Raw genomic sequence first — 41062 nt, forward strand, 5'->3', positions numbered from 1 at the left:
GTTGCTGCACTGGGGTGTGACGGCGGCGCGCTGCCCGTAGGCGGCGCCGCGGGGTGGCGCCGTCGCCGTGCGGTCAGCGCACGGCGACGGCGTCGACCTCGAACAGCATCCCCGGCAGGGCGAGGGTGGCGACGCCGAGCAGGGTCTGCGCGGGCGGCCGGTCGCCCCAGATGCGGGTGACGTGCTCCAGCAGCACGGCGAGCCGGTCGGCGTCGTGGTCGACGACGTAGGTGCCCAGGCGGGCGACGTGCCGGTAGTCCAGGCCCGCGGCGCGCAGCGCGACGCCGAGGTTGGCGAAGGAGCGGGCGACCTGGTCGGCGAAGTCGTCGGACACGACGCGACCGTCGGGGCCGGAGCCGTACTGGCCCGCGACGAACACCAGGTCGCCGGTGGTGGCGGCGACGTGGCTGTAGCCGTAGCCGGTGGGGTCGTGCAGCTCGTCGGGGTTGCTCAGGGTGTGCGGCACGGTCGTCCTCTTCCGTCGGTCGGGGCTGTTGTCTGTGTCAGGTGAGTCGGGCGCGGGTGGCGGCCGGGGCGTCGGGGTCGGCGCGGCGCACGTCGGCGTCGAGGTCGGCGAGGGTGCGGCCGGCCAGCTCGCGCCGCCAGGCCAGGTCGGCGCGGGTCATGGCGGAGTCGATGGCGCAGCGGGTGGTGTGGGGGCCGCCGGCGCGGATCTCGGTGCAGCGGAACGCGGGGTCGGCGCCGTCGACGGCCGTGACGACGTCCAGGAGGGTCACGGCGTGCGGCGGCCGGTCGAGCAGGTAGCCGCCGCGCGGGCCGGGGGTGGAGCGCACGATGCCGGCGCGGCCGAGGGCCTGCAACTGCTTGGTCAGGTAGGCGGCGGGCAGGCCGTGCAGCGCGGCGAGGCGGGCGGCGGGGACGGGGGTGTCGCCCGCCCACGACAGGTCCAGGCAGCAGTGCAGGGCCCATTCGACGCCCTCGGCCATCTTCACGGTCGCCACCCTACCCAAATCCTGGACATCCCATATCCAGGTTTATTGCCGAGATATATCGCGAAGCGGTATAACGTGCGGTGTGAGAGGTATGTCGGAGCAGGTGTTCCTGGTGCTCACCGCGTTGGCGGAGGAGCCGTTGCACGGTTACGCGATCGTGCGCGCGGTCGACGGGCTGTCGGAGGGCCGGATGCGGTTGCGGGTCGGCACGCTGTACGGGGTGCTGGACCGACTGGTCGCCGAAGGACTGGCCGAGCGGGACCGCGAGGAGGTCCACCAGGGCCGGCTGCGCCGCTACTACCGGCTGACCGACGCCGGGGTGCGGGTGTTGTCGGCGGAGGTGGCCCGGTTGTCGGCCAACGTGCGCGCCGCGTCGTCGGTGCTGAAGGCGAGGGGTGCGCTGTGAGATCGGACGCCGGGAAGTCGAACCTGGAACGCCGGTACCGGGCGTTGCTGCGGGTGCTGCCCGCCCGGTACCGGGCGGAGCGGGAGGAGGAGATGGTCGGCATCTTCCTGGCCGGCCGCGGCGACGACCTGGACCTGGAGCACGGCTGGCCGGGCTGGGGCGAGGCGGGCGCGACGCTGGCGCTGGCGGTGCGGGTGCGGCTGGGTGCGCGGCGCGCCGCGGGCACCGTCCTGCGGGTGCTGGCGTTGACCGGGCTGCTCGGGCAGCTGGTGTCCTCGGCGCAGTCGTGGACGGTGATCGCCCGGCTCGGCCCGGCCGTCGACGTGCAGGGCTGGTGGTACGACGTGGCGGCCCTGGTGGCGTTCGCGGCGCTGGTCGCGGGCCGGCGTGCCCTGGGCCGGGTCGCGGCCGCGGTGTCGGGTGTGGTGTCGCTGGCGCCGGTGGTGTGGGCGGTGGTGTCGGGGGCCCCGGCGTGGCTCGCGCTGGCCTGGCACGCGCCCGCGCTGGTGACGGCGGTCGTGGCGGTGGCCGCGTTCCACCGGGAGGCGCCGGCCCCGTCACGGGTGTGGTGGGCGGTCGCGCCGGTCGCGGTGGCGGCGGGCGTGGCGTCGGTGGTGTTCACGCCGTGGCTGTCGACGGGGACGCTGCTGGCGGCGTGGCTGATCGCCGCGGTCGTGGCGGCGGCGTTCCGGCCCTGGTCGGCCCGCACGCCCGTGCCCGCCACCTGAACCACGCGCCCGCCCGGGGCCGGTGCGGCCCCGGGCGGGGGTCGGTCACACCTTGGCGGGCACCGGGTTGCCCGAGGCGGCGATCGCCTTGCGCACCGGCACGAAGATCATCAGCACGAACCCGGCCACGAAGAAGATCACCAGCGAGATGATCGCCAGCCGGAACGACCCGGTGGCCTGGCCGACACCGGCGAACACCATCGGGCCCAGCCACGACGTGGACCGCTCGCCGACCTCGTAGAGCGAGAAGTACTGGGCCTCGCGGCCGGGCGGGATCATCTGGCTGAACAGCGACCGCGACAACGCGTTCGTGCCGCCCAGCACCAGCCCGATGCCCACCGCGAGCCCGTAGAACTGCAGCTGCTGGCCGGCCTGCACGAAGAACGCCGCCCCGACCACCACGATCCACACGCACAGGCTCACCATGATCGTGCGCTTCGCGCCCCATGACTTCGCCACCCGCCCGTGCAGCATCCCGCCCAGGAACGCGACGAACTGCACGATCAGGATCGTGGTGATCAGCACCGTCTCGTCGAGCAGCAGCTCGTCGCGCCCGTACTGGGCCGAGACGTTCGCGACGGTGGCGATGCCGTCGGTGTAGATGAGGTAGGTGCCCAGGAACGCCAGCGTCAGCGGGAACAGCCGCGCCTGCCGGATCGTCTGGCGCAGCTCGGCGAACCCGGCGGTGATCACCGACGCGCCCGACTCCGAGCCGTGGGGCGGCTGGTGCCGCTTGAGCCGCGCCAGCGGGATGAGCGTGAACCCCGCCCACCACAGACCCGAGAACACGAACCCGACCCGCACCGCCGCGCCCTCGCTCAACCCGACCGCGTCGTGGCCCACGAACAGCGCCAACTGCACCGCCAACGCCAACCCGCCGCCGAGGTAGCCGAACGCCCAGCCGCGGGTGGACACCGCGTCGCGCTCGTCGGGGGCCGCGATCTCCGGCAGGAACGCGTAGTACACGACGACCGACGCGCCGTAGCAGATATTGCCCAGCACGAACAGCGCGACGCCGAGGTGCCAGTCGTCGCCGCCGACCGCGGCCAGCGCGACCGTGGCGACCGACCCGGTGAACGCCAGCCCGCCGAGCATGCGGCGCTTGTTCTGGGTGCGGTCGGCGATCGCGCCCATCACCGGCAGCACCACGACCTGCACGAGGGTGGCGATGGACAGCAGGTAGCCCCACAGGGACCCGGCGGGGAAGTAGGCGCCGAACAGGGAGATGTCGCACTGCCGCAGCGACCCGTCCGCACACGCGTTCGGGCCGTTGCGGGCGGTGTCGGCGACCGCGGCCTCCTTGGCGACCGCGGTGAGGTAGCCGGAGAGGAACACGGTGACCACCGAGGTGGGGAACACCGAGTTCGCCCAGTCGTACCAGGTCCACCCGCGCTGTTCCCGCTTGCGGTCCACGGCGGGTGCGGTGCTGTCGGCCACGCTCATGGGGGCGGACTGTATATCGCCCGCCATCCGTGGGTGGTGATCACCACCAAGCTGTTGCCAACCGTCCGCCCGCACGCCACGCGGCGCGTCAGCCGCCCGCCCAGGCGCGGCGGTCGACCAGCACGTCGCGCAGCCGGTCGGGCCGGTCGGTGACCAGCCCGTCGACGCCCAGGTCCAGCAGCCGCCGCATCTCCCGCTCGTCGTCGATGGTCCACACGTGCACCTCCAGGCCGCGGCGGTGCGCGGCGGCCACGAACCGGCCGTCGACCACCAGCAGCCGGCCCTGCCGCACCGGCACCTGCGCGACCATGCCCCGCACCGGCAGCCCCACCAGCGGCACCCGCCCGGCCGCCCACAGCGCGCCCGCCGACCGCGGCCCCATCGAGGTCAGCAACCCCGGGCCGCCCAGGCGCCGCAGCCGGGCCAGCCGCTTCTCCGAGAACGACGCCAGGCACACCCGGTGCAGCGAGTCGGTGCGACGCAGCGCCTCCAGCACCGGCACCACCGCCGAGTCGGCCTTGACGTCGATGTTCACCCACGCGTCCGGCAGGTCCTCCAGCAGGTCCTCCAGCCTGGTGACCGGCTCGCGCCCGCCCACGTTGGCCCGCCGCACCGCCGACCACGGCTGCGCGGCCACCGGCCCGGTCGCGTCGGTGGTGCGGTCCAGGGTCGCGTCGTGGTGGACCACCACCACGCCGTCGGACGTGGCGTGCACGTCGGTCTCCAGGTACCGGTAGCCCTCCTGGTGGGCGCGGCGGAACGCGGCCAGCGAGTTCTCCATCCCCGACAGCTCGTCGAGGTGCCAGCCCCGGTGCGCGAACGCGCGCGGGTGCGGTCCGGACAGGTACGGGTGCTTCGCGGTCACACCCGGAGTCTGCCCTGGCGGCGTGGCGCGGCGGTGACCGGTGGGTAGCGGGATACCGTCGCGCGCCATGGAGCTGGTGACCGAGCCCGTCGCGGCACGCCGTGAGGAAGCCAGGCACTGCGCCTGGTGCGGACGCCGTCTGCCCGACAGCGGCCGGATCGGGCGGCCGCGCCGGTACTGCGCGCAGCCCTGCCGGCAGCGCGCCTACGAACGCCGCGCCGCCGTGCAGCGGGGCGGGCTGCCAGAGGACGCCGTGGTGCTGTCCGCGGGGGAGTTGGCCGACCTGCAGGACCGGCTGTTCCAGCTGCGGTGCGCCGCGGAGGACGTCGCCACCGCCGCCGCGGACGGCGCCGACGGCGCGGAGTTGCGGCGGCTGGCGGGGGAACTGGTGGACACCGCGCGTGGGCTGGAGCGGTTGCGCTGAATTCCGTCGGCTTGCCCCCCGCGCGTGGTCTCGACCATCATGGCCCGCGGGTGGGCGAGGAGGAGCGCGTGAACGGCAACGGCGCGTTGCACCGCGAGGTGCTCGACCGGGCCGACGTCGGTTTCGGTGTGACGGACGCGAACGGCACGCTGGCCTGGGTGAACCCCGCGCTGGCGGAGATCCTGGGCGTGCCGGTGGACCACGTGGTCGGCCGGTCGCTGCCCGCGCTGCTGCCCGGCGCGCCCGAACGACCCCGGGCCGGGCTGGCGCTGCTGACCCCCAGCGCCTACCGCAAGGGGCACCGCTGGCTGGAGGTCACCTGCCAGACCCTCCCCGCCGCCGCGACCGGACCCGACGCCGAGGAGCGGCTGCTGTACCGGGTGGTGGACGTCACCGCGTGGCGCGACCGGGAGCTGGAGGCGACCCACGAGGCCGACGCGCTGCGCCGCGCGCAGGTGCTGGGCCGCATGGGCACGTGGGAGTGGCACATCGCCGAGGACCGCGTGGTGTGGTCGGACACGCTGCTGGAGATGTTCGGGTTCGGCCCCGACACGGAACTGGACTTCGACGGCTACGCCGCCGTGGTGCACCCCGAGGACCTGTCGATGATCCAGGCCACCCTCGAGGAGGCCATGCGGTCGGGCGCCGGGTTCTCCTACACCCACCGCATGCTGCTGGGGCAGGACCGCACCGAGCGGTGGTTCGAGTGCTTCGGCGAGGTCGTCACCGACGAGGACGGCTCGCCGCTGCGGGTGCTGGGCACCGCGCACGACATCACCCGCGCCCGCCGCGTGCACGACGAACTGCTCGCGCTGGCCGAGCAGGACCCGCTCACCGGGCTGGCGAACCGGCGTGCGGTGACCCGTGAGCTGGAACGGCAGCTCGCCGGCGGCGGGCCCGGCGCGATGCTGCTGCTGGACCTGGACAACTTCAAGGACGTCAACGACCTGCGCGGCCACGCCGTCGGCGACCGGCTGATGAAGGCGCTGGCCTCGACGCTGCGGTCACGGCTGTCGACGTCGCAGCTGATCGGCCGGCTCGGCGGCGACGAGTTCGCCGTCGTGCTGCCCGGCGCGACCCCCGGCGACGCCGCCCGGGTCGCCGAGGGACTGCGCGATGCCGTAGCGGCGTTGCCGCTCGTCGGCGCCGCCCGCAGCATCACCGTCTCGACCGGCGTGGCCGAGTACGGGCCCGGCGACACCTGGGAACTCGTCCTGGCCAACGCCGACCTCGCCCTCTACGCCTCCAAGGCCGCCGGCCGCAACCGCGTCACCGTCTACGAGCCCGGCCACTACGCCGACACCGCGAAACGCGTCTCCGTGCTGGATCGGCTGCGCGCCGCCCTCGACGGCGGCGGCCTGGCCCTGCACGCCATGCCCATGGTGCAGCTGGCCACCGGCACCACCCTCGGCCACGAGCTGCTGCTGCGGCTGGAGGACGGCCGGGACCCGTACCTGGGCCCGGCGGAGTTCCTGCCCGAGGCCGAACGCTCCGACCTCGTGCTCGACATCGACCGGTGGGTGCTGTCCACCGCGATCGACGCCCTCGTAGGCCACCCCGACCCGCGGCTGCGGTTCAACGTCAACATCTCCGGCCGCACCCTGGAGGACGAGGACTTCGGCGGGTTCGTGCTCGACCGGCTCGCCACCGCGGGCGTCGCGCCCGGCCGGCTCGGCCTGGAGATCACCGAGACCGCCGCCGTGACCAACCTCGACGCCGCCCGCGCCCTGTCGCTGCAGCTGCGCGCGTTCGGCTGCCGCATCATCCTCGACGACTTCGGCTCCGGGTTCGGCTCGTTCGTCCACCTCAAGCACCTGCCCATCACCGGCATCAAGATCGACGGCGAGTTCGTGCGCGGCATCGACGAACGCTCCACCGACGCCGTCCTCGTCGCCGGCATCGTGCAGATCGCCCAGGGCCTCGGCCTGACCGCCGTCGCCGAGTGGGTCGAGCGGCCCGCCCAGGTCGACGCCCTCGTCCGGCTGGGCGTGCAGAGCGGCCAGGGCTTCCACCTCGGCCGCCCCCAACCGCTCGAGAAGGTCCTCTCGGCCCAGTCGCAGCCGCCGAACGGCGCATTGTCGCCACGCATGGCCGGTGCGGAGGATGGGGCGCGTTCCTGATCACCGCCGCCCCGCCCCCCGATGGGAAGCCACCGACGTGCCCGGTACCCCCGACAGCCCCGCACGCGGTGTCCGCCGCGTCGAGCTGAGCACCACCCGCCCCGAACCGATCGCCGAGTTCTACGCCCACCTGCTCGGCTGGGTGCTCATCGCCGAACCCGACGGCGCGTTCACCGGCTGGGTCGGCGACCGCCTGGCCGCCCGCGTGCACCCCGGCGACCCCGCCTGGCGCGTCGTGTTCGCCGGCGCCGGACCCCGCGACCTCGGCGGCGGCGCCGCCGTCGACGCCGGCCGCGTCCTGCACGGCCCGTGGGCGCCGCAACCACGCCCCGGCGAACCGTGCTGGGTGGAACTCATGGGCGCCGCCACCGACGACGACCACTGGGCCGGCGCGCTCGGCTGGCAGGTCCGCGACCCCGACGGCGAGTTCACCCTCTACGACGCCGCCGTCGCCGACGACCGCCGCCCCGTCGCCGGCCGCCTCACCGCCCAGGGCGGCTGGACCTGCTACTTCGCCGTCCCCGACGTCGCCGCGGCCCTCACCGAGGCCACCGACATGGGCGGCACGGTCCTCGTCGGCCCCCGGGACGTCCCCACCGGTGTCGTCGCGGCCGTCGCCGACCCCGCCGGCACGGTGTTCGCCCTGCTGGAGAACCCGGCCGGCTGGGGCGGGGCGTGGTGCGTCGCCCACCAGGCCCACGCCTAGGACCGCGGTGGGCGAGGAGCGCGCGGTGGCGGGAACCGAACCGGTCGTGCGGGACGCCGGACCCGACGACGTCGCCGCCGTCCGCCGCTTCGGCGAGGAGCACATCCCCGCCCACTACACCCCGCTGATCGGCCCCGAAGCCGCGTCCGGGCAGGTCCGCCTGTGGTGGGACGAGACGCGACTCGCCGCGGCCGTGGCCGACGGGCTGCTCGTCGTCGCCGAGCTCGACGGACGACTGGTCGGCGTCGGGCAGCGCGGCCGCCTGGGAACCGACCACGTCGTCTACAAGCTCTACGTCCACCCCGCCCTGCGCGGCCGAGGACTGGGACCGCGGCTGCTCGACGCGATCACCCGCCGGCTGCCCGCCGACGCCGACCGGCTGTGGATCGAGCACTACGCGGCCAACGCACGCGCGGGCGCGTTCTACGAGCGCGAGGGCTTCACCGTGCGGCGGGTCGAACCGGACCCCACCGGGGACCCCGCGCTCGCGGTGGTGTGGCGGGCCCGCACCCTGCGGTGACCCGCCGGCACTCAGTGATCCGGGCACGCCGGGGGAGCGGCGAGCAGGGGAGTGGTCAGCCGGCCAGCCCGGGCGGGAACCCGCCGGTCGCGATCGGACCCCACCGGTCGATCGTGACGCGGATCAGGGACTTGCCCTGCCGGCGCATCGCGGCCCGGTACTCGTCCCAGTCCGGGTGCTCACCCGCGATGCACCGGTAGTAGTCCACCAGCGGCTCCAACGCCTCCGGCAGGTCCAGCACCTCCGCCCGTCCGTCCACCTGGACGTAGGGGCCGTCCCAGTCGTCGGACAGCACGCACACCGTCACCCGGTCGTCCCGCCGCGCGTTGCGCGACTTCGCCCGCTGCGGATAGGTCGACACCACCACCCGCCCCTCGTCGTCCACCCCGCACGTCACCGGCGACACCTGCGGACGCCCGTCGGCGCGCGCGGTGACCAGCAGGGCGCGGTGGCGTGGCCGCAGGAACTCGACCAACTCGTCACGGGACACGGTGTCGGCGGTGGCGATTCTCGGCATGCCCACCAGCCTAGGAGAAAGCGCCCCGACCGCACCCGACGCCACCACCCACGCCCACCACGCCACCGCCCGCCGACCTCGCCAGCACCTATCACTGCCGCCCTCCCACCAGCCGGCCCCACCGATCCCACCCCGCCGACCACGTGGCGCGGCTGCGGGTGGAGTCGACGTCACGCGTCGAGCAGGGCGGCCACCTCGTCCGCCCCCAACCCGGCGCCCCGCGCCGACACCTCCCCGAACACCGCGTCACCCAGCACCGCCCGCGCCGCCGCCTCCACCGCGAGCACCTCCGGATCCACCACCGCCACCTCGCCGCGCAACCCCCGCGCCGCGCCCACCAGCAACGCCGCCCGCACCCCGTCACCCTCCGCCACCGCCAACTCCGCGTGCGCCTCCACCACCCGCGCCGACACCACCTGGTTGCCCCACTCCCGGGCCGACGCCGCCGCGGACGCCCACGCCCGCACCGCCGCCCCGCGGTCACCGCACGCCGACTCCACCCGGCCCACCGCCACCAGTATCGACGCCCGCACCTCCTCGGGCCCGAACCAACCCCGCGGGCACACCCGCAACGCCTCCTCGCACCACCGCCGCGCACCCGCCAGGTCACCGCGCCGCCGCGCCACCTCCGCCGCACCCAGCCACGCCTGCGCCAACGTCTCCACCGTGCCCTGCGACCGCGCCAACACCGCCGCCTCCTCCACGTCGGCCGCCGCGCCGTCCAGGTCACCGGACTGGCACGCCCACTCCGACCGGCGGCACAGCAGGCTCGCCGTGTGCTCGGTCGCCCCGAACGACCGCGACAACGCCAACGCCTCGTCCAGGAACCCCATCGCCTCCGCCACCCGACCGGCCGCCCGCGCCAACTCGGCCAACTGCGCCAACGCCAACGCCATGCCCCACCGCTCACCCACCGCCCGGAAACCCGCCAACGCCGCCGCGTGCTCCTCCCACGCCTCCCGCACCCGCCCCGAGTACTGCAACCCCATCCCCGACCCCAACCGGCCCAGCGCCCGACTCCACGGATCCGACCCCAGCAGCCGATCCCGCAACGCCTCCATCTCCGCCAGGTCCAGCTTCGGCACCCCGTGCGCCATGCCCCACAGCACCGTCAGGTACGGCCGCGCCGGCGGACCGGCGAGCCCCGCCGGCAGCGGATCGCGCGGCGACGGCGACCCCGGCAACCCCGCCGCACCCGTCGACGACGCGTTCACCAGGCACAACAGGTACTCCTCGGCCAACCCGGCGGGCGGCGTCGGACCCACCGCCCGCACCACCTCCGCCGCCAACGACGCGCCCTCCGCGCGCAACCCCCGCAACCACCACGGCCACCCCAGGTCCGCCGCCAACCGCAACGCCAACCCGTGATCACGCCCCGCCGCCCACCGCACCGCCGCCGTCAGGTTCTCGTGCTCCGCCGCCAACCGCCCCAACCACACCAGCTGCCCCGCCCCGTACAGGTGCGGCGCCGCCTCGGCCGCCACCTGCGCGAAGTGCTCCGCGTGCGCCCGCAACACCCCCTGCTCCTCACCCGACTCCGCCAACCGGGCCGCGCAGAACGCCCGGATCGTCTCCGACATCCGGTACCGGTCCCCGGACACCTCCACCAACGACTTGTCCGCCAACGACGGCAACACCTCGTCCACCCCCGCCACCCCGCACACCGCCGCTGCGGCGGCCAACGTCGCCCCGCCCCGCAACACCGTCAACCGCCGCGCCACCACCCGCTCGTCGTCATCCAGCAACCCCCAACTCCACTCCACCACCGCGTGCAACGTCCGATGCCGCGCCACCGCCGCCCGACTGCCCCGCGACAACAACCGGAACCGGTCGCCCAACCGCGCCGCGACCTCCGCCACCGGCAACGACCGCACCCGCGCCGCCGCCAGCTCGATCGCCAACGGCAACCCGTCCAACGCCCGGCAGATCCCCACCACCAGCTCCGCCGCACCCGGGTCCAGCCGGAACGACGGGTTCACCGCCACCGCCCGGTCCGCGAACAACCGCACCGCCGCCGAACCCACCCCACCCGACTCCAACGGCGGCACCGGCCGCACCACCTCCCCGGTCACCCCCAACGCCTCCCGCGACGTCGCCAACACCCGCAACCCCGCGCACCGCACCAACAACCCGGCCGCCAACGCCGCCGCGTCGTCCACCACGTGCTCGCAGTTGTCCAACACCACCAGCACCGGCCGGTCCCGCAACGCCGCCACCAACCGCGCCACCGGCGCCGTCACCGGCCGCATCCCGTCCTCCCGCAACCCCAACGCCGACACCACCGCCCGCGGCACGTCCCCGCCCACCGCCAACGGCGCCAGGTCGACGAAGAACACCTCACCCGGCTCCCGGGCCGCGGCCTCCACCGCCAACCGCGTCTTGCCCGCACCACCCGGACCCGTCAACGTCACCAACCGCGACGCCCCCAACGCCGCCCCGACCAGCCGCACCTCCTCCTCACGGCCCACGAAACTCGTCAACTGCGCCGGCAACACCCGCCGCGCCACCGGCCCCTCACCCCGCACCACCTCGCCGTGCGCCGCCAGCAACCCGGGGGAGGGGTCCGCGCCCAGCTCCTCGGCCAACAACCGGCGCGTCCGCTCGAACAGCCCCAACGCCTCCGCCTGCCGCCCCTCCCGGTGCAGTACCCGCACCAACCGCGCCACCAACCGCTCCCGCGTCGGGTGCGCCGCCACCAACTCCCGCAACAACCCCACCGACGCGCCCTCGTGGTCCTCCACCGCCCGCAGCCGCAACTCCTCCCACCGCGCCGCGCACACCGCCGCGAACGGCGCGTCACCCACGTCCCGCAACGCCGGACCACGCCACAGCGCCAGCGCCTCACCCGGCAACCCCCGCGCCACCAGCTCCTCGAACCGCAGCGCGTCCACCTCACCCGGATCCACCACCAGCCGGTACCCGGCCGCCGACCGCTCCACCTCCACGTCGAGCACCGACCGCAGCCGCGACACCTGCGACTGGATCGCGTTGCCCACCCCCGCCGGCGGACACGGCCCGTACAGGGCCTCGCTCAGCCGGTCGACACCCACCACCCGGCCCGCGTCCACCACCAACACCGCCAACAACGCCCGCAACCGCGGCCCACCGACCCGGACCTCCGTCCCGTCCGCACGCCGCACCACCATCGGACCCAACACCCCGAACCGCACCCGCGGATCCTCCCGCACCGGGCCGGGCCGAGTGGTCAGCGGGGGAGAGGCGACGGCTCACCCACCGCGAACAGGTCACCCCCCTCGTCCACCCGCTCCCGCACCTCGTCGGCCAGGAACACCAGGTCCTCCACCACCCGGCACGCCTCCACCTCGTCCCACGACACCGGCGTCGACACCGACGGCCGCGGCCGGGCGCGCAGCGAGTACGGCGCCACCGTCGTCTTCGCCGGGTTGTTCTGCGACCAGTCGATCAACACCTTCCCCGTCCGCTGCGCCTTCGCCATCCGCCACACCACCTCCTCCGGCCACTCCCGCGCCAACCGCTGCGCCACACCCTTCGCGTACTCCGACGTCCGCTCCGCCGACGACACCGACACCGCCGCGTACACCTGCAACCCCTTCGACCCCGACGTCTTCACCACCGGCACCAACCCGTCACCCTCCAGCACCTCCCGCACCCGGCACGCCACCCGACAGCACTGCACCACCGTCGCCGGCTCACCCGGATCCAGGTCGAACACCAGCAGATCGGGGGAGTGCCGCCCACCCCGCGCACCCACCGCCCACTGCGGCACGTGCAGCTCCAACGCCGCCAGGTTCGCCAACCACACCACCGTCGCCAGGTCGTCCACCACCACGAAGTCCGCGTACTCCGCGCCCCGCGACGACCCCGGCGTCCCCACCCGCACCGTCCGCACCCACTCCGGCGCGTGCGACGGCGCGTTCTTCTCGAAGAACGACTTCCCGTCCACCCCGTCCGGATACCGCCGCACCGTCATCGGCCGGCCCGCCACGTGCGGCAACAACACCGGCGCGATCCGCGTGTAGTAGTCGATCACCTCGGCCTTGGTGAACCCCACCTCCGGGTACAGCACCTTGTCCAGGTTCGTCAGCTTCAACCGACGACCCTCCACCCGCACCACCGCCTCACCCGTCACCACGACGCACCTCCCCGGGCAGCCGGTCCGGCCGCAACCCCCGCCACGTCGGGAACCGCAACCGACCGTCCGCCGTCCACTGCCGGTACGCCACCTCACCCACCAACTCCGGACGCACCCACCGCGCACCCCGCGCCCGCTCCCGCGGCACCTCCGACGTGAACGGCGACCCCGCCACCCCCGACGCCGACAACCGCGCCGTCAACCGCTCCAACTCCGCCTGGTCGAACCCCGTGCCCACCGACCCCGCGAACACCAACCCGCCCCGCCCGTCCGGGATGCCCAGCAGCAACGACCCCACCACGCCCTTGCGCTTGCCCTCACCCGGCCGCCACCCCCCGATCACCACCTCCTGCGTCGCCACCGCCGTCACCTTCACCCACTGCGGCGACCGCCGACCCGGCACGTACCGCGAATCCAGCCGCTTCGCCACCACCCCCTCCAACCCCTGCTCCCGGCTCGCCGCCAACACCGCCGCCCCCTGACCCGGGAACGCCTTCGGCGTCAACCAATGGGCCCCCGCCAACCCCAACCCCTCCAACAGCTCACGACGCCGCGCGTACGGCAACTCCAGCGTGGGGGAGCCGTCCAGGTGCAACACGTCGAACACCAGGAACGTCACCGGCGTCCCCGCCACCAACCGCCGCGCCTGCGCCGCCGAGGCGTGCATCCGCTGCTGCAACGCCCCGAAACTCGGCCGCCCACCCTCCAACGCCACGATCTCGCCGTCCAACAACACCTGCGTGACACCCAACTGCGCACCCAACCCCTGCAACTCCGGATACGTCGACGTCACGTCGTTGCCCAACCGGCTCGTCAACCGCACCCGACCACCCTCGACCCGGGCGATCGCCCGCACCCCGTCCCACTTGAACTCGAACGCCCACTTCGCCGCCGGCCCCGGCAACTCCGCCGCGGGCGTCGCCAACATGGGGGACAGCGACTCCGGCAACGGCGCCCAATCCGGGCGCGCCGCCTCGTGCCGCCGCCGCACCATCCAGTCCTTGCCCGCCCCGTCCGCCCCGCCGCCCGACTCACGGCGGAAGAACACGAACTCGCCCTCCACCCGCGAACCGTGCAACACCACGTCCACCTCGCGGTCGGACCACTTCACCGTCTCGTACCGACCCCGATCCCAGATCACCATCTCACCCGCGCCGTACTCGCCCTTCGGGATCACCCCCGAGAACGACGCGTACTCCAACGGGTGATCCTCGGTCCGCACCGCCAACCGGATCGTCCCCGGCTCCGGCGGCAACCCCTTCGGCACCGCCCACGAGACCAACACCCCACCCCGCTCCAACCGCACGTCCCAGTGCAGCCGCGACGCGTGGTGCTCCTGGATCACGAACGTGTCGTCACCACCGCGGGGCACCACCGCATCGTCACCCGGCACCGGCTCCGGCGTCCGCCCCGCATCCCGCTTGCGCCGGTACTCCGAAAGATCCCCACCCATCCCCGCCGCCACGCCCTCAGGCGGGCTTCGCCTTCTTCTTCGCCGGAGCCTTCCGCGCCCCCGAACCCGACGACCCCGACGCGGACTTCTTCGCCGCCGGCTTCCGCGCCGCCGACCGCCCACCCCGCGCCGACTTCGCCTGCTCCACGCTCCGCTCCAACGCCGTCATCAGGTCGATCACCTCACCGGCCTCCTCCACCTCCGGCCGCTCCGGCAACTCCGCACCCTCCGCCTTCGCCTCGATCACCTTCTCCAACGCCACCGTGTAGTCATCCGAGAAATCACCCGGGTCGAACGACCCCGCCATGCTCTCCACCAACGACGACGCCATCTTCAACTCCTGCGGCCGGACCTCCACGTCCGCGTCCAAGAACTCGAACTCCGGCTTGCGCACCTCGTCCGGCCACAACATCGTGTGCATCACCAACAGGTCGTCCCGCGCCCGCAACAACGCCAACGTCTCCCGCTGACGAATCGCGATCTTCACCACCGCCAACTGCCCACTGCGCTCCAACGCCGTCCGCAACAACACGTAAGGACGCGTCGCCGCCTTGTCCGGCTCCAGGTAGTACGACTTCTGGAGATAGATCGGATCCACTTCCTCCACCGGCACGAACTCCAACACCTCGATCGCCCGATCGGTGTTCACCGGCAACTTGTCGAAGTCCTCCGCCTCCATCACCACGACCCGACCGTCGTCCAGCTCGTACCCCTTCGAGATGTCGGCGTAGGCGACCTCCTCGCCGCACACCTGGCACACCCGCTTGTAGCGGACCCGCCCACCGTCCTCACGGTGCACCTGGTGGAACCGGACGTCGTGCTCCTCCGTGGCCGTGTACAACCGGACACCGATCGTCACCAACCCGAAGGAAATCGCGCCACGCCACACGGACCTCATGCCACGTGACTACCCGCGAACAGCGCGATCCGCACCAGGGCGTCACTCGAACGGGCTAACAATCAGCGGGCTCCGCGACCAAACACCGCAACCCTCAACCACCCTCCCGCCGCGACCGCCCCGACCGCACCCGCTCCACACTCCGCCGCAGCGCACCCAACAGATCCACCCCACCACCCGTCTCCTCCGGCCCCCGCGCCACCGGCACCTCCGCCGCACCCGCCGCCTTCGCCTCGATCAACCCCTCCAACCGCTCCCCGTACCCGTCGGAGAACACCGACCCGTCGAACGGCGCCGTCATCGACTCCACCAACGACTCCGCCACCGCCAACTCCGCACCACCCGACACCACACCCGAGAAATCCGAATCCGGCTCCCGCACCCACTCCGGCCACACCAACGTCTGCAACACCAAACCCCCACCCCGAGGCCGCAGCACACCCAACACCTCCCGACCCCTCATACCCGCCCGCACCACCGCCACCCGCGACAACCGCACCAACACATCCCGCAACACCACGTACGACCCCACCGCCACCCGCTCCGGCTCCACGAAGTACGACCGACCCCACAACACCGGATCCACCTCGTCCGCACCCACGAACTGCACCACCTCGATCGCCGGCTCCACCCCCGCCGACAACCCCGCCAAATCCTCCGCCTCCACCATCACCAACCGACCATCCGGCAACACGAACCCCTTCGCCACCTCCGACAACTCCACCCCCGCACCGCACACCGAACACACCCGCCGATGCCGCACCCGCCCACCATCCAGCCGGTGCACCTCGTGGAACCGCACACCACGATCCCGCGCGGCCCCGAACAACCGCACCGGGAACACCACCAACCCGAACGACACCGAACCACGCCACACAGCCCTCATGACCCCTGCGTACACCTGTGCGAACATCGACTCACCCAAGTCACCCGCACGGACTACCCGGCAGCACGTTCCCGAGCAGACCGGCACGACCTGGAGCCGATACGCACCCGGGCATCACTCACCGTGACGACAGCGGGGACCCGCGACTGCCGAACACGCGGCCTCACCGGTCCCGACCGACGTCACCCACACGGCCCCGACCAGCGACTGAGCTGTCAGGGTGGCACACGCAGTCACCACTTCCACACCCAAAGTCAGGCTGGAAGCCCGGCTCGACGCACTCGTGGTGGAGATGTCCGGGCGGACGCGCCGACCCGTCGCCGGTGGAGAACGGAGAAGCGAATGATCAGAACGTCGCGAATCGGAAAACTCGGGCGGCTGGTGGTCACCGCGGTCCTGGCCGCGGCGTTGACGACGACAGCCGGCCCCACCCCGGCGTCCGCCACCTCCGGGACACCCACTACGAGAACGTCGGAAACCCGGGCTGGTGCCTGGACGGCGACGGGGCCGACAACCTCCAGCTGGAACACGCCGTGTCCGGCAACTGCCTCGTCGCTCGTTCTGCGGGCTGGATCGACCTGGGCGACTGCACCGGAGTGGAAAGTCGCCGGGACGCAAGGGGCAAGAACGGCTGGGTGATGCTGTGGAACAGGGCCTTCGGCGGATGCCTCGTCCCGTGGGGAACCGACGTGCCGGGCGACTACTACCCGCTCGTCCTGGAGTGGCGCGACCCCGGCAACCTCGACAACGTCCCGAACATCCGTGCCCGGCGCTACTTCGGCCAGAACGAAGCCCTGATCCCCGCCTCGAACGCGGGCGGCGGGGGCCCGCCCCCCCCCCCCCCCCCCGGCCGGGGGGGGGGGCGGCCGCCCCCCCCCCCCCCCCGCGCCCCCCGTCCGCTCTCCACCTCCCAGCGATCCGGACGTGGAGAGCGGACGCCGCCGAGCACCCGCGACGGTCGACCCGACGGCCCCACCCGGCTCGAACACCTACTCCCCGCGCGGCAACCGCGCCAACGACGCGTACGTCCGATTGCCCGCCACCGCCGCCCGCCGCTCCCGCGCCGTCGCCTCGATGTAGTTCTGCGACGTCGCCAACGACGCGTGCCCCAACAACGCCATGATCTCCGACGCCGTCGCGCCGTCCTCCGCCAACCGCGTCGCGAACGTGTGCCGCAACGCGTGCAGGTTCGCCCCCGACGGCACCCGGTCGTGCAACCCCGCCCACCGGAAGCACGACCGCACCAAGTACTCCAACCCACCACGCCCGATCGGCTCGCCATGCCGATCACGCAACAACGCCGACCCCCGATCGAACCGCCCCCGCGGAAAACGCCGCCGACACGACACCACGTACTGCTCGATGATCCGGTCCATCGCCGGCTCGATCGGCACCGACCGATCCCGATTGCCCTTCCCCGCCACGTGCAGCCGCCGCTCACCCGGCCGACCCACCACCGACCCGTGCGTCAACGTCCGCATCTCCGCCGACCGCAACCCCGCCACCAACCCCAACGCCAACACCAGCACATCCCGCTCCGGCCACGGATCACGAGCCTGACGCGCACCCTCCGCCGCCGCCGCCAACAACCGCTCCGGCGTGTCCTCACCCCGCAACGGCTTCGGCACCAGGGGAGGGGTCTTCGGCCGCGCCACCGCACCCATCGGATTGCCCGCCACCAACTCCTCCGCCACGCAGAACGTCAGGAACTGGTTCCACGTCGACCACGCCCGCAACACCGACGACTTCGCGTGCGAGTCCGCGAACACCCCGAACGCCTCACGCAGGTTCCGCGCCGTCAACTCCGCCATCACCAGCGACTCCGGGGGAGTACCCGTCACCTCCGACAACAACGCCGTGACACCCGCCAGGTCGCGCCGGTACGCCGCCGTCGTGTGCGGCGAATCCTTCCGCGGCCGACGAGCGAGGAAGAACGACTCCTGAGCGGCAAGCACCAGCATGTCGATCTTCCTACCAAACACCACCGACAAAACCGGGGGACCGCCCCCGGAGGATAGTTCGATTGACCGATCAGTCAATGAAAGGGCGCGCCGTGGCACGCACCGTCGACACCCAACAGGTCGCCCAACGCCGACAAGCCATCACCCTCGCCGCCGCCCGCCTCTTCGCAGCCCACGGCTTCGACCAGACCACCGTCGCCCAGATCGCCCGCGCCGCCGGACTCAGCCCCGCCACCGTCTTCTACTACTTCCCCGACAAACAAGCCGTCTTCCGCTCCGTCTTCGAACGCGACCTACCCCGATCCCAAGACCTCGTCGCCCGCCACACCCACACCCCGCACCCCGTCACCGCCATCACCGCACTCGTCACCGAACTCGCCGCCGACGCCCAAGACCCCAGCGCACCCGGCCTGCTCGTCGAACTCCTCCGCCAAGCAGGCCGCGACCCCGAACTCGTCGACATCGTCGCCCGCAACGCCCGCATCCTCCACGAAGGACTCGCACACCTCATCACCCGCGGCATCCAGGACGGAACCGTCGACCCCGCCCTCGACCCCGACCACACCGCCCGCTGGCTCCTCGCGATCGTCGACGCCGTCTTCCTCAACGCCGACCCCGCCCACGACCCCCGCCCCGCACTCCACCGCACCGTCACCCACTACCTCGCACCACCACCGCCGGACCCGGAGGACACCTGATGGGGACAACCACCGACCACGACACCGCCACCGTCACCATGCCCGCCACCTGGCTCTGGCTCCTCCGACCCGGCGGCACCGCACTCGGCTGCGCGACCGGACCAACGCCGTCTTCACCGACGGCCGGGACCTCGTCGTCCTGGACCACGACACGGGCGAACTCGCCCGAGTCCGGGCCACCGACCTCCCGACCAGAGCACTGCGCGAGGCGTTCGAACGGTTCCGCTACCCCTGGCACGGCACGACCGACCCGCACGAAACCGAGTTCACCCGCTGGATCGACGGCACACCCGACCTCGACCCGGCCACCCACACCCTGCTCCGCACCCGCCACCGCGCCCTCACCGACAAGAAGGCCGGCGCCGCGGCCGAAGCACTCGACGAGCTCCGCGCGAAAGGGCTCGCCGTCCGGGACCGGGACGGCGAGCAGCAGTACCGCCGGCGTGCGGGAGAGTCGTCGTAATAGGTGTCGTGGTAGGGGAGGGCCACGCCGTCTTCCTCGGGGGAGGGGGCTACCCGCGGGGACGCTTCAACGGGGCAGGTGACGGCTGTGGTCGGCCCAGGCGGCGAAGCCCTTCGTGCAGTGGAGCGGTGGTGATCCGGGCGTCCAGGTCGACATCAGGGGCCGCAAGATCCGCAGCTCGTGCCGGCAACCGACGGAGAATCCCATGACTGATGGATAATGGGGATTATCCATCAAAAGGGGATCCGGAAGGGGTTCGGGCCCCGGCTGGGGGATGCCACTCTCGAAGGCTTCGTCGACGGCCCGATCCGCCCCTGGAACGCACATTTGCGTGCGATGCGCGCGACCGTGATGCCGTGCGTCCAGGGAGCCCGGCGAGCCGGACCGGGGTTCCCGCCGAGGACCCCTGACGGCCCGCCTCGATGATCAACTGCCGACGTGCGCCCGGCATGCGCGTTGGTCCGACATCCACTGACACCACCCGCGATCCGTCACTGTGACGTTTCTACGGTGACAGGCTCACCGGCGACTCGGTGCTGTCTCGACTTTGCTGTCCCGGCCTTCCCGACCTGGGGGCTCCCACCGGTAGGTCGTGGGCCGCGTCGTCCCGATGAACGACGGTGCGGACGGACAGCGGCAACGACGGTTCGTGAGACGGCGAGCGGGCGAACGTCACGCGTGAACGTCGCGTCGCACCGGTGTGGCCGACCTGCGGCTCGCGGCGTCCGTGACCCCTGCCGACCAGGCTGTCCGTAACGCCGATAATCTACATTATGTTAAGTAGAACGTTCGGGGAGCGTCCGGGGCGCTTCCCTGCCCACGCGCCTGGCCTCCGCGGTGATGGTGTCGCCCCACGTGCGCCACATGCCGTCGAGCCGTGAGGTGACGACGACGCGTTGCACCGCGTTGTCCGGCAGCGGGATCTGCAGGCCGATCGCGTGGTGTCGCGCGTGCGTGCCGCCGGCCTTCGCCAGGAGTTCGGCGTCGAAGTCGATCAGGACGCTGCCCTCGGGCAGGGTGTCCGGGATGTCGTCGCCGCAGCCGACGACGCACACCGGTCCCCCGGCGTCGGCGGTGTGCTGGTCGATCTCCGTTCGAACGTCGAGGTCGCGGGCCTGGTCGGTCCAGGTGGTCAGGGTGCGGTGCTCGGCTTCGGCGATGAGCGGGTCGTCGCGTTCCAGGGAGGCCCAGACGAGTTCGACGTCCGGCTCGTGGGTCTTGTCGAGGAATTGCCGCATGGTGCGCTTGGCGCTGGCGAGCATCTCCCCCGTGTCGCGTTCGTGTGGTGGTTCGACGGCCCAGGCGCTCAGGTCGAAGTGGGTGGCGAGGCCGTGTCGGCGCAGGCGGTAGCCGAGTTCGATGTCTTCGGTGCCCCAGGTGACGAAGCGTTCGTCGAAGCCGCCGACGGCGTCGAAGTCGGTGCTGCGCACGGAGAGGTTCATGCCCCAGGCGAAGAGCCAGGGGAAGGCGAGCCGGTCGGGTTGGAAGTCGACGGCGGCGAGGGGTTCGTGGCGGATGTCGCGGAAGCCGGGGTGGTCTTGGAAGTCGTGGTGGACCTGCTTCGGGGTTCCGGTGGCGATGGCTTCGGCGAGGCCGGGTGTGGGGTCCCAGGGGCGGTAGCCGTGGACGTAGCCGAGGTTGAGGGTGGGGTGTGCGGTGTGGGCGTCGGCGTGCGCGCGGGTGAGGTCGGGTCCGGCGAGGGTGCCGCAGTCGAGGAAGGCGAGGACGGGCGCGGTGGCGTGGCGGGCGCCGGCGTTGCGGGCGTGTGCGACGCGGCGGCCGAGGTCGGGTTGGTGGTGGTAGTGCAGGTGGAGGCGGTCGTGGAAGGTCTTGACGACGTCGGCGGTGTGGTCGTTCGAGCCGTCGTCGGCGACGATGACTTCGTAGTCGTCGGGCGGGAGGGTTTGGTCGGTGAGGCTGTCGAGGGTGCGGCGGAGGAGTTCGGCGCGGTTGTAGGTGGGGATCACGACGGAGATCCGCGGCGGCATCCGGGCTCCTTGGGGCGCTGGTGGTGCGGGCGCTGGGAAGGAGCGGACTGTATCGGGTTCGCGGAACCGATACAGCCCCCGCGCTTCGGTGTCGGTTCAGGCGGTTCGGGTGGTGGTCAGGCGGTCGAGGATGTCGTGGTAGTGGGCGTTGGCCATGATGCCGAGGACGTTGCCGAAGGGGTCGAGGACGCTGGCGGTGACGTAGCCCTCGCCGCGGACCTTGGGGTCGTCGTGGGGTGTGGCGCCGAGTTCGGTGAGGCGGTCGAGGGTGGCGTGGAGGTCGTCGACGGCCCAGTAGGTGATGGCGCCGGCGGGGGCGGTGCGGGTGTCGTGGGGTGCGTAGTCGCTCTTGACGATGCCGAACTCGTGTTCGTAGTCGCCGATGCGGAATTCGATGTAGCCGCCGGGGACGGTGAAGTAGGGCTCGATGCCGAAGAACTCGGTGTACCAGGTGGCGGCGGCGTCGAGGTCGTCGGCGAAGAAGCTGGTGGTGGTGAGTCCGCGGAGCATGGTGGTTCCTGTTCGTTCGGTGGTCGCTTGTCCCCTACTTTGGCGGTCGAAGTGCTCACCGAGTGAGCACTTTTCGGGCGAGACTGGGTTCATGCGTGCGGACCGGTTGGTGGCTGTCCTGTTGTTGATGCAGGCGCGGGGGCGGGTGACGGCGGCGGAGTTGGCCGGTGAGCTGGAGGTGTCGGTGGCGACGGCGCGGCGGGATCTGGAGGCGTTGTCGTCGGCGGGTGTGCCGGTGTACCCGCAGCCGGGGCGTGGTGGTGGTTGGCGGTTGGTGGGGCGTGCGCGGACGGATCTGAGCGGGTTGACGTCGTCGGAGGCACGGGCGTTGTTCTTGTTGGTAGGGCCTGCGGCGTCGGGGTCGCCTGAGGTGCGGGCGGCGTTGCGGAAGTTGGTGCGGGCGTTGCCGGAGACGTTCCGGGAGGGTGCGCAGGCGGCGGCGGACGCGGTGGTGGTGGATGTGGCGGGGTGGGGTGGTGTCGGTCGGGAGCGGCCGGGGTTGGTGGGTGTGTTGCAGGAGGCGGTGGTGGGGCGTCGGCGGGTGGTGTTGGTGTACGAGGGGCGTGGGCGGGTGCGGTCGGAGCGGGTGGTGGAGCCGTGGGGGTTGGTGGACAAGGACGAGGTTTGGTACTTGGTGGCGGGTACGGGTGCGGGTGAGCGGACGTTCCGGGTGGATCGGGTGGTGTCGGCGCGGGTGACGGATGAGGTGTTCGTGCGGCCGGAGGGGTTCGACTTGTCGGTGGCGTGGGAGCGGGTGGTGTCGGAGGTGGAGCGGCGGCGGTCGTCGGTGTCGGCGGTGGTGTCGGTGGAGTCGCGGTTCGCGCACGTGTTGGGTGATCAGTTCGGGCGGCATTGCGAGGTGGTGGAGGAGGTGGGTGGTCGGGTGCGGTTGCGGTTGTCGGCGACTACTCCGTTGATGATCGCGCAGGTGTTGGCGGGGTGGGGTGCGTTGGTGGAGGTGGTGGAGTCGGAGGAGGTGCGGGCGGAGTTGGCGCGGTTGGGTGCGGAGTTGGTGGCGGGGAACGCGGTGCGGTGAGGGCGCTCCCGCGGTTGGTTCCCGGGATGGTCACATCCGGTCGTGGATGCGGTCTTTCATGGACTTCTCCCCCAGTGCCCGCAGGGCGGCGGCGACGAGGTCGGTGAGGGGGTAGGGCAGGTCGGCGTCGAGGTCGCGGGCGGCGGCGGTGGTGGCGTTCCACTCGGCGTCGAGGGTGGGGAGGATGGCGCGGGCGTGGTCGGTGAGGTGGACGATGCGCCTGCGGGCGTCGTCGCCGGGGTGGAGGTCGACGAGGCCGTCGCGGCGCATCTGGTTGACGGTCTGGCTGATGGCGGAGTGGGTGACGCCGATGGTGTCGGCGAGGTCGCGGATGGACAGCGGTCCTCTGGTGTGGACCAGGCGGATGACCGGGGTGTAGCGGGGGCGGAAGCCCGGTAGGCCGAGGTCGGTGTAGACGCGGGCGACGTCTCCTTCGAGGAGGTCGAGCAGGTGGCGGAGGCGGGTGCCGAGGTATTCGCCGGCGGGTGCGTGGTCCACTCCCCTAATGTAACAGCGCTGTTGTATCTGTGAGGAGGGGTGGATGTACCCGGAGATCGAGCCGTACGAGCACGGGATGTTGGACGTCGGCGACGGCAACCTCGTGTACTGGGAGGTGTGCGGCAACCCGGAGGGCAAGCCGGTGGTGTGCCTGCACGGTGGGCCGGGCACGGGCTGCTCCCCCGGCATGCGTCGGCAGTTCGACCCGGAGGCGTACCGGATCGTGCTGCTGGACCAGCGCGGCAGTGGCCGCAGTCGGCCGCACGCGAGCGCGTACGCGACGGACCTGTCGGTGAACACGACGGCGCACCTGGTGGCCGACATCGAGCGGTTGCGGGAGCACTTGGGCGTCGAGCGGTGGATGGTGTTCGGCGGGTCGTGGGGTTCGACGCTCGGCCTGCGGTACGCGCAGCTGTTCCCGCACCGGGTGACGGACATCGTGCTGGTCGCGATCACGTCGGGCCGGTACGCCGAGCTGGACTGGCTCTACCACGGGCTGGGCATGCTGTTCCCGGAGCAGTGGTCGAGGTTCCGCGACGGCGCGGGCGAGGGCGCCACGGACCTGGTGGCGGCGTACCACGCGTTGCTGAACGACCCGGATCCGGCGGTGCGGGAGAAGGCGGCGACGGACTGGACGGACTGGGAGTCCTCGATCGTGTCGCTGGATCCGGATTACCGGCCGGGGCCGCGGATGGCGGACCCGGCGTGGCGGATGGCGTTCGCGCGGTTGTGCGCGCACTACTTCAGCCACAAGGTGTGGTTGGAGGACGGTCAGGTGCTGCGGGACGTGGAGCGGTTGCACGGCATCCCGGCGATCCTGGTGCACGGTCGGTTGGACCTGCAGGGCCCGCTGTGGACGGCGTGGGAGCTGGCCCGGACGTGGCCGGACGCGGAGCTGGTGGTGGTGCGGGGCGCGTCGCACGCGGTGTCGGACCCGGGGATGGCGGAGGCGGTGCTGGCCGCGACGGACCGGTTCGCGCGGCGCTGAGCGCCTGTGCTCGACCCGGACCACGTCCGATGCTGGATCAGGTCCGTCCTATTCCGGCTGTGCCAGGTCGTTCGCGAGGTGCTTCGGACTCCCTTCCCCGGGCCACGTCGTGACGGGCGGTGGGTTGCCCGGGGCCGAAGGTCCGGTGAACCGTCCGACGGGGTGGTTCGAGCAGCCTCCGGCCCGTCGAAGGTCCGCTAGAGGCGCCAGACGCTGGTCGTCCTGACCGCGACGCCTTCCAGGTCCGGTGGCACCGGCACCGGGAAGGCGTCGACGAGGGTCCAGCCGCGCGGCAGGAACGACCGTTGCGGGTCGCCCACCAGCACCAGGGCGCCGCGGCGGTGCGCGGCCAGCAGGAACGGCTCGACCCGGGCGGCCATGTCGCGGTCGTAGAAGACGTCGCCGGCCAGCAGCACGTCGACCTCGGGGTCGGTGTCGAGCAGGTCGCCGGCGGCGATGGTGACGGTGACGTCGTTGGCGCGGGCGTTGAGGTCGATCGCCGCCACCGCGACGGGGTCGATGTCGTTGGCCGTGACCAGGCCGCCCGCGCGGGCCGCCGCGACCGCCACCAGCCCGGAGCCCGACGCCAGGTCCAGCACCCGGCGGCCCGCGACGAGCTCCGGGTGGTCGAGCACGTGCCGGGCCAGCGCCTGGCCTCCCGCCCAGGGGAACGCCCAGAATGGTGGCTCCGGCGAGCCGGTGCGTTCCCACAGGGCGATCACGTCGTCGGCGGTGCGCAGCACGATGTCCGGGGTCAACGGGACCGGTCGCGCACTCGTGACCGAGCGGACGAAGTCCTCCACCGGGCCGCTGATCACCGGGATGACGCCCTTCGGGGCGCCCGGGACAGCGCGTCCCTCGACGACCCGACCGCCTCGGACGACTCGGACTGGCTGAGCGGCGGTCGCACCATGCCGTGATGGTAGGGCCGCGTGCGGGCCGGCCTGTCGGTGGTTGTCCGCGTGCTCGTCGGTGGTTGGACACGTGCTCACAGCCCTCCGGCGACCCGCAGCACCGCGCCGGTGGTGAACGACGCCGCGTCGCTCAACAGCCAGGCCACCGCCTCCGCGATCTCCTCGGGTTCGCCGGGCCGGCCCAACGGGATCGCCGACGCCACCCGGTCGGGACGGTCCGGCACCCCGGACAGCTCGTGGATCTCCGTGCGGACCGTGCCCGCGGCCACCGCGTTCACCCGGATCCCCCGCGGCCCCAGTTCCTTGGCCAGCCCCACGGTCATCGCGTCCACCGCCGCCTTGGTCGCCGCGTAGTGCACGTACTCGCCCGGCGAGCCCACCGTGGCCGCGGCCGAGGACAGCGACACGATCGACCCGCCCGCCACCAGGTCCCGTGCCGCCCGCCGCGCGCACAACAAGGCGCCCACCACGTTGACGTCGACCACCCGGCGCAGGTCCTCGGTCCGCAGCTGCGCCAGCGGACCCACGGGGCTGGTGATCCCGGCGTTGACGACCACGCCCGTCACCTGCCCGAGCGCCGCGGTGGCGTCGAACAGGGCGTCCACGTCCGCCTCGTCGGACACCTCCGCCCGCACGGCGACGCCGCCGACCTCCCGCGCCAACGCCTCGGCCTGTTCCGTCGAGGTCCGGTAGCCGATCACCACCCGGTGCCCGTCGGCGGCCACCCGGCGCACCACCGCCGCGCCGATGCCCCGGCTCCCGCCCGTCACCACGATCAGGCCAGCCACGCCGTCACCTCCGCGTCCACCACGTCCTGCGCGGTCACCAGCATGTGCGCCAATCCCGGCACGTCCACCAGGCGCGCGCCCGGCACGGCGGCGCACAACCGCGCCTGCACCGGCCGGAACGCCGGGTACTCCTGCTCGCCGCGCACCACCAGCAGCGGCACGTCGAGCTCCCCGGCCCGCGCGAGCACGTCCAACGGCTCCACCGCCGCCCGTGCCGCGTCCGTCCAGGTGTAGGAGTCCAGGGCGCCCACCTCGGTCGACGCCTCCACCACCGCCTGCACCCGCACCGCCGGGTTCACCACCGCCACCCGCCGCACCGGCACCACGCGCCGCAGCGCCGTCGTCAACGCGATGTGCCCGCCCGCCGAACCGCCGACCAGGTCCACCGGCCCGTCGTCGCAGCCGAACTCCGTCCGCGCCGCCGCGACCAGGGCGGGCATCGCGGCCACCCCCGACTCCACCATCGCCGAGTACCCGTCGACCACCTGGTCCGGGCCTTCGCCCCACGCCGGCAGCGCCGCGTACAGCCGCCAGGCGTCCACCCCCGTCAGCGGCAGCGCCTCGGCCATCGCCTCCGGCGTGCCCGGCTCGCCCATCAGGTGCCACACGACCACCAATCGCCGACCGCCCCGCACCGGCGGCGTCGCCACGAACCGCACCCCCGCCGCCTCACCCGTGATCACCATGACCCCGAACCTACGTCCCGACCGGCCCGGACGGCGTCCACCCGTCGCGAACACGGCATACCCACCGCGACCACGAGCCGCCCGAACGCGTGAACCCGTACCCCGGTGTCACTCGAACGGCCGTGCCAGGGCACTCTGAAGGCGTGACCGAGCCGCGTTGCGCCGCGATCTCCGCGGACCTCGAGGAACCCCAGGCGGGCACCGCCGCGACCGCCGCCGCCTGGATCTGCCTCGAACAACCCGGGCCCTGGGGACGCGACGCGCTCACCCAGAGCCGCCTCGACCCCGCGCTCGGCGCCGAACTGGCCCGCCGCGCCGCCGACACCGGCGTCCGCGTCCTGCTCATCCGCCGGCCCGGCCGCCACGCCGACACCCACCACGACGCGCCGCGGCGCGTCTACCTCGCCGCCACCACCCCCGGCCGGCCGCGGCTGGAGCAGACCGACCTCGCCGACCCCGCGGCCCTGCTCGACCTCGACTTCGCCGCCCTCGCCGCGGGCGTTCCCACCGGGCTCGGCACACCGGTCACCGGGCCGCTGCTGCTCGTGTGCGCCAACAGCCGCCGCGACGTGTGCTGCGCCCTGCGCGGCCGGCCACTGGCCGAAGCCCTCGCCGCCGCCCGACCCGACACCGTGTGGGAGTGCACCCACACCGGCGGGCACCGCTTCGCGCCCACCGGCGTGCTGCTGCCCACCGGCTACACCTACGGCCGCCTCGACACCGACTTCGCCGCCCGGCTGCTCGACCACGCCGCCCGAGGCCACGTCGTCACCGAGCGGTGCCGGGGCCGCTCCACCCACCCGCCGCACGGCCAGGTCGCCGAACTCGCCGTCCGCGACCTCACCGGCGAACACCGCGACGTGCTCACCGTGCACGGCGACACCGTCCACCACGCCGACGGCAGCGCCTGGCACGTCACCGTCGACAGCCGCGACCTACCGGCCTCCCGGCCCGCCAGTTGCGGCGCGGCCCCCACCCCGGCCACCGGGCTCGTCGCCACCGCCGTGCGCCGGCTCGTCCCCGCCGCCTGAGCGTCCCGGCACCGTCGCGCGGAACAGGCCCAGGCCCACCGCGCGGGCGTCGTCCAGGCCCACCGCGCCCAACGCGTCCGCGGGCAGCGCCAACAACGACACCGCCACACCCAGGAAGTACGCGTCCAGCAGGCCCGCGTCCCGCGCGGTGCTCGGCAGGCCCGCCGCCGCGTGCAGCCCCGCGCCCGCCTGCGCGTTCGACACCGCCATCCGACCCAGCGCCGCGCGCACACCCGGCCGGCGCACCGCCTCCAGGTACAGCTCCGCCATCGCCAGCAGCTGCGTGGGGTCCTCCACCACCGCGCGGCGCAACAACGCCGGGTACAGCTCCGCCACCTCGGCCGGGGTGATGCCCTCCGGCGTCGTCTCCCGCAACCGCCGCACCGCCGCCGCGTGCAACGCCGTCATCCGCGCCGCCGCCGCGCCCAGCAACGCGTCCCGCGACGGGAAGTAGTTCTTCGTCGTGCCCTCCGGCACGCCCGCCGCCCGGTCCACCGCGCGGTGCGTCAGGCCCCGGCCGCCCTCCGCCGCCAGCACCGAGATCGCACAGTCGCACAACAGGTCCCGACGGCTCGTCACGGTGACGGGACACTAGTCGATCGAGGCCGGCCCGCCGTCGCCACCACCCGCCCGGCCTCCAGCACCAACCACACCCCGCACACGCAGCGCACGTAGTCCACCGCGCCGTGCGACGACACCGGATACACACGCTCGGCACTGGGCCACCCGCAACAAGGACAACTGGTGTTCACCCCACCAGCGTGATGTCATGGTTCAGTGCATTTCAACCCTTACGGCGGGGCGGCGGCCGAACTCGCCGCCGCGCTGGTCAACGCCGACCCCGACAGCACCGCCGACGAGCTGCTCGACCTGCTGCGCGAGCACGACTACAAACCCCTCGGCGCCCTCGACGACGACCAGGCCCGCGACCTCACCGCCTGGGCCGCCCGCCTCTCACCCGTCTTCGACCACACCCCCGACCAGATCGCCCTCGTCAACGACCTGCTCGCCGAAGGCGCCGCCAAGCCCTACATCTCCACCCACGACGGCCGACGGCCCCACCTGCACTTCGCACCCGAACACGCGCCCACACCCCAACGGCTGCGCGCCTTCACCGCCGCCGGCCTCGCCCACGTCGTCTGCGACGACCCCGGCCGCCTCGGCCGCTGCGCACGACCCGGCTGCGGCACCGTCTACGTCGACACCTCGCGCAACGGCCGCCGCCGCTTCTGCACCACCCGCTGCGCCAACCGCGTCCACGTCGCCGACCACCGCACCCGCACCGCCTGACCCCCGGGCAGCCCCGGACGGCGCGGTCAGTGCATGACGCGGCGGCCGAAGCGGGCGTTGCCGAACTCCGCCGCCTCGCCGATCAACGCCGACCCCACGTCCGTGCGACCGCGGAACCACGCGTGCCGGAACCACGCGTCCTGGTGGAACACCACGTCACCGAACAACGCCCGGCCGCCGAACCGCACGTGCCGGAAATCCGCCCGACCCGACACCTCGGCCCGCCGCAGGTCCGCCCGACCCGACACCTTCGCCCGCGCGAACACCAACTGGTCGGCCACCTGCGCCGACCGCAACGACACGTTCCCCGCGAACACCGCCAACCCGAACGACGCCGACCGCGCGAACAACGCCTCCGTGAACACCGCGTGCCGCAGGAACCGGGCGCCCGCGAAGTTCGCGTCACCCGTCACCGTCATCGCCTCGAACCGCGCGTCACCCAGGAACACCGCGCCCATCAGGTCCACCCGGTTCACCCGACACCCCGACAGGTCGAAGTCCACCAGGATCGCCCCCGGCGCCACCACGTCCATCCCCGGCCAGAAATCCGCGCCCGGCCGCAGGTGCGACACCAACTCCCGCTGCACCGCCGTGCGCCACGGCGCGTCCAACCCCAGGCTCACCCCGCCCCGCAACGCCGCCAACCACGACGTCACCACCGCCTGCCGCCGCCGCGGCACCTGCCGGCCGATCTCGGCCAACAGCAACAACCCCTCCTCCTCACCGGCCCGGAACAACCGGTTCGCCTCGCGCCACACCGACACCGGAGCCGGCGCCGCACCCGCGTCCGGCCCCACCCGCCGCCGCGCGTGCTCGTCCAACAACGTCTCCGAACGCGACGCGCGCGCATGACGCACGCCAATCCAGACGATGACCACGGCCACCGCCAACGGCATCAGCCACGACGACATACCCCCGATCATGCCCGTCCCGCGTACGTCCACGGACGTACTTCCCGTCACCGCTTCGTGCCCGACGCCGCGACACGCCCCGGAGCGGAGCATCGACGGCATGGAACCGACCCACACCCCCGCCCCGCGCGCCTCCGACGCCGACCGCGACCACACCGCCGCCCGGCTGCGCGACGCCGTCGGCGAAGGCCGCCTCACCCTCGCCGAAGCCGACGACCGCATCGCCGCCGCCTACACCGCCGTGCACCACCACGAGCTGGCCGCCCTCACCGCCGACCTGCCCGCACCGCCACCACCACCGCCGGCGCCGCCCGCACGACACCGGCCACCGATGCTGCCGATCGTCCTGTTCGTCCTCGCCGTCGCCTGGATCGCCTCACCCCTGCCGTTCCCGTGGCCGCTGCTGCTCATCGCCCTGCTCGTGCACCGCGGCCTGCGACACCGCCGGCGGCACGACCCGATCACCCCGGCGGCCTGATCCACCCGCGCCCGCTCCTGCCCTAGAGTCCGCCCCATGGACCTGACCGACGCGTGCTTCGCGGGCGCCGCCCGACAGGCCGAACTGCTGCGATCCGGCGCGCTCACCTCACGCGCCCTCGTCGCCGAATGCCTGCGCCGCATCGACCGGCACGACCGGAGCCTCAACGCGTTCCGGCTCGTGTTCACCGACCGCGCCCTCGCCGACGCCGAGGGAGCCGACGCCCGCCTCGCCCGCGGCGAGGACGCACCCCTGCTCGGCGTGCCCGTCGCGGTCAAGGAAGACCTCGCCATCGCCGGACTGCCCACCACCAAGGGCACCGCCGCCGTCGACACCACCGCGCCCGCCGACTCCGAGATCGTCCGCCGCCTGCGCGACGCCGGCGCCGTCATCGTCGGCCGCACCCGCATGCCCGAACTCGGCCTGTGGCCCTACACCGAGTCCACCTGGGCCGGCGCCACCCGCAACCCCTGGTCACCCGACCACTCGCCCGGCGGGTCCAGCGGCGGATCGGCCGCCGCCGTCGCCGCCGGCCTCGTCGGAGCCGCCGTCGGCACCGACGGCGCGGGCTCCATCCGCATCCCCTCGGCCTGCACCGGCCTGTTCGGCCTCAAACCCCAACGCGGCCACGTGCCGCTGACCCCCGACCGCGACGTCTGGGGAGGCCTGGTCGCCGCCGGGCCCATCACCCGCCACGTCGCCGACGCCGCCCTGCTCCTGGACGTCCTCGCACCCGGCGACGACCACACCGCCGCCGTCACCGCCACCCGCACCCTGCGCATCGCCGTGTCCCTGCGCACCTGGGGCCGCGGCATCCCCGTCGACGCGGAAGTCCGCGACGCCGTCCTCGACACCGCGGGCCTGCTCGCCGACCTCGGCCACGACGTCACCCGCGTCGACCCCGACACCCTGCACGACGTCGCCGGACCCGCCGTGCTCGCCGCCCGCTACCTGCACAGCGCCGCCACCACCGAACGGGCCCTGGACCGACCCGACCGGCTCGACGCCCGCACCCGCGCCGTCGCCGCCCTCGGCCGCTCCCTGCCCGCGCCCGCCGTGCGCGCCGCCCTCTCCCAGACCGCGAAGCTCACCGACCACGCCAACCGGCTCTTCGACCACCACGACCTGCTGCTCACCCCCGTGCTCACCCGGCCGCCCCTGCGCGTGGGCGAGTGGAACCGCCGACCCACCCTCGCCGCGCTGCTCGCCGCCGCCCGCATGACCACGTTCCTGCCCCTGTGGAACATCACCGGCAACCCCGCCGCGTCCGTCCCCGCCGGCCACACCCGCACCGGCCTGCCCCTGGCCGTGCAGCTCGTCGCCACCACCGACGACGACCGCACCATCCTCACCGCCGCCGGCCAACTCGAACGCGCCCGCCCCTGGGCCGACCGCCGCCCACCCGCCCACCCCTGACCCGCGAGAGTCCTACGCCCAGCCCGCGTGAGTCCTACGCCCGGAACGCGCGTGTCCTACGCTCACGACCCCCGAGTGGAACGCTCGGAACACCCGGCTACCGCTCCCGCCACGCCAACTCCGACCGCCACCGCTGCAACCACTCCGGCACCACGCCGCCCGACACCGCCGCCAACTCGCCCTCCACCACGTGCCGCAGCACGTCGTCCGCGCCCTCCGCCACCCGCCCCAGCACCTCCTCGCGCACCGCGGGCCAGTCACCCGACGACGACGCCACCGCCCGCAGCCGCACGTAGGACTCCCACACCGGATGCGCCAGGAACGCCCGCCGCCGCAGGTCCACCGCCCGCTCCACCCACCCCGCGCGCAGGCACTCGTCCACACCCAGGTCCACCAACCGGGTCGCCGCGCCACGCCCACCCGTCGCCGCCAGACCCCGCTCCACCCACGCCACCGCCTCCGCCGACCGGCCCGCGTCCCGCAGCACCGTCGCCACCCGCAGGTAGTGCCAGCCCGACGACAGGTCCCGCGACAACACCAACACCTGCAGGTCCACGTCACCGGTGTGCTCGGCCAACTCCTCCATCACCCGCAGCAACGCCCACCGCTCCCGGTCGTAGCGCCCGGTCTCCCCGAACCCGATCACCGGCAACCGCTCGAACCGCGCCACCGCCTCCGCCCGGTAGAACGCCAGCCCGTCCTCGCCCAACGCCGACGCGTACGCCGCCAACCGCACCTCCGGCGGCTCGGCGAAGTCCGTCTGCACCCACAACAACCACGCCGCCAACTCCCGACCGTCCACCGACGGCCCGGCCGCGCACGCCACCGCGTGCAGGTCCAGCACCCGGTCCACCAACCCCGCCAACGCCACCCGCTGCTCGCTGCCCTGCGCGGCCCGCACCAGCACCTCGGCCAACTCCCGCGCCACCACCCGCGCGCCCGGCCCGCCCCGCACCACAGCCGACAGCTCCGCCACCACCGCCGCCAACTCGTCCCACCGCACCGACCAGGGTGCGTCGACACGGGCCAGGGCGGCCGCCGCACGACCGGGTAAGGCATCCACCGCGACATCCAACCGCACACCGACCGGCCCCACGAGACCCACTCGGACGCCCACCGGCCCGCCGGACCCGCCCCGACCACGCGAAAGGGGCGCCGGCGACCACCGCCGACGCCCCACCACTGCGTCCAAGATCACTGCCAGGGGATCACTCGTGCGGCGACCGCGGCTCCCCGGCCCCGACCTCCCGCGCCGCCGGCGACGACCCCAACGTGCCGCGCTCCGGCCCGCGTTCCACCGACGCCTGCTCCAACGGACCCGGCACCTCCTTGCGGGCCACCGCCTCCGCCGCGCGCACCGCCTCCGCCACCGCCGGGTCCGGCGCCGTGTCGAACCACTCCGCCACCGACGCGTCGTCCTGCTCCGGCGACGACGTCTCCGGCTTCTCGTAGACCGGCGGCTCGTAGCGGAACACGCCGTCCTCGCCCGGCGCGCCCAGCATCTTCGCGAAACCCTCCAGCGCCTTGCCGTAGTCCGACGGCACCAGCCACACCTTGTTCGCGTCGCCCTGCGCCATCTGCGGCAACGTCTGCAGGTACTGGTAGGCCAGCACCTCCGGCGTCGGCTTGCCCGCCTTGATCGCCGCGAACACCTTCTCGATCGCCTTCGCCTGACCCTGCGCCTGCAGGTACCGGGCCGCCCGCTCACCCTGCGCCCGCAGGATCGCCGACTGCCGCTCCGCCTCCGCGGACAGGATCGCCGCCTGCTTCGCGCCCTCCGCGGACAGGATCTGCGCCTGCTTCTGCCCCTCCGCGGACTTGATCGCCGCCTCCCGCTGGCCCTCCGCGTTGAGGATCATCGCGCGCTTCTCCCGGTCCGCGCGCATCTGCTTCTCCATCGAGTCCCGGATCGAGGGCGGCGGGTCGACCGCCTTGAGCTCCACCCGCGCCACCCGGATGCCCCACCGGCCCGTCGCCTCGTCCAGCACGCCGCGCAACTGGTTGTTGATCTGGTCACGGGAGGTCAGCGTCTCCTCCAGGCTCATCCCGCCCACCAGGTTGCGCAGCGTCGTGGTCGCCAACTGCTCCACACCCACGATGTAGTTCGAGATCTCGTACACCGCCGCCCGCGGGTCGGTCACCTGGAAGTAGACGACCGTGTCGATCGACACCGTCAGGTTGTCCCGGGTGATCACCGGCTGCGGCGGGAACGACACCACCTGCTCGCGCAGGTCGATCCGCGCCCGCACCCGGTCGAAGAACGGCACCAGGATGTTGAGCCCCGGTGCGGCGGTCGTGCGGTAGCGGCCCAGCCGCTCGATCACCGCGGCCGTGGCCTGCGGGATCACCAGCACCGACTTCACCGTCACGACCAGCACGAACAGCACCAGGACCGCGATGACGATCAGCGTCGTGGTCAACTCTCCCAGCCTCCACTCAGGCCCCGGACAGCACCACTGCGGTCGCGCCCGAGATCTCGACAACAGTGACTTCGGCGCCGGGCTCGATGACCTCGCGGTCCAACGACCGCGCCGACCACACCTCGCCGCCGATCCGCACCCTACCGCCGTGGCCGTCCACAGTGGACACGACGACGGCCGTGGCGCCCACCAGGGCCTCCACGCCCGACTTGTGCCCCGAACCCAGCGCCATCCGGCGCTTGATCGCGGGCCGCGCGCCCACCACCAGCCCCAACGACACCAGGCCGAACACGATCCCGCTGAGCACCACGTCCGCGCCCAACGCCGACGCGCCCGCCGCGCCCAACGCCGCCAGGCCCAGCATGACCAGCACGAAGTCGCCCGACAGGATCTCGGCCGCCACCAGGACGACACCGAGGATCAACCAGATCAGCGCGGCCACCCACCCATCCTCGCACTTCCGGGGCCACCAGGGGCGGGTTTCAGCCCGCCGGCTCCGCCACGAAGTCGATCAGACGCTCCACCGCGCCGATCAACGGCGTCTCCAGGTCCCGGAACCCCGACACCCCCGCCAACACCCGACGCCACCCCTCGTAGGGCTGACCCCAGCCCAGCGCCGCGCACACCCCTTCCTTCCACGGCACGCCCCGCGGCACCACCGGCCACGCCGCGATCCCCACCGACGCCGGCTTCACCGCCTGCCACACGTCCACGTACGGGTGACCGGTGACCAGGACGTCGTCGTCCCGGATCGCCGAGACCAGCCGCGACTCCTTGCTGCCCGCCACCAGGTGGTCCACCAGCACACCCAGCCGCCTGCCCGGTCCCGTGCCGAACTCCGCGATCCGGCCGGCCAGCTCGTCCACCCCGTCCAGCGGCTCGACCACGACGCCCTCCACGCGCAGGTCGTGCCCCCACACCCGCTCCACCAGCTCCGCGTCGTGCAGGCCCTCCACCCAGATCCGGCTGTCCCGGGCCGTGCGGGCCCGCAGCCCCTCGACCTTCACCGACCCCGACGCCGTCCGCGCGGGCTTCGCCGCCGCCGGCGCGGGCCGCACCAGCGTCACCGGCCGCCCGTCCACCAGGAACCCCGCCGGGCGCAGCGGGAACAGCCGCTGCCGGCCCCGCCGGTCCTCCAGCACCACCTGACCGTGCTCGAACCGCACCACCGCGCCGCAGAACCCCGACGCCGGGTCCTCCGCCACCAGCCCGACCTCGGCCGCCACCTCGGGCACCGTCCTGCGCTTGCGGCCCGACAGCACGTCGCGGCCGTAGTCGTGTGATCGCACGGCCGGCGACGTTACCGGCCCGCGGCCACCGACGGGTGATCGGGGAAGAACCCGGCGAACACCTCGCACCACGCCGCCAACCGGTCCCCGTCCACCACCGCCGACCAGCGCTCGATCCCGTCGCGCAGGTCGGGCGAGGCGTAGGCGAAGTCCACCGCGTCCGACGCCGGGTCGCCCACGCACGGCCGCGGGTCGATCGCCACCAACCCGCGCTCGCCCGCGTCCAGGACGTTGCCGAAGTGCAGGTCGCCGTGCAGCAACGTCGCCGCCACCCGGTCGCGGGCCAGCGCCGCCGCCCGCGCGTGAGCCGCGTCGTGGTCGCCGGGGTGCCGCCTGCGCAGCACGTCGAAGACGAAGTCCACCCGCTCGTGCAACGGCGGGAACCCCTCCGGCGGCGCGATGTGCAGCCCGCGCAGCACCTCGGCCAGCCCCGGACCGTCCGCGGCGGGCGTGCCCGGCACCAGGCCCTCCAGCAGCAACGCGCCCCGCGCCGGATCCGCCCGCAGCACCCGCACCATCCGCGGCGACGGCTCCCACGCCCGCAGCGCCGCGTGCTCCTGCACCGAGATCGCCGGCTCCGGCGTCACCTTCAACACCACCGGCTCACCGCCGCGCGTGCACATCAGGGCGTGCGAGGTGCCCCCGGACAACGGCCGCACCACCTCCAGGCCCCAGTCCCGGCACAACCCCGCCACCAGCGCGTCCAGCCCGTCCAGCCACGACCGCACCCCCGGCCCGAAGCGCCGCGTCATGCGGTCGGCCAACGACGCCATTCAGCCGTCCAACCTCAAGATGAACTCCTCCACGTCCTCACCACGCCCCTCGGCGAACCCCACGTCCTCGCCGACCGGCACGAACCCGCACTTCTCCAGCACCCGCAGCGACCCCAGGTTGTCCACCGCGGCCCGCGCGTACAGCGGGCGCAGCGGCTCCTCCCGCAGGAACAGCTGCAACGCCGCCGTCGCCAGCCCCTTGCCCCAGTGCTCCCGGTCGATCCAGCACACCACCTCCGGCTCACCGAACTGGCGCAACCGCCCCACGTGGCCCACCACGTCGCCGTCGAACACCACCGTGCGCGCCGCCACCGAGTCGTCGGCCAGGATCCGCGCCCACCGCACCAGGAACGCCGCCCGGTCCGACGGGTCCGACGGGGTGAACGCGGCCATCCGGACCGCCTCCGGATCGCGCTGGTGCTCGAAGAACACCAACACGTCGGCAGCGGTCACCTCGCGCAGTTCGACGCCCACGCGGCAAGTAGACAACACGCACCCGCGACGTCAGAAGATCCCCGCGCAGAACCGCCCGCCGGTGTCGCGCCCGCTCAGAACGCGGGCCAGGGGATCGCCGGCCAGTCGTTGGACGGCTCCGGGAACACCCCCGCCGCCAGCAGCTTGTCCACCCGCTCGGCCAACGCCCGCACCTCCGCGCGCGTCAGGTGCTCGTGCAGCCGCTCCGACAGCTCCCCGTCCAGGCACGAGCGCAGCCGCCGCAGCGACTCCACCGCCTCCCCGGGCAGCTCCTCGCCCAACCAGCCCCACAGCACCGTGCGCAGCTTGTCGTCGCCGTGCAGGCAGATCCCGTGGTCCACCCCGTACACCGCGCCGTCGAGCGCGTGCAGCACGTGACCGCCCTTGCGGTCGGCGTTGTTCACCACCACGTCGAACGCCGCCATCAACCGCACCCGCGGGTGGTCGGCGTGCACCAGCACCGCGGGCTCCCCGTACCGGTCGTGCGCCCGCAACACCGAACGCCACCCCGGCCGCACCTCGTCCACCGGCACGATGTCCACCAGGTCGTCGTCCTCGCGGGTCTCCACCCACAACTGGACCATGCCCGACCCGAACGGACCCTCCCGCAGCACCGTCGGCGGCACCACGTGCACCCCGGCCGCCTCCGACACCAGGTACGTGGCCACCTCGCGGCCCGCCAGCGTGCCGTCGGGGAAGTCCCACAACGGCCGCTCGCCGCGCACCGGCTTGTACACGCACTTCGCGGTCACGCCGTCGAGGCTGATCGCGCAGAACAACGTCGCGTTCGACGCGTCCACCAGCCGGCCCTCGACGTCGATGCGGCCACGCCGCAGCAAGTCGAGCACCCCGTCGTCAGCCGGACCCACCGCCGCGCTCAGCCCTCGTCCGACCGGCGGTAGCCGTTCTGCCGCGGGCACACGTGCCCCTCGGGGTCCAGCGGCTCGGCGCACAGCGGACACGGCTTGCGGCCCGCCCGCACCACCCGGTCCGCGCGCTCGGCGAACGCCCGCGCCTCCACCGGGCTCAGGAACACCCGCACCGCGTCCGGACCCTCCTCGGTGTCGTCGAGCACCACCGCCTCGTCGACCTCCTCCTCGGTGATCGCGAGCAGTTCGATGACCACCGCGCGGGACTCGGCGTCCCAGCCCAGCCCCATCGTGCCGACCTTGAACTCCTCCTCGACCGGCACCGCCAGCGGTTCGGTGTCCCGGAGGTCCTCGGGGACCGCGTCGGGGACGTCGGCGCCGAACCGCCGGTGCACCTCCTCCAGCAGCGAGCCGATGCGCTCGGCGAGTACGGCGACCTGTTGCTTCTCCAGCGCCACGCTGACCAGCCGGGCCTCCTCGGAGGCCTGCAGGTAGAACGTGCGCTCGCCAGGCTGCCCGACTGTGCCGGCGACGAACCGGTCGGGCTGGCGGAATACGTGGATGACGCGTGCCATGACAACGACGACCCTAGGCCACGCGAGCAAGATCGGCAGCCCTGCCCCTTGCTTTTCCACGACCGGCGAACACGACTCCCCGTCGGTCGGCGCTGACCGGCCGGCACGCACCCGGATAAGGTCGCCGCGTGGTGAAGATCGCACCGTACGGAACGTGGACATCGCCCATCGACGCGGCCGACGCCGCCGCGGCCGGCGGGGGCCTGCAGTGGGTCGACCTGCACGACGGTCGTCCCTGGTGGGCCGAGGGACGACCCGCCGAGGGCGGCCGGGTCGCGCTCGTGCGCGACGGGCAGGACCTGCTGCCGCCGCCGTGGAACGTGCGCAACCGCGTCCACGAGTACGGCGGCCGGCCGTGGGTCGTGCTGGACACCCCAGAGGGGACGCGCGTGGCGTTCACCAACTGGGACGACCAGCGCGTCTACCTGTTCGACCCCGACGACCCCCGGCCCGTCCCGCTCAGCCCCGAGCCCGCGCGCCGCCACGGCCACCGCTACGCCGACCTCACCGCCGGACCCGGCCACGCCGAGGTGTGGTGCGTGCGCGAGACCGTGACCGGCGACGCCCGCACCGACGTGCGCCGCGACCTGGTCGCCCTGCCGCTGGACGGCTCCCCGCCCCGCGTGCTCGCCGCCAGCCACCACTTCATGACCGGACCCCGGCTCTCGCCCGACGGCCGCCACTACGCCTGGATCGGCTGGGACCACCCCCGCATGCCGTGGGACGGCACCGAGCTGTGCGTCGCCGAGGTCGGCTCTTCGGAGCACCGGGTGCTGGCCGGCGGCGAGACCGAGGCCGTGTGCCAGGTCGAGTGGGAGGGCGACTCCCTGCTGGCGCTGACCGACCCCGACGGCTGGTGGAACCTGTTCCGCATCGGCCTGGACGGCGCCCGCAAGAACCTCGCGCCGTGCGCCGCGGAACTGGGCGGACCGATGTGGCGGCTGGGCAACCGCTGGTTCGCCGCCATCGGCCCCGGCCGCTACGCCGTGCTGCGCTCCGGCGCGCTGGCCGTGCTCGACGAGCGCAGCGGCACCGTCACCGACGTCGACGTGGACCAGCCCGTCTGGCACGCGCACCTCGCCGTGCACGACGGCGTCCTGGTCAGCGGCGCCGCCGGACCGCTGGCCGAGTCCGCCGTGGTGTCGCTGGACCTGTCCACCGGCGCCCTCACCGAGCACACCTCCGGCGAGTCGCCGTTGCCGGTCGACTACCTGCCCGTGCCCGAGGAACGCGTGTTCAGCGGGCCCGACGGCGACGTCCCCGCCTACGTCTACCCGCCGCGCAACCCCGACTTCACCGCCCCCGAGGGCGAGAAACCGCCCTACGTCGTGCACGTCCACGGTGGGCCCACCGGCCGGTCCGCGCCCGTGCTCGACGCCGAACTGGCCTACCTGACCAGCCGCGGCATCGGCGTGGTCGCGGTCAACTACGGCGGCTCCACCGGCTACGGGCGGGCGTTCCGCGAACGGCTGCGCGAGCAGTGGGGCGTGGTCGACGTGCAGGACTGCGCCGCCGTCGCCCAGGCCCTGGCCGACTCCGGCACCGCCGACGGCGACCGGCTCGCCATCCGCGGCGGCAGCGCGGGCGGCTGGACCTCGGCCGCGTCGCTGACCTCGGTGAAGACCTACCGGTGCGGCATGGTCGCGTTCCCCATCCTCGACCTGGCCGGCTGGACCGGCGAGGGCGGCGAGACCCACGACTTCGAGTCCCGCTACGTCGAGGGCCTGGTCGGGCCCTGGCCCGCGGCGGCCGACCGGTACGCCGAACGGTCGCCGTCCCACCGCGTCGACCGGCTCGCCGGGCCCGTGCTGCTGCTGCAGGGCCTGGAGGACGAGATCTGCCCGCCCGACCAGGCCGACCGGTTCGCCTCCGCGCTGGACGGCACCGGCATCCCGCACGCCTACCTCACGTTCGAGGGCGAGCAGCACGGGTTCCGCAAGGCCGAGACGATCGTCGCGGCGCTGGAGGCCGAGCTGTCGTTCTACGGGCAGGTGTTCGGCTTCACGCCCGAGGGGATCGCGGTCCTGGAGCTGCGCCGGTGACCTCCGACGCCACCTCCGGGCCCGGGCTGCTGCGGCCGGGCGACCGGGTCGTCGTGGTCAGCCCGGCCGGACCCTGCTCGGCCGAACTCCTCGACGCGGGCGCCGCGTGGCTGCGCAAGTGGGGCCTGGACGTGCGGATCGACGCCCACGCCCTGGACACCCACCCGACGCTGGACTACCTCGCCGGCCACGACGCCGACCGCGCCCGCTCGTTCGAACGGGCCTGGCTGGACCCGGCGGTGGCCGGGGTGCTGTGCGCCCGGGGCGGCTACGGCAGCCTGCGCATGGTCGACCTGGTCGACTGGGACGCCGTGGTGGCCACGGCGGCCGGTGGGCGTCGCAAGGTGTTCGTGGGCTCCAGCGACACCACCGTGCTGCACCAGCGGTTCTGGGCGCACGGCGTGCCCACGTGGTTCGGGCCGATGATCGGCACCAGGGCGTTCGTCGAGGACACCGCCGCCCGTGAACGGCTCCGCGCCGCCCTGTTCGGCGGCGTGACGTCCTACCGGGGTGTCGGCATGGCGCCCGGGGTCGCGCGGGGGGTCGCCGTCGGCGGCAACCTCAGCCTGCTCGACGCGCCGCCGCCCCCCGGCGCGGTCGTGCTGCTCGAAGACGTCAACGAAGAGCCCTACCGGCTCGACCGGATGCTCACCGACCTGCTGCGGTCCGGGTGGTTCGACCAGGTCGCCGGGCTCGTGCTCGGCTCGTGGACGGGGTGCGGCGACCCGTCCGCCGTGCTCGCCGACCGGCTCGGCGGGCTCGGTGTGCCGATCGTCGCCGACGCCGGGTTCGGGCACTGCGAAGGCCAGCTCACCGTGCCGCTCGGCGTGCCGGCCGGGTTCGGGTACTCCGGCGAGTAGCCCGCCTGCACGTACACCATCCCGTCGGCCACGACCGCGCCACCGCCGCCGCCGGAGATCGTGCCGCCGCG

General features: G+C 73.4%; 43 protein-coding genes. 16 read left to right on the top strand and 27 right to left on the bottom strand.

What is annotated here, in order from left to right:
* Nucleotides 1-73: 73 nt before the first annotated feature.
* Together LNK82_RS28715 and LNK82_RS28720 are read right to left on the bottom strand one after the other, a co-directional pair.
* On the bottom strand, nt 74-466 hold the full coding sequence (locus tag LNK82_RS28715) for a RidA family protein (RefSeq protein WP_230567966.1): 393 nt from the start codon (nt 464-466) through the stop codon (nt 74-76).
* A gap of 37 nt (nt 467-503) precedes the next feature.
* On the bottom strand, nt 504-953 hold the full coding sequence (locus LNK82_RS28720; RefSeq protein WP_230567965.1) for an RrF2 family transcriptional regulator: 450 nt from the start codon (nt 951-953) through the stop codon (nt 504-506).
* Between the two features lie 91 nt (nt 954-1044).
* On the opposite strand from LNK82_RS28720, the gene LNK82_RS28725 reads away from it, so the two are divergent.
* Together LNK82_RS28725 and LNK82_RS28730 are read left to right on the top strand one after the other, a co-directional pair.
* Nucleotides 1045-1359, top strand: a complete 315-nt coding sequence (locus LNK82_RS28725; protein WP_184929076.1) for a PadR family transcriptional regulator — start codon at nt 1045-1047, stop codon at nt 1357-1359.
* On the top strand, nt 1356-2087 hold the full coding sequence (locus LNK82_RS28730; RefSeq protein ID WP_230567964.1) for a hypothetical protein: 732 nt from the start codon (nt 1356-1358) through the stop codon (nt 2085-2087). The genes LNK82_RS28725 and LNK82_RS28730 overlap by 4 nt, the downstream gene beginning before the upstream one ends.
* A gap of 45 nt (nt 2088-2132) precedes the next feature.
* On the opposite strand, the gene LNK82_RS28735 is transcribed toward LNK82_RS28730, so the two are convergent.
* Both LNK82_RS28735 and LNK82_RS28740 read right to left on the bottom strand, forming a co-directional pair.
* The gene (locus LNK82_RS28735; RefSeq protein WP_230567963.1) at nt 2133-3530 is read right to left on the bottom strand and encodes an MFS transporter; all 1398 of its coding nucleotides are present in this window, start codon (nt 3528-3530) and stop codon (nt 2133-2135) included.
* An 88-nt stretch (nt 3531-3618) separates the two neighbouring features.
* On the bottom strand, nt 3619-4395 hold the full coding sequence (locus LNK82_RS28740) for a glycerophosphodiester phosphodiesterase family protein (protein WP_230567962.1): 777 nt from the start codon (nt 4393-4395) through the stop codon (nt 3619-3621).
* 67 nt (nt 4396-4462) lie between these two features.
* Here LNK82_RS28740 and LNK82_RS28745 point away from each other — a divergent pair, with 67 nt between their 5' ends.
* The 4 genes from LNK82_RS28745 (at nt 4463) to LNK82_RS28760 (ending at nt 8165) form a co-directional block, all read left to right on the top strand.
* Nucleotides 4463-4819 carry a hypothetical protein gene (locus LNK82_RS28745; protein WP_053722362.1) on the top strand — a complete coding sequence of 119 codons (357 nt, stop codon included), beginning with the start codon at nt 4463-4465 and terminating at the stop codon, nt 4817-4819.
* 68 nt (nt 4820-4887) lie between these two features.
* On the top strand, nt 4888-6939 hold the full coding sequence (locus tag LNK82_RS28750) for a putative bifunctional diguanylate cyclase/phosphodiesterase (protein WP_230567961.1): 2052 nt from the start codon (nt 4888-4890) through the stop codon (nt 6937-6939).
* Nucleotides 6940-6976: 37 nt separating this feature from the next.
* Nucleotides 6977-7645 (top strand): VOC family protein, encoded by a 669-nt coding sequence (locus tag LNK82_RS28755; RefSeq protein WP_230567960.1) that lies wholly within the window; start codon nt 6977-6979, stop codon nt 7643-7645.
* A 25-nt stretch (nt 7646-7670) separates the two neighbouring features.
* Nucleotides 7671-8165, top strand: a complete 495-nt coding sequence (locus tag LNK82_RS28760) for a GNAT family N-acetyltransferase (RefSeq protein WP_230567959.1) — start codon at nt 7671-7673, stop codon at nt 8163-8165.
* Between the two features lie 55 nt (nt 8166-8220).
* Here LNK82_RS28760 and LNK82_RS28765 read toward each other — a convergent pair whose 3' ends face one another.
* From LNK82_RS28765 to LNK82_RS28795, 7 genes are all read right to left on the bottom strand, one after another.
* Nucleotides 8221-8682, bottom strand: coding sequence for a PPOX class F420-dependent oxidoreductase (locus LNK82_RS28765; protein ID WP_230567958.1), 462 nt, complete (start codon nt 8680-8682; stop codon nt 8221-8223).
* 170 nt (nt 8683-8852) lie between these two features.
* Nucleotides 8853-11852, bottom strand: a complete 3000-nt coding sequence (locus LNK82_RS28770; protein WP_230567957.1) for an AfsR/SARP family transcriptional regulator — start codon at nt 11850-11852, stop codon at nt 8853-8855.
* Nucleotides 11853-11887: 35 nt separating this feature from the next.
* On the bottom strand, nt 11888-12793 hold the full coding sequence (gene ligD / locus LNK82_RS28775) for a non-homologous end-joining DNA ligase (RefSeq protein WP_230567956.1): 906 nt from the start codon (nt 12791-12793) through the stop codon (nt 11888-11890).
* A complete protein-coding gene (gene ligD / locus LNK82_RS28780) occupies nt 12783-14249 on the bottom strand; it encodes a non-homologous end-joining DNA ligase (protein ID WP_230567955.1) in 1467 nt (488 codons plus the stop codon). The genes ligD (LNK82_RS28775) and ligD (LNK82_RS28780) overlap by 11 nt, the downstream gene beginning before the upstream one ends.
* 16 nt (nt 14250-14265) lie before the next feature.
* Nucleotides 14266-15147 (bottom strand): non-homologous end joining protein Ku, encoded by an 882-nt coding sequence (ku, locus tag LNK82_RS28785; protein ID WP_268996552.1) that lies wholly within the window; start codon nt 15145-15147, stop codon nt 14266-14268.
* A gap of 94 nt (nt 15148-15241) precedes the next feature.
* Nucleotides 15242-16033, bottom strand: coding sequence for a non-homologous end joining protein Ku (ku, locus tag LNK82_RS28790; protein ID WP_230567953.1), 792 nt, complete (start codon nt 16031-16033; stop codon nt 15242-15244).
* Nucleotides 16034-17022: 989 nt separating this feature from the next.
* Entirely contained in the window at nt 17023-17994 is a 972-nt protein-coding gene (locus tag LNK82_RS28795; RefSeq protein WP_230567951.1) for a tyrosine-type recombinase/integrase, read from the bottom strand.
* A gap of 92 nt (nt 17995-18086) precedes the next feature.
* Here LNK82_RS28795 and LNK82_RS28800 point away from each other — a divergent pair, with 92 nt between their 5' ends.
* Together LNK82_RS28800 and LNK82_RS48650 are read left to right on the top strand one after the other, a co-directional pair.
* A complete protein-coding gene (locus tag LNK82_RS28800; RefSeq protein ID WP_230567950.1) occupies nt 18087-18692 on the top strand; it encodes a TetR/AcrR family transcriptional regulator in 606 nt (201 codons plus the stop codon).
* Nucleotides 18693-18747: 55 nt separating this feature from the next.
* Complete coding sequence (locus tag LNK82_RS48650; RefSeq protein WP_443706265.1) at nt 18748-19155, top strand: CysS/YqeB C-terminal domain-containing protein; 408 nt, start codon at nt 18748-18750, stop codon at nt 19153-19155.
* Between the two features lie 776 nt (nt 19156-19931).
* Here LNK82_RS48650 and LNK82_RS28805 read toward each other — a convergent pair.
* Nucleotides 19932-21143, bottom strand: a complete 1212-nt coding sequence (locus LNK82_RS28805) for a glycosyltransferase family 2 protein (RefSeq protein WP_230567949.1) — start codon at nt 21141-21143, stop codon at nt 19932-19934.
* Nucleotides 21144-21239: 96 nt separating this feature from the next.
* Nucleotides 21240-21653, bottom strand: coding sequence for a VOC family protein (locus tag LNK82_RS28810; RefSeq protein WP_230567948.1), 414 nt, complete (start codon nt 21651-21653; stop codon nt 21240-21242).
* 91 nt (nt 21654-21744) lie between these two features.
* Between LNK82_RS28810 and LNK82_RS28815 the strand changes: the two genes are divergently transcribed.
* Nucleotides 21745-22689: a helix-turn-helix transcriptional regulator gene (locus LNK82_RS28815; protein ID WP_230567947.1), complete on the top strand. Its 945-nt coding sequence runs from the start codon at nt 21745-21747 to the stop codon at nt 22687-22689.
* Nucleotides 22690-22719: 30 nt separating this feature from the next.
* Here LNK82_RS28815 and LNK82_RS28820 read toward each other — a convergent pair whose 3' ends face one another.
* Nucleotides 22720-23187, bottom strand: coding sequence for a MarR family winged helix-turn-helix transcriptional regulator (locus LNK82_RS28820; protein ID WP_230567946.1), 468 nt, complete (start codon nt 23185-23187; stop codon nt 22720-22722).
* A 43-nt stretch (nt 23188-23230) separates the two neighbouring features.
* On the opposite strand from LNK82_RS28820, the gene pip reads away from it, so the two are divergent.
* Nucleotides 23231-24175 (top strand): prolyl aminopeptidase, encoded by a 945-nt coding sequence (pip, locus tag LNK82_RS28825; protein ID WP_230567945.1) that lies wholly within the window; start codon nt 23231-23233, stop codon nt 24173-24175.
* 197 nt (nt 24176-24372) lie between these two features.
* Here the strand turns inward: pip and LNK82_RS28830 are convergent, their stop codons facing one another.
* The 3 genes from LNK82_RS28830 to LNK82_RS28840 form a co-directional block, all read right to left on the bottom strand.
* Nucleotides 24373-24993 (bottom strand): class I SAM-dependent methyltransferase, encoded by a 621-nt coding sequence (locus LNK82_RS28830; protein ID WP_230567944.1) that lies wholly within the window; start codon nt 24991-24993, stop codon nt 24373-24375.
* Between the two features lie 170 nt (nt 24994-25163).
* A complete protein-coding gene (locus LNK82_RS28835) occupies nt 25164-25877 on the bottom strand; it encodes an SDR family oxidoreductase (protein ID WP_230567943.1) in 714 nt (237 codons plus the stop codon).
* On the bottom strand, nt 25865-26563 hold the full coding sequence (locus tag LNK82_RS28840) for an alpha/beta fold hydrolase (RefSeq protein WP_230567942.1): 699 nt from the start codon (nt 26561-26563) through the stop codon (nt 25865-25867). Before LNK82_RS28840 ends, LNK82_RS28835 begins: the two co-directional genes overlap by 13 nt.
* Before the next feature lie 143 nt (nt 26564-26706).
* Between LNK82_RS28840 and LNK82_RS47930 the strand changes: the two genes are divergently transcribed.
* Nucleotides 26707-27594 (top strand): ferredoxin family protein, encoded by an 888-nt coding sequence (locus LNK82_RS47930; RefSeq protein WP_230567941.1) that lies wholly within the window; start codon nt 26707-26709, stop codon nt 27592-27594.
* On the opposite strand, the gene LNK82_RS28850 is transcribed toward LNK82_RS47930, so the two are convergent.
* Nucleotides 27499-28173 (bottom strand): TetR/AcrR family transcriptional regulator, encoded by a 675-nt coding sequence (locus LNK82_RS28850; RefSeq protein WP_230567940.1) that lies wholly within the window; start codon nt 28171-28173, stop codon nt 27499-27501. The two genes, LNK82_RS47930 and LNK82_RS28850, sit on opposite strands and share 96 nt — an antisense overlap.
* A 198-nt stretch (nt 28174-28371) precedes the next feature.
* On the opposite strand from LNK82_RS28850, the gene LNK82_RS28855 reads away from it, so the two are divergent.
* On the top strand, nt 28372-28884 hold the full coding sequence (locus LNK82_RS28855; RefSeq protein WP_230567939.1) for a CGNR zinc finger domain-containing protein: 513 nt from the start codon (nt 28372-28374) through the stop codon (nt 28882-28884).
* Between the two features lie 26 nt (nt 28885-28910).
* Here LNK82_RS28855 and LNK82_RS28860 read toward each other — a convergent pair whose 3' ends face one another.
* Complete coding sequence (locus tag LNK82_RS28860; RefSeq protein WP_230567938.1) at nt 28911-29795, bottom strand: pentapeptide repeat-containing protein; 885 nt, start codon at nt 29793-29795, stop codon at nt 28911-28913.
* A gap of 100 nt (nt 29796-29895) precedes the next feature.
* Between LNK82_RS28860 and LNK82_RS47090 the strand changes: the two genes are divergently transcribed.
* Both LNK82_RS47090 and LNK82_RS28870 read left to right on the top strand, forming a co-directional pair.
* Nucleotides 29896-30273, top strand: a complete 378-nt coding sequence (locus LNK82_RS47090; RefSeq protein WP_268996550.1) for a DUF1707 SHOCT-like domain-containing protein — start codon at nt 29896-29898, stop codon at nt 30271-30273.
* A 36-nt stretch (nt 30274-30309) separates the two neighbouring features.
* Entirely contained in the window at nt 30310-31689 is a 1380-nt protein-coding gene (locus LNK82_RS28870) for an amidase family protein (RefSeq protein WP_230567937.1), read from the top strand.
* Between the two features lie 97 nt (nt 31690-31786).
* On the opposite strand, the gene LNK82_RS28875 is transcribed toward LNK82_RS28870, so the two are convergent.
* From LNK82_RS28875 to LNK82_RS28910, 8 genes are all read right to left on the bottom strand, one after another.
* Complete coding sequence (locus tag LNK82_RS28875; protein ID WP_230567936.1) at nt 31787-32752, bottom strand: hypothetical protein; 966 nt, start codon at nt 32750-32752, stop codon at nt 31787-31789.
* Nucleotides 32753-32897: 145 nt separating this feature from the next.
* Nucleotides 32898-34109 carry an SPFH domain-containing protein gene (locus LNK82_RS28880; protein WP_230567935.1) on the bottom strand — a complete coding sequence of 404 codons (1212 nt, stop codon included), beginning with the start codon at nt 34107-34109 and terminating at the stop codon, nt 32898-32900.
* Nucleotides 34110-34125: 16 nt separating this feature from the next.
* Nucleotides 34126-34551 carry an NfeD family protein gene (locus tag LNK82_RS28885; RefSeq protein WP_230567934.1) on the bottom strand — a complete coding sequence of 142 codons (426 nt, stop codon included), beginning with the start codon at nt 34549-34551 and terminating at the stop codon, nt 34126-34128.
* 40 nt (nt 34552-34591) lie between these two features.
* Complete coding sequence (locus LNK82_RS28890; RefSeq protein WP_230567933.1) at nt 34592-35398, bottom strand: DUF3097 domain-containing protein; 807 nt, start codon at nt 35396-35398, stop codon at nt 34592-34594.
* 11 nt (nt 35399-35409) lie between these two features.
* Nucleotides 35410-36171 carry an aminoglycoside phosphotransferase family protein gene (locus LNK82_RS28895; RefSeq protein ID WP_230567932.1) on the bottom strand — a complete coding sequence of 254 codons (762 nt, stop codon included), beginning with the start codon at nt 36169-36171 and terminating at the stop codon, nt 35410-35412.
* Nucleotides 36172-36645, bottom strand: coding sequence for a GNAT family N-acetyltransferase (locus tag LNK82_RS28900; RefSeq protein ID WP_230567931.1), 474 nt, complete (start codon nt 36643-36645; stop codon nt 36172-36174).
* Nucleotides 36646-36719: 74 nt separating this feature from the next.
* Nucleotides 36720-37514 (bottom strand): SCO1664 family protein, encoded by a 795-nt coding sequence (locus tag LNK82_RS28905; protein WP_230567930.1) that lies wholly within the window; start codon nt 37512-37514, stop codon nt 36720-36722.
* Nucleotides 37515-37522: 8 nt separating this feature from the next.
* The gene (locus LNK82_RS28910) at nt 37523-38089 is read right to left on the bottom strand and encodes a DUF3090 domain-containing protein (RefSeq protein WP_230567929.1); all 567 of its coding nucleotides are present in this window, start codon (nt 38087-38089) and stop codon (nt 37523-37525) included.
* A gap of 128 nt (nt 38090-38217) precedes the next feature.
* Between LNK82_RS28910 and LNK82_RS28915 the strand changes: the two genes are divergently transcribed.
* Nucleotides 38218-40131 carry a S9 family peptidase gene (locus tag LNK82_RS28915; protein WP_230567928.1) on the top strand — a complete coding sequence of 638 codons (1914 nt, stop codon included), beginning with the start codon at nt 38218-38220 and terminating at the stop codon, nt 40129-40131.
* The gene (locus LNK82_RS28920; protein ID WP_230570135.1) at nt 40128-40991 is read left to right on the top strand and encodes a S66 peptidase family protein; all 864 of its coding nucleotides are present in this window, start codon (nt 40128-40130) and stop codon (nt 40989-40991) included. The genes LNK82_RS28915 and LNK82_RS28920 overlap by 4 nt, the downstream gene beginning before the upstream one ends.
* Nucleotides 40992-41062 lie beyond the last annotated feature (71 nt).

The sequence above is a fragment of the Saccharothrix luteola genome, from assembly GCF_020859565.1.
Lineage (GTDB): Bacteria > Actinomycetota > Actinomycetes > Mycobacteriales > Pseudonocardiaceae > Actinosynnema > Actinosynnema luteola.

Bases quoted from the DNA above. Each gene is read 5' to 3' on its own strand.
- LNK82_RS28725 (WP_184929076.1), top strand. From the start codon at position 1,045: ATGTCGGAGCAGGTGTTCCTGGTGCTCACCGCGTTGGCGGAGGAGCCG.
- LNK82_RS28735 (WP_230567963.1), bottom strand. From the start codon at position 3,530: ATGAGCGTGGCCGACAGCACCGCACCCGCCGTGGACCGCAAGCGGGAA.
- LNK82_RS28745 (WP_053722362.1), top strand. From the start codon at position 4,463: ATGGAGCTGGTGACCGAGCCCGTCGCGGCACGCCGTGAGGAAGCCAGG.
- LNK82_RS28765 (WP_230567958.1), bottom strand. From the start codon at position 8,682: ATGCCGAGAATCGCCACCGCCGACACCGTGTCCCGTGACGAGTTGGTC.
- ligD (WP_230567955.1), bottom strand. From the start codon at position 14,249: ATGGGTGGGGATCTTTCGGAGTACCGGCGCAAGCGGGATGCGGGGCGG.
- ku (WP_268996552.1), bottom strand. From the start codon at position 15,147: ATGAGGTCCGTGTGGCGTGGCGCGATTTCCTTCGGGTTGGTGACGATC.
- ku (WP_230567953.1), bottom strand. From the start codon at position 16,033: ATGAGGGCTGTGTGGCGTGGTTCGGTGTCGTTCGGGTTGGTGGTGTTC.
- LNK82_RS28795 (WP_230567951.1), bottom strand. From the start codon at position 17,994: ATGCTGGTGCTTGCCGCTCAGGAGTCGTTCTTCCTCGCTCGTCGGCCG.
- LNK82_RS28805 (WP_230567949.1), bottom strand. From the start codon at position 21,143: ATGCCGCCGCGGATCTCCGTCGTGATCCCCACCTACAACCGCGCCGAA.
- LNK82_RS28810 (WP_230567948.1), bottom strand. From the start codon at position 21,653: ATGCTCCGCGGACTCACCACCACCAGCTTCTTCGCCGACGACCTCGAC.
- LNK82_RS28815 (WP_230567947.1), top strand. From the start codon at position 21,745: ATGCGTGCGGACCGGTTGGTGGCTGTCCTGTTGTTGATGCAGGCGCGG.
- pip (WP_230567945.1), top strand. From the start codon at position 23,231: ATGTACCCGGAGATCGAGCCGTACGAGCACGGGATGTTGGACGTCGGC.
- LNK82_RS28840 (WP_230567942.1), bottom strand. From the start codon at position 26,563: ATGGTGATCACGGGTGAGGCGGCGGGGGTGCGGTTCGTGGCGACGCCG.
- LNK82_RS28860 (WP_230567938.1), bottom strand. From the start codon at position 29,795: ATGTCGTCGTGGCTGATGCCGTTGGCGGTGGCCGTGGTCATCGTCTGG.
- LNK82_RS47090 (WP_268996550.1), top strand. From the start codon at position 29,896: ATGGAACCGACCCACACCCCCGCCCCGCGCGCCTCCGACGCCGACCGC.
- LNK82_RS28870 (WP_230567937.1), top strand. From the start codon at position 30,310: ATGGACCTGACCGACGCGTGCTTCGCGGGCGCCGCCCGACAGGCCGAA.
- LNK82_RS28895 (WP_230567932.1), bottom strand. From the start codon at position 36,171: ATGGCGTCGTTGGCCGACCGCATGACGCGGCGCTTCGGGCCGGGGGTG.
- LNK82_RS28910 (WP_230567929.1), bottom strand. From the start codon at position 38,089: ATGGCACGCGTCATCCACGTATTCCGCCAGCCCGACCGGTTCGTCGCC.